The organism is Paenibacillus cisolokensis, assembly GCF_018403665.1.
In the GTDB taxonomy this organism is placed as follows: Bacteria; Bacillota; Bacilli; order Paenibacillales; family Paenibacillaceae; genus Paenibacillus_AH; species Paenibacillus_AH cisolokensis.
The window spans coordinates 1-48880 of the sequence record NZ_BOVJ01000098.1 but is presented as its reverse complement, the minus strand read 5'-3'; the positions used below and the strand labels follow the sequence as shown (position 1 = coordinate 48880).

General features: G+C 57.8%; 37 protein-coding genes and 5 pseudogenes. 6 read left to right on the top strand and 36 right to left on the bottom strand.

From position 1 onward, the window contains the following. Positions 1-47: 47 nt before the first annotated feature. The 5 genes from PACILC2_RS26950 to PACILC2_RS13965 all read right to left on the bottom strand — a co-directional run bounded on the left by PACILC2_RS26950 (position 48) and on the right by PACILC2_RS13965 (position 3688). Positions 48-548: a hypothetical protein gene (locus PACILC2_RS26950; protein ID WP_244863509.1), complete on the bottom strand. Its 501-nt coding sequence runs from the start codon at positions 546-548 to the stop codon at positions 48-50. A gap of 132 nt (positions 549-680) precedes the next feature. Beyond that, entirely contained in the window at positions 681-836 is a 156-nt protein-coding gene (locus tag PACILC2_RS26945) for a hypothetical protein (protein ID WP_244863508.1), read from the bottom strand. Positions 837-1119: 283 nt separating this feature from the next. Beyond that, on the bottom strand, positions 1120-1653 hold the full coding sequence (locus tag PACILC2_RS13975) for a GNAT family N-acetyltransferase (RefSeq protein ID WP_213529188.1): 534 nt from the start codon (positions 1651-1653) through the stop codon (positions 1120-1122). Then, a complete protein-coding gene (locus PACILC2_RS13970) occupies positions 1637-2155 on the bottom strand; it encodes a GNAT family N-acetyltransferase (RefSeq protein WP_213529197.1) in 519 nt (172 codons plus the stop codon). The genes PACILC2_RS13975 and PACILC2_RS13970 overlap by 17 nt, the downstream gene beginning before the upstream one ends. Positions 2156-2587: 432 nt before the next feature. Beyond that, positions 2588-3688: an FAD-dependent oxidoreductase gene (locus tag PACILC2_RS13965; protein WP_244863507.1), complete on the bottom strand. Its 1101-nt coding sequence runs from the start codon at positions 3686-3688 to the stop codon at positions 2588-2590. A gap of 253 nt (positions 3689-3941) precedes the next feature. On the opposite strand from PACILC2_RS13965, the gene PACILC2_RS13960 reads away from it, so the two are divergent. Both PACILC2_RS13960 and PACILC2_RS26940 read left to right on the top strand, forming a co-directional pair. Continuing rightward, a complete protein-coding gene (locus PACILC2_RS13960) occupies positions 3942-4427 on the top strand; it encodes a MarR family winged helix-turn-helix transcriptional regulator (RefSeq protein ID WP_062494784.1) in 486 nt (161 codons plus the stop codon). Between the two features lie 79 nt (positions 4428-4506). Further along, positions 4507-4581, top strand: a pseudogene (locus tag PACILC2_RS26940) (winged helix-turn-helix transcriptional regulator); the annotation flags it as partial. Positions 4582-4903: 322 nt separating this feature from the next. Here the strand turns inward: PACILC2_RS26940 and sigJ are convergent. The 18 genes and pseudogenes from sigJ to PACILC2_RS13875 form a co-directional block, all read right to left on the bottom strand. Further along, positions 4904-5761: an RNA polymerase sigma factor SigJ gene (sigJ, locus tag PACILC2_RS13955; protein WP_213529187.1), complete on the bottom strand. Its 858-nt coding sequence runs from the start codon at positions 5759-5761 to the stop codon at positions 4904-4906. Next, positions 5730-7034: a phytoene desaturase family protein gene (locus PACILC2_RS13950; protein WP_213529186.1), complete on the bottom strand. Its 1305-nt coding sequence runs from the start codon at positions 7032-7034 to the stop codon at positions 5730-5732. The genes sigJ and PACILC2_RS13950 overlap by 32 nt, the downstream gene beginning before the upstream one ends. 282 nt (positions 7035-7316) lie before the next feature. Continuing rightward, positions 7317-7832 (bottom strand): annotated as a pseudogene (locus tag PACILC2_RS13945) (enolase C-terminal domain-like protein); the annotation flags it as partial. Between the two features lie 120 nt (positions 7833-7952). Next, positions 7953-9074: an ABC transporter ATP-binding protein gene (locus PACILC2_RS13940; protein WP_244863506.1), complete on the bottom strand. Its 1122-nt coding sequence runs from the start codon at positions 9072-9074 to the stop codon at positions 7953-7955. Continuing rightward, on the bottom strand, positions 9035-9844 hold the full coding sequence (locus PACILC2_RS13935; RefSeq protein ID WP_213529185.1) for an ABC transporter transmembrane domain-containing protein: 810 nt from the start codon (positions 9842-9844) through the stop codon (positions 9035-9037). Before PACILC2_RS13935 ends, PACILC2_RS13940 begins: the two co-directional genes overlap by 40 nt. A 101-nt stretch (positions 9845-9945) precedes the next feature. Beyond that, the gene (locus tag PACILC2_RS13930; RefSeq protein WP_213529184.1) at positions 9946-11466 is read right to left on the bottom strand and encodes a glycoside hydrolase family 43 protein; all 1521 of its coding nucleotides are present in this window, start codon (positions 11464-11466) and stop codon (positions 9946-9948) included. Positions 11467-11469: 3 nt separating this feature from the next. After that, positions 11470-12495, bottom strand: coding sequence for an endo-1,4-beta-xylanase (locus PACILC2_RS13925; RefSeq protein ID WP_213529183.1), 1026 nt, complete (start codon positions 12493-12495; stop codon positions 11470-11472). Between the two features lie 125 nt (positions 12496-12620). Continuing rightward, a complete protein-coding gene (locus tag PACILC2_RS13920; protein ID WP_244863505.1) occupies positions 12621-13979 on the bottom strand; it encodes a glycoside hydrolase family 10 protein in 1359 nt (452 codons plus the stop codon). A 95-nt stretch (positions 13980-14074) separates the two neighbouring features. Then, a complete protein-coding gene (locus PACILC2_RS13915) occupies positions 14075-15064 on the bottom strand; it encodes a carbohydrate ABC transporter permease (RefSeq protein ID WP_213529182.1) in 990 nt (329 codons plus the stop codon). An 18-nt stretch (positions 15065-15082) separates the two neighbouring features. Then, a complete protein-coding gene (locus PACILC2_RS13910; RefSeq protein WP_372447131.1) occupies positions 15083-15973 on the bottom strand; it encodes a carbohydrate ABC transporter permease in 891 nt (296 codons plus the stop codon). Between the two features lie 20 nt (positions 15974-15993). Next, entirely contained in the window at positions 15994-18372 is a 2379-nt protein-coding gene (locus PACILC2_RS13905) for a DUF5696 domain-containing protein (RefSeq protein ID WP_307860586.1), read from the bottom strand. A gap of 32 nt (positions 18373-18404) precedes the next feature. Next, positions 18405-18542, bottom strand: coding sequence for an META domain-containing protein (locus PACILC2_RS28720; protein WP_307860585.1), 138 nt, complete (start codon positions 18540-18542; stop codon positions 18405-18407). A 16-nt stretch (positions 18543-18558) separates the two neighbouring features. Continuing rightward, complete coding sequence (locus PACILC2_RS13900) at positions 18559-19194, bottom strand: Yip1 family protein (RefSeq protein WP_213529180.1); 636 nt, start codon at positions 19192-19194, stop codon at positions 18559-18561. Continuing rightward, a complete protein-coding gene (locus PACILC2_RS13895; protein WP_213529179.1) occupies positions 19166-20641 on the bottom strand; it encodes an NHL repeat-containing protein in 1476 nt (491 codons plus the stop codon). Before PACILC2_RS13895 ends, PACILC2_RS13900 begins: the two co-directional genes overlap by 29 nt. A 16-nt stretch (positions 20642-20657) precedes the next feature. Continuing rightward, complete coding sequence (locus tag PACILC2_RS13890) at positions 20658-21527, bottom strand: carbohydrate ABC transporter permease (protein ID WP_372447130.1); 870 nt, start codon at positions 21525-21527, stop codon at positions 20658-20660. Between the two features lie 8 nt (positions 21528-21535). Further along, positions 21536-22492: a carbohydrate ABC transporter permease gene (locus PACILC2_RS13885; protein ID WP_213529177.1), complete on the bottom strand. Its 957-nt coding sequence runs from the start codon at positions 22490-22492 to the stop codon at positions 21536-21538. Between the two features lie 6 nt (positions 22493-22498). Then, positions 22499-25375 carry an extracellular solute-binding protein gene (locus tag PACILC2_RS13880; RefSeq protein WP_372447129.1) on the bottom strand — a complete coding sequence of 959 codons (2877 nt, stop codon included), beginning with the start codon at positions 25373-25375 and terminating at the stop codon, positions 22499-22501. 123 nt (positions 25376-25498) lie between these two features. Beyond that, on the bottom strand, positions 25499-26881 hold the full coding sequence (locus PACILC2_RS13875; RefSeq protein WP_213529175.1) for an ABC transporter substrate-binding protein: 1383 nt from the start codon (positions 26879-26881) through the stop codon (positions 25499-25501). Between the two features lie 262 nt (positions 26882-27143). Here PACILC2_RS13875 and PACILC2_RS13870 point away from each other — a divergent pair, with 262 nt between their 5' ends. Further along, complete coding sequence (locus tag PACILC2_RS13870; protein WP_213529174.1) at positions 27144-27902, top strand: response regulator transcription factor; 759 nt, start codon at positions 27144-27146, stop codon at positions 27900-27902. A gap of 112 nt (positions 27903-28014) precedes the next feature. On the opposite strand, the gene PACILC2_RS13865 is transcribed toward PACILC2_RS13870, so the two are convergent. The 10 genes and pseudogenes from PACILC2_RS13865 to PACILC2_RS13825 form a co-directional block, all read right to left on the bottom strand. Further along, positions 28015-28905, bottom strand: a complete 891-nt coding sequence (locus PACILC2_RS13865) for an ABC transporter ATP-binding protein (protein WP_213529173.1) — start codon at positions 28903-28905, stop codon at positions 28015-28017. A gap of 3 nt (positions 28906-28908) precedes the next feature. Then, positions 28909-30444 carry an ABC transporter permease gene (locus PACILC2_RS26935; protein ID WP_244863504.1) on the bottom strand — a complete coding sequence of 512 codons (1536 nt, stop codon included), beginning with the start codon at positions 30442-30444 and terminating at the stop codon, positions 28909-28911. Further along, positions 30404-31789 (bottom strand): ABC transporter permease, encoded by a 1386-nt coding sequence (locus PACILC2_RS26930; RefSeq protein ID WP_244863503.1) that lies wholly within the window; start codon positions 31787-31789, stop codon positions 30404-30406. Before PACILC2_RS26930 ends, PACILC2_RS26935 begins: the two co-directional genes overlap by 41 nt. A 48-nt stretch (positions 31790-31837) precedes the next feature. Beyond that, a complete protein-coding gene (locus PACILC2_RS13855; RefSeq protein ID WP_244863502.1) occupies positions 31838-32899 on the bottom strand; it encodes an efflux RND transporter periplasmic adaptor subunit in 1062 nt (353 codons plus the stop codon). Continuing rightward, a complete protein-coding gene (locus tag PACILC2_RS13850) occupies positions 32865-33602 on the bottom strand; it encodes an ABC transporter ATP-binding protein (protein WP_213529172.1) in 738 nt (245 codons plus the stop codon). Before PACILC2_RS13850 ends, PACILC2_RS13855 begins: the two co-directional genes overlap by 35 nt. Positions 33603-33806: 204 nt before the next feature. Continuing rightward, a complete protein-coding gene (locus tag PACILC2_RS13845; RefSeq protein ID WP_244863501.1) occupies positions 33807-35552 on the bottom strand; it encodes a glycoside hydrolase family 43 protein in 1746 nt (581 codons plus the stop codon). 174 nt (positions 35553-35726) lie between these two features. Beyond that, positions 35727-37358: a response regulator gene (locus tag PACILC2_RS13840; protein ID WP_213529171.1), complete on the bottom strand. Its 1632-nt coding sequence runs from the start codon at positions 37356-37358 to the stop codon at positions 35727-35729. Beyond that, positions 37351-39099, bottom strand: coding sequence for a sensor histidine kinase (locus PACILC2_RS13835; protein ID WP_244863500.1), 1749 nt, complete (start codon positions 39097-39099; stop codon positions 37351-37353). The genes PACILC2_RS13840 and PACILC2_RS13835 overlap by 8 nt, the downstream gene beginning before the upstream one ends. A 21-nt stretch (positions 39100-39120) precedes the next feature. Continuing rightward, positions 39121-40796, bottom strand: a pseudogene (locus PACILC2_RS13830) (extracellular solute-binding protein). 126 nt (positions 40797-40922) lie between these two features. Further along, positions 40923-41999, bottom strand: coding sequence for an alpha/beta hydrolase (locus PACILC2_RS13825; RefSeq protein WP_213529170.1), 1077 nt, complete (start codon positions 41997-41999; stop codon positions 40923-40925). A 138-nt stretch (positions 42000-42137) separates the two neighbouring features. Here PACILC2_RS13825 and PACILC2_RS13820 point away from each other — a divergent pair, with 138 nt between their 5' ends. Then, a complete protein-coding gene (locus tag PACILC2_RS13820; protein WP_213529169.1) occupies positions 42138-42923 on the top strand; it encodes a helix-turn-helix transcriptional regulator in 786 nt (261 codons plus the stop codon). Between the two features lie 73 nt (positions 42924-42996). Here the strand turns inward: PACILC2_RS13820 and PACILC2_RS13815 are convergent, their stop codons facing one another. Continuing rightward, positions 42997-44400, bottom strand: a complete 1404-nt coding sequence (locus tag PACILC2_RS13815) for an ABC transporter substrate-binding protein (protein ID WP_213529168.1) — start codon at positions 44398-44400, stop codon at positions 42997-42999. A gap of 155 nt (positions 44401-44555) precedes the next feature. Continuing rightward, positions 44556-45119: pseudogene (locus PACILC2_RS13810) on the bottom strand (carbohydrate-binding protein); the annotation flags it as partial. Positions 45120-45388: 269 nt separating this feature from the next. Between PACILC2_RS13810 and PACILC2_RS13805 the strand changes: the two are divergent. Then, positions 45389-46381 carry a ketoacyl-ACP synthase III gene (locus tag PACILC2_RS13805; protein WP_213529190.1) on the top strand — a complete coding sequence of 331 codons (993 nt, stop codon included), beginning with the start codon at positions 45389-45391 and terminating at the stop codon, positions 46379-46381. Between the two features lie 112 nt (positions 46382-46493). Further along, entirely contained in the window at positions 46494-47573 is a 1080-nt protein-coding gene (locus tag PACILC2_RS13800; protein WP_213529167.1) for a glycosyltransferase family 4 protein, read from the top strand. Positions 47574-47953: 380 nt separating this feature from the next. On the opposite strand, the pseudogene PACILC2_RS13795 reads toward PACILC2_RS13800, so the two are convergent. After that, positions 47954-48859 (bottom strand): annotated as a pseudogene (locus tag PACILC2_RS13795) (polysaccharide biosynthesis protein); the annotation flags it as partial. Positions 48860-48880 lie beyond the last annotated feature (21 nt).

The following is a 48880-nucleotide window of genomic DNA, read 5'->3' as shown; positions in this document are numbered from 1 at the left end:
ATGATTCGGATCGAGCGATCATTTACGACCCATTCGCAATGACCGGATCAGCCGGCGCTTCCCTCGTACCGCAGTACGACAACGGAATATTTATGGGGAACGTGCAGGATCGGATCGAGCGTCGACAGCCGGCGCAGCAAACTATCGGTCACGCTCCGGCGCGTCTCGTCGTCCGCGGCCGTCATCCAGGAGACGGACCGAATTTTCCCGCACCACTCCTCATGCGTAAACGGCAGCGTGTACTGATGCTCCCATTCGCCCGCGACGCGCAGCGAGTGGCTCTCCCATTCCGCGAACCAAGGAACCGGGAACCCGCATCTTCGCTCCTTTGTCTCCGCATACGATCCGGCCGGCCCGATGGCGATCCGATAACTCCGAACGATTTCGAATGTCGCCTGTGCCGCCTCCGAGTCAGGCAAAAATACCGAGTTGACCACGACCGCATGCCCGCCCGGCTCGCAGTGCGCGATTAAATTCCGGATGACGCGAACGCGGTCGAACCAATGCCATGCCCGAACGGCCGTGAACAGCGGGTATCGGCCCGGCAAAGCGAAGTCTTCGGCATGTGCATTGACATATTGAATGGAATCGATGCCATACCGCCGGTCCGAGCGAACCGCCTGCCCGATCAGAGCGAGAGACGGTTCGATCCCCGTTACCCACGCACCCCGCGATGCCAGCTAACGCGAGAACAGACCGGTCCCGGAACCAAGATCGACGACGGACTTGCCTTTCCATTCTATTCCTCTTTCCGCCAATTGGTCGAAGAGCGCATCCGGCAGCGGGTCCCGGTACTTCGCATAATCATCGGCCGCGCGTCCGAAATTCACTGTCATGCCAATCACCTCAATCCGAGGTTACACGATTTTCCATACGCTGTGGAAAACAATGAATTTTATCGGGCCGATCCAAGTTTTTTATTTGGGGCATGAGTGGAGCGTTTTTTAACCGGCTTGCAAGAATACGGTGCTTTTATCCGACAAATAGGAATGCGACGTTTTTTATTCGACAAACATGAATACGACGGATTTTATTCGACAAACAAGAATGTGACCTTTTATTATCCGACAAACAAGAATACGACTTTATTATCCAACCGGCATGAACGCGGCGAAGGTATCAGAGCTCGACGATCATATGGATATCCTTCGGCTCCTTCTCGAACAGTTCCGGGTCTACGCGTTCGGCAATCCGGCCGCCGATGCTCCGGTACAAGGAGACGGCGGATCTCGTTTCGGTCGAAGAAATATATAAAGATTTGGCCCCTCTCCCGATGGCCGTACGCCCAAGCTCGTTCATGATCCGGGTGGCGATGCCCCGCCTTCGATAGCCGCGCGAAACATACAGCAAGTCAATCTGCAACTGGTCTTGTTCCGGCCCCCGAAATCGGTAGGCAAGCACGCCGAAGCCCGCCAGCGTCTCGCCGTCGAACGCGCCGAACGCCGTTCCGCCGCGGCTCAATTCGTCGCGGTAACGCTGCCGCATCCGGTCCAGCAAATCCGCATTCCTGGCCGGGCATTCGTGACCGGCCGCGATCTCGCGCATCTCTCCGCCCCGCATTTCATAGATCAGATCGATATATTCGGACCGGTCGATATCCTGAAGCCGTTCCGCATCATCGATCGTCATCTGCCGATTAACGATCGTCTGCATCTGCCTCCGCCTCCCCCGTCTCGATCCAATACCGCTGAATGACCGTTCCCTTCACCGTATCCTCCGAATCCAGCACCCCGCCGTTGTTCAGAATCGTCTTGGCCGATCCGACATTCTCCTTGTCGCATGTGACCAGCGCTTTCGAAATGCCGAGTCCGCGGGCTTTGCGAAGCGCGAGCGCGAGCAGCCGGGTCGCATGCCCCTTCCTTCGCTCGCTCGGCCGTATGCCATAGCCGATATGCCCGCCGATCGTCAGCAGCTGCTCGTTCAACGTATGCCGAATATTGACCGCCCCCAACACCCTGCGATCCGCATTCACGAGCCAATAGGTCGAACTGTTCACCTTGCCGCTTCCGAGGTCGGATCCGGTCTTGAGCCGATGCAGCTCACGGAGAAAAGCATCGAAATCGGCGCAGTCGAATTTCAGCACGAACGGCACCATGTTCTCTCCGGTTTCCATCCATTCCCGAATCATGTCCAAATATTCATCCCGGTACTCCATCGATGGCTCGACCAGCTCATACCCGCTCACGGCAAACGACCTCCCTTTACCTCACGCCCCTAAGGACGGAATAAACCAACCTTTTCCTCAGCTTCCTGATCTGACGCTTGAACAAAATCGACAAATTTCCTTTTATCGTAGCGGAATAGGAAAACATTGTAAAGTGATATCGTAAATCGCCGGTTCCCTCATAAAATTGCCACTTCCCTCATCGCTCAAAACGGTTTGACCATCCGCCATGCAGCCCGACGCGCGCCGGGAGACGCCTGCGTCCGCATTCGAGAAAATGCTTCAGCGCCGCTTTGCCGATCATTCCATTCGCCCGCGCTTCGGGTTACAAATCGCCGCCGAGCTTTCGGTTCCAATCGAGGCGGTAACCGTACATCCAATCGTGCGATCGTTTGCTTGCCGACTTCAAGAAAAGGGGGAGCATCAGATCGCGAAAAACGTCTGCACCGGGTGCGTGGCGTGCTTGCGCTGTCCGATACTGCGCGAATACCGGACGATCCGATCCACCCGCTCCCGCCGCATACGCTGAAACGCGGAAAACGCGCGCTCCGTATTCTCGATATCCCTTATGCACAGCGCAAGCGCCATCGCGTCTTCCAGCGCCAGCGCCGCGCCCTGCCCGGCGTTCGGCGAAGTGGCGTGTATGGCGTCGCCGGCGAGGACGGCGAGTCCGCGATGCCACTCGTTCTGGGACGGCATGTCATAGATCGGATATACGCCGATCTCCGTATCCGTCCGCCGAATGATGTCCGGAACCGGCTCCGCATCGCCGGCGTACAGGTCGCGTATCATGCCCCTCCATTCCGCCTGCGGTATCGCCTGCAAATCCCGGCGCGTCGGCGTGCCCGGATATCCGATGTTGCCGAACCAGTAGATCTCTCCGTCCTCCCGCACCAGATAACCGAAAAACGCCTTGCTGCCGAACACCAGATGCTGCACGCCCGGTTCGTGCCGGACTTTGCCGCCGCGCGCGTAACCGCCGAAGCTGATGAGCCCCGTATACGACGGCTGCGCCGCCCCGGGCAGGATGATGCTGCGCACGGCGGAGTGCAGGCCGTCGCAGCCGACGAGGAAGTCTCCTTCGTCCGCAGACCCGTCGCGGAATACGGCCTCAACCCGGTTTCCCGACATCCGGATATCCGCGAGCCGGCAGCCGAAACGGATCGGAATGCCTTGCCGCTCCGCTTCTTCGCGCAGCGCTTTATGCAGAACGCCCCGCTTGACGGTATACCCGTGAGGTTCCCCGGACGATTGCACGAGCTGTCCCAGCCGTTTGCCTTTGCCGTTCCAAAAGCTCATCGTCCGCATTTCGAACCCTTCCTTGCGGATGAACGCATCCGCTCCCAACTCCTCGAGCACGCGTATGCCGTTCAGACCTACGTTCAGGAACAGTCCCGCATAATCGTCGGGCTCCGGCTGCGCTTCATAAACGACCGGCTCACATCCGGCCCGCTTCAGCATCATCGCCGCAGCGGGACCGGCTATGCCGCAGCCGATAATCAACGCCTTCTTCTTTCTTTTCATTCGGTTCGCCCTCCCGTTCAAGTCATCGCCGCAGATATCTTAAAAATTAAGATATCGTAGTTACGTACCTGTTATACCGATTTTGTACGGCTGCTTCTATTGTACGGCATGCGGCTCGGGTTCCGACAACTTCCCGAGACCGATTTTGCCCCCGGTCCCGGGTCGGATGCCGAGTACGCTCAAAGCAAGCAGTCTCGGCAACCGTCCGGCGGTTGTGCTATAATCGGGTATATTGCGGAACGGGGGAAACCTCATGAACGGCTCGAAAGAGAAACTGAACCGGGAGCTGCTGGACGCCTCCAAGCGGCTCTCTACCCAAACCGTATTGTTTCATCAGAACGTCGCCGCCTATCTGGGGCTCAACATTACGGATCACAAATGCCTGGACCTGGTGCTCGGCAAGGGCCGGGTGACGGCCGGACAACTGGCCGAATTGACGAAGCTGACGACGGGCGCGATCACAAGCGTGCTGAATCGGCTGGAGGAAGCGGGGTATATCCGCCGGGTCAAAGATCCTGCCGACCGGCGGGTCGTCCTTGTCGAACCGGTCTATGAAAATTTGCGTCCGCTTCACGACGTGTTCGGCCCTCTGGGCGAGGCCATGTCCGAGCTTCATGCGCGGTACCGACCGGAAGAGCTGCGCATCATCCTCGATTATGTCGACAGAGCCTGCCAGGTGCTCGTGCGCCAGGCGGAATTGCTTGAGAGGAAAAGCGAGCGGCAGGTCCCGAACAAATAATTCGAACAAGTCATATTCTGTCATATTGTCGGAGCGCCGGAGGAGCCTCGATATATTTACATGAAGGAGAGTGCGGCTCGTGCGCGAAACCTGCGTTCCGACCGGCACGGCACTAAAAGACACCGGCTTTGGTTATACGTTGTCTGTTATAGGCGAGTCGGAATCGGAAATAAAAGGGTGTAGTCTTTAAACTGAGGAGAACAACGATCGGAAGCAGCAAACCGTAGATATGGGCAACCGCGCGCAAACCGGACTGAACCAGGTAGCAAGAAACGAGGCCGAAACCGGCACAATCATCAAAATCGGCGTACTCGGCAAGGGACGGGTGCGGGTTGATCGGGAGCGGAACAGGCGGACGGAGGGAACGGCCGGAACCGGCTCGGTTCAGGTCGCAAGCGAGATAGAATCGGGCGACGACGCCATGGTAACGGCGGGAGAAGGAAGCCGCTTTCCGTCCTCCCGCCCGCGGGCTACAGCTATAGATGCCGCAATTTATCCGGATTCGCCACGGAATAGATGCTTCGTATCTTGCCGTGGCGGAAAGCGAAGGAATAGACGTGCCGATCGCCGTCGTCCGTGACGAGCATTAATCCCGGCGAACCGTTTACGAGCAAAAAGTCGAGCGCAAATCTCCCTTCGTACATCTTGAGCAAATTTTGAATCAGTTTGAAGACCAAATCGAAGCCGGCCACAGGCACTTGTGCGGCCTTCGCTTTGCCTCCGCCGTCGGAATACATCACGACATTTTCGCCGACCAGCTCCAGCAGCTTTCGCATATTCCCTTCGAACATGGAATTCACGAACGCCTTGATCTTTTCCTCGGCGATCGGGAGCGGCGGATGTTCGGCGGGATCGAAATGAATGCTGTTCCGGGCGCGATGGAAAATTTGGCGGCAGTTGACGCTACTTTTGCCGACGATCTCCGAAATTTCGCCGAACGAATAATGGAAAATTTCGCGCAGCAAGAACACCGCTCTCTCCACCGCGCCCAGCTGCTGCAGCAGCAAAAGGTAAGCGGTGGATATCGATTCCCGCTGCAAATATTCGTCAGAAGGATCGATCGAACCGTTATCGATCAGCGGCTCCGGAAGCCATGGTCCGACGTACAGCTCCCGTTTCCTGGCCGAGGAGCGCAGCAGATCAAGACAGCGGTTCGTGACAATTTTGTACAAGTAGGCTCTTTCGTTCCGGATAGCGCTGCGGTCCGGCAATTGATCGTAGCTCAGAAACGCGTCCTGCACGACGTCCTCCGCATCCATCACGCTCCCCAACATGCGGTAAGCCAGCGAGAAAAGAGGCGTTTTATATTCGTGATACAAAGCTTCGATTTCCATCGGCCATCGTCTCCTTGCTTTCCCGGGATAAAAGATGCCGGACAGCCCTCTTCGCGCTTGCGGTTGCGGCATCCGCCAATACTTCACCGTGCGACGCCCATTCTCCTGCCACATACAAGCCTTCGATTTGCGGGACGGCCGGACCGGGATTCTCCCGGCGCTTCATATGCATGAAATCGTGGCTAACCGTAATTTTCGGCAAATATTGCTTGACGATCAATTCGCTTCTCCAGCCCGGCTGAACGAGATCCAGCGTCTGTTCCAGGTCCCGCAAATCCCGGTCCGCATCCGTCTCTTTGCCCTGGTACTTGATGACGGCTACGACCTGCGCTCCGTCGTCGCTCAAGTGAGCCGCGCGCGACTGGTTCGACAGAAAGACCGTTTGGTCGATGCCGTACACGAGCTGCCGCTTCGGATCGGGAAGACGCCGCAAGGCGACATCGAGACAGGCGGCCGTCACTTCGATCACCTGCTCTTTCCACGTCTTCAGAGCGGTCGCATCCGCGCCGGGCACAAGCCGGCAGGCGGCCGCGGGCGGAACCGCGAGCACAACGTTCGCCGCCTCGATGATCGTACCGTCCTCGCATCGGACATGCCGTACGGAGCCTTCGCGGTGCTCGACCGCAACCGCCTTGCTGTCGGCGAGCAGCTTCACGCCGAGCCCCGCCGCGGTCTCCGACAATTCCTCGACGATCGATCCAAACCCTCGGTCCAAATACAGGATTCCCCGAACGGCATTCTGCAGATGCCGCAATACAGGGCCCGCAGCCAGCAAGTCGGGTGCCGTCACAAAACTGGTGCGCAGCAATGCGTAGAACAGATGCCGCACCATCGGGTCGCGCATATTCCCTTCGATCCATTCCCGGAGGCTGGTCCGCTCGTACCGATAGGTGTCCAGCTTGCCGAGCTTTGCGAGCCAGGATGCCAGCTCCAGCTTTCCTTTCCACGACAGGAAAGGAGTGGCGAACAACGATTTGACCCCCGTAGGGAGCGCAAGCAGCTTCCCTTTCCATATCCCCCAAGCGTCGGCCGAGGCCCACCCGCCCTGCAAGCGCAGCCCCAGCTCGCGAAACGTGTCGTATGCGTCTCCTCTATACAGAGCATGCCCGCCGAGGCTGAAATATGCGCCTTTCTTCTTGACGGTCACGGCCCGGCCGCCGAAACGCTCCCCTTTTTCGATAACGGCCGTCTTTTTGCCCACCCTTGCGGCATAGACGGCCGCCGTCAGTCCGGCCACACCCCCGCCCACGATAGCTACATCAACCTTTTGCATCTGCTATCATTCCTTTCGATCGTTTGACCGTATGACGGGCAAGGGGGGCGAAGTGTGACAGCTTTCAGGATGTTTTTTCTGATGATGACGAACAGTTGGGTGAAATCATATTTTCAGAGAAAATGAAGTTGAAAAAGCTTGGTTTGTCAAGGGGCGATTCCACAATTTCTGATAATGACTGTCGCGAAATGAGCCTTAACATCCCCTTTGCTCATAATTTCTGATAATACCCTCAAAGCCGTCTGCATAATTATGCAGCGCTATTCCTAATGAAAGCTGCTTCTAAATTTCCGCGACGCTTCCATCCGGGTTATAACCAGGCTCGTGCTGCTTGAAGGTATATGGGTATTTCTCGAATGCCTCTTCATTAAGCTCGATGCCGAGGCCCGGCCCTTCCGGCAAAGCAAAAAAACCGTTCTCCGGTTTGAACGACAAATTGCAGATATCCGGCCGTGCGTATACCGAATGGGCCGCAAACTCCGGAATCGCGAAATTTTGCGTGGCTGCGCTGACATGCAGGCTCGCCGCCGTAGCAACCGGTCCGTTGGGATTGTGAGGCGCAAGCTTGATATGATACGGCTCCACCATCGAAGCGATTTTACGGATCTCCGTAATGCCTCCGCAGTGGCAAATAGCGGGCTGGGCAAAATCGATCAACTGATTTTCGACCACCTCGCGGTACTCGAAACGGGTAAACAGGCGCTCACCGGCCGCTATCGGCACATTACTTGAATTCTCGCGGATTCTTTTATAGGCGGCAGCGTTCTCGGGAGCGATCGGTTCTTCGAAGAAATAGACATGATGTTTGGCGGCAGTCCCATCCCATCACACCATATGAAAACGAATTCATATAAAAGGTTTGTCTTCGCAATGAGCATGAGTTAGAGGTCGGTTCATCGCCAGCGTACCTTCCTTCCGTCATGATCTTGTACTTTTAGACGCCAATTCCTCCGGCCGCATCGCCTTCAGCTGCTGTTCGTAAAGCTTCCGATACAGTCCGCCCTCCTGCAGCAGCTGGCGGTGCGTACCGCGCTGCACGATCATGCCTTCGTCGACGACCAGAATTTGATCCGCCCGCACGACCGTCGCCAGCCGATGGGCGATGATGAACGTCGTGCGTCCCTGCATTAGCCGTTCCAGCGCTTCGGTCACGAGCGCCTCCGATTCCGAGTCGAGCGCCGACGTCGCCTCGTCGAGAATCAAGATGCGCGGGTCCTTCAAGAGCGCCCGGGCGATGGCGAGCCGCTGCTTCTGCCCGCCCGACAGCCGCATCCCGCGCTCGCCGATAACCGTGTCGTAGCCGTCCTTGAACTGCATGATAAATTCGTGCGCGTTGGCCGATTGCGCCGCCCCGATCAAATCCGCTTCCGTCGCGTTCGGCCGGCCGTAGACGAGATTTTCCCGAATCGTTCCGGAGAACAGGATGTTGTCCTGGAGCACGATCGCGATATGCTTGCGAAGGTCGTCCAACCGATATTCCCGAATGTCTGCCCCGTCGATCAGCACCACGCCCGCTGCAGGATCGTAGAACCGCGGAATCATGTTGGCGATCGTCGTCTTGCCCGCGCCGCTCGGACCGACGAGCGCAATCGTCTGCCCAGCGTCCGCCCGGAACGTGACGTCCGCGATGCCGCGCCGTTCCTCGAGACGAACTTCGGGCGGCTTCGGCCGCATATTCGTCGGTTTCCAGAAGAACTTTCCCGGCGGCTGCTCGCGCTCGATAATCTCAGGCTGCTGCCCCCACCCCTTGCCGTCAGGGAAGACGAAGTTTCGCATCGTGTACGTGTACGTAACGCGGTCGAATTCGACGACTCCCCGGCAGTTTGGTATCGGCCGAGCTTGCGCCTTCTCGACAACGTCGGGCTGCTCGTCGAACAACTCAAACACGCGCTCGATGTTCGTGATCGCGTTCTGGATTGTCACGTTGACATCGGCGAACCGTTGAATCGGCCCGTACAGGTTGCCGAGCAGCATGTTGAACGCGACGATCTCGCCCGCGGTCATCTGTCCGCGCAGACGAGCCCGCCCCCGACGAGCCAAATCAGCAGACCGCCCGCGTGGGCGAACGATTCGCTGAGCCGGCCTAAGGTGTTCGAATACAACATCGCCGCGACCGTATGCTTGTAATGCTGCTTCGTCTGCCGCTCGAACCGTTCCTTCTCCAGCTTCTCGCCGTTGAACGCCTGCACGACCCGAATGCCGCCCATCCGTTCGACAAGCGTGCCGGATACGCGTTCAAGCTGGCGGTGAACCGCCCGCCAGGCGAGCCGGATTCGGACATTCATGTTTGTGAAGGACAAATAATAGAACGGCATAATCGCGAGCGAAATTAACGCCAGCATCGCATTCATGCGGAACAGCAGCACCGCCGCGAACCCTACGAGCAGCAGATCGAGCACCAGGTTGATGATGCCGCCACCGACCAAATTCTGCGCTCCGCCGATGTCGTGAATGACGCGAGACGACAGCGCTCCGACTTGCCGCTGCTCGTAGAAGCCGACGGACATGCGCTGCAGATGGTCGTACAGTTCACGGCGCAGCTTCATCATCATGCGGTTACCCAGAATGGCGGAGCTGTAATTGCGCGCGAAGTTGACGGCTACGCCGGCGAACAGGATGGCGGCCATCCAACCGACCGTCTCGTACAAGCCGGGACCGCTCTTACCCGCCAGCACGTCGTCGATCAACGTCTGGGTGAAGAGAGGGAGCGATAGCGGACCGGCGAATTGCAAGATGCCGAGCAGGATGATAAAGCCGATCATCCACCAATATGACCTGGCCCACAGCATGTAACGTTTAACCGGACTCATCGTGTCCACCTCCGTCTGAGCGCGCGTTCGCCGCTCTCCTGTGCTTCTCACGGGAAACGGCAGCCGGAATAAGGCCGGACTGCCGTTCTTCTCGTCATGTTTTAGGAACCGCTCTGCTTGCAATAACGGAAATGATCGAAGTCGACGTATCCGCCGGCTTCCTTCGTCGCATAGTTGTACAACCCGATCCGGCAGCCCATAAAGTGATCCAACGTATATTTCAACTGCAGCCGGCGGCCGATCGGATGCCAGTTTTCGCCGTCCGCGGAGTAATAGAACTCGGCCTGATCCGCGCTGTTCTCGAAGTCGAATGCGATCCTCAGGAAAATCGCGCCGCCCTCGTATCGGATGCGCTCGACCGTTGCTTCGGCGCCGTCTTCCGCTGCCGCGGTCATCGCGACGTAACGGCTGCCGTCTTCGTCTACCTGCATGCCGACGGTGCCGAAATGACGTTGCAGCGCGACCATGCCGGCTCGGTCGCCCGGCTTCATGCGAGAGACGTCCATCGATGCCGTCGCCGCGCAGCGCGGCCCTTCCGTCCGCTGCGTCAACGTGTTGCGCGCGAACTCAACGCTGCGCGCCGGACGTCCCGTCGTCAGCCGCAGATGCCCCGGACGCGCCGTGACCGACCACAGCCGGTTGTCGGGATTATGGTTCCATTGCCAGTTTAGCGCCAATTTGTTCTCGGCATAGTCGAAGTCGTCGCTAATGACGAGCGGTGTCGGTTCCGCGTCCGGCAGCAACGCTTCGAACGCCCGCGGTGCCTTGCCCTCCGCGCCGAACACCGGCCAATCGTCCTCCCATCGAACCGGCACGACGCAAGGTATACGGCCGACGGCGTCATGATCCTGGAACAGAACGGCATACCATTCGCCCGCCGGCGTGTCGACGATGCCGCCTTGCGCGACGCCGTTGTTGAGGTAGCCCATGTCGTCGTCGAGCACGATCCGGCGCTCGTACGGTCCCAGCAATTCCTTCGAACGATAGACGAGCTGTCGGCGGCGGCGGTTGCCGGAATTCGGCCATTCGATGAAGAACAAATAATAATAACCGTTCAGTTTATACGCATGGCAGCCTTCGCAGCGCAGACCGATCCCTTCCCGCTCTGTCTCGAACAGCAAGCGATTGATGCCGCACGGCTTCAGCGCCGTCGCATCCGGCGTCAGCTCCGCGATGCGGATATCGCCGTTGCCGTAGAAGACGTAGACGCGACCGTCGTCATCGAACAGCAAGCCCGGGTCATGGTGAAGGCCGCCGAGAACGGATCGTTCCCACCGCCCGTTCTCGATGTCGTTCGTTCGGTAGACGTAGAATCGGTTCATATCGTTGCACGAAAAACCGACATAATACGTTCCGTTATGGTAACGCAGGCTGGCAGCCCACGAGCCTTTGCCGTAAATGCCTTTGCCGTCGAGCAAATTGTGCGCGTCGTTGTCCTCTAGCGTATCGAAGACATAGTTCACAAGTTCCCAGTCCTTCAAGTTTTCCGACTTCATGATTGGACAGCCCGGCATCGAATGCATGCTCGTGCTGACCATATAGAATGTTGTCCCGACGCGGATAACGCTGACGTCCGGCACGTCGGCCCAGATGACCGGACTCGTAATCGTCGTCTTGTCCATCGCTTATCGCGCCCCCGTCTTCGCGGCCTCGAGGGCGTTCCAGAACGACTGCTTGGGCTTGTGGTTCGTATCGAACAGGAACGGCCAGTTTTTTCGTCCGCGCACCGGGAAGCCGTCCAGCCACGTAAAGTCGTCTGCCGCTCCCCAGAACGTTACGGAATCGATATGCTGCCGGTATTCGGCAAGCAGCCGGAACAACTGTCCGTATCGTTCCGCTTGCCGTTCCAGCATCGCAGCCGTCGGTTCCTTCAAGTCGGTGCGCCGGTCGTCGTGCAGAAAAACAGAGACGTCCAGCTCGGTAACATGCAGCCGCACATCGAGGCTGGCGTAGCGCTCGATTGCCTCGCGTATATGGTCGATCGACGGATGCTCCAAGTTCCAGTGCGCCTGCAGCCCGACGCCGTGTATCGGCACGCCCTTCTCCTTTAGCGACTTGACCAAGGCATAAATTTTCTCACGCTTCGCTGGCACGGATTCGTTGTAGTCGTTATAGAACAGAAGCGCCCCCGGATCTGCGGCATGTGCATATTCGAACGCCTTGGCGATGAAATCCTCGCCCGCGATGTCGAGCCATTTCGACGGCCGGAGCTGCTCCCCTTCTTTGTCGGATACCGCTTCGTTGACGACGTCCCACGCGTAGATCTCCCCCTTGTACCGGGTCACGACCGTATCGATATGCGACTTCATCCTGGCGAGCAGCGTATCCCGGTCAGCCGTGCCGCCGTCCTTGCCTTCGAACACCCAACCCGGCGTCTGGTTATGCCAGACGAGCGTATGACCGCGAAGCCCCATTCCGTGCGCCTTGGCGAACGCCGCAATGCGATCCGCACGCTCGAACGTGTATCGCCCCTCTTCCGGATGCAGGCTTTCAAACTTCATCTCGTTCTCCGCCGTCACGCTGTTGTAATGATAGGCAAGCAGTTCTCGCTGCTTCTCGATCGTCATCGGATTGATAGCCGCGCCGATCAAGAATTGATCCTTGAACGCTTCGTGAAGCTTCGGCAGCGCTTGCAAATTCGATTCCGTCATTCCTGTTCAGCTCCTTCCTTTATACCAGTCTTGCGAAACAAGCCCTATCATGACGCTTACATTGCATTGCATTGCCTTGTTGTCTCACTCGTTAAGTTATAGGTTGACACCGCTCGCATTAGCCGTTACTCTTCGCTCTTCCGGACGATCTCCTCCAGCTTCGACGGATCGACGACCGCCCAGAACGCCGGCTTCGCGTGCAGCTGCTTGTCGAACAGGAGCGGCGCGTCCATGCGTCCTTGCACGGGGAAGTTGTGCAGCCACGTATGGTCGTCCGCGATCCCCCAGAAGACGACGCCGCCGAGGATGCCCTTGTTAGCCTTGAAGGCGTCGAACAACTCGCGGTACCGCTCCGCCTGCCGATTGACGATATATGAGGGGACGTCATCGCCGTAATCGCCGCGGTCGTTCCAGGCGTACAAGCTCATGTCCAGCTCGGTCACCAGGTTATCGAGGCCGAGTTCGGCGAACTTCTTCATTGACTCAATGATGTTGGCGACGAGCGGACCGTGGACGCTGATATGTGTCTGATGGCCGACGCCGTCGATCGGCACGCCCTTGTCGAGCATATCCTTGACCAAGCCGTACAGGATGTCCCGCTTCCGCGGATCGTCCGTACCGTAGTCGTTAATGTACAGCATGACATCCGGTCCGCCCGCTTCGCGCGCGGCGCGGAACGCCGTCTCAATGTAGTCGGTCCCCGCGATCTTGTACCAGTCGCTGGCTCGCATGCCGTCCGGATCGCCGGGTTCGACGACCTCGTTCACGACGTCCCAGGACTTGATGTCGTCCTTGTACCTTCCGACGATCGTGCGGACATGCTTGTCGAGCCGCTCCAAGAGCAGTTTCTTGTTCGTCTCGCGCTTCGCCGGATCGGTCTCGTCGACCATCGGTTTGCCGTCGGGATCCTTGAAGAACCACGCCCCGACCTGGTTATGCCAGACGAGCGCATGGAAGCGTACCGCCATCCCGTTCGTCTTGGCGAATTCCACAATCTTGTCCGCGTTGGTCCAATTGTAGCTGTCCTCGGTCGGGTGGATCGCGTCCGGCTTCATGACGTTCTCCGCGACGATCATGTTGACGTGCTTCTTCAGCAGATCGGCCTTCAGTCCCGCCAGCTGGCCCGGCTCGACCGCCGCGCCGATCGGGAAGAATTCCGCGTACGTTTCCGCAAGCGATGGGATGTCCGCCTCGACCGAAGGCACCGGCGGTTTTTCAGCTGCGACGGGATCGTCCGCGGACGCTTCCGCCACAGGCGCCTCATCTTGCCCTGCCGCATCCGCTCCCCCGTCAGCGGGTTGTCCCGTCTCGTTGCCGGCCGCGATCGTCCCCGCATCGGCGGCCGCCGCTTTGCCTGAACCGCCGTCCGCGTCACCGCCTGCCGATTCCGGGCCGCTCGTCGCCAGCCAGTACGCGGCGATCGCGACGAGAAGCGCGGCCAAGACGAGCAGGATCGCATTCCTTCCAGCTCTACTTGAATTCAACAAAGGATCTGCCTCCCTTCTCTTGAGCTGAGGCGGCGATGGACCGCATCGCAAAGCCGTTACGTCGAGGTTAACCGAGAAATTCCCTAGCGGCCTTACCCGACGATGCCGGTGCGCTCGATACTCTCGACGAAGTACCGCTGTACGAACAAGTAAATAATAATGAGCGGCAGAATCGCTAGCAGAATGCCGGTATCTTGCACCATGCTCAAGTAGAACGGATCGTCTCCGACCTCAACGCCGTCCACGACCATGATTCGCAAGTTATACGGCAAGGAAGTCAGCATCAACGACATCACTTTGCTCGACGTTAAATACGTGGTCGTGAAGAAGCTGTCGTTCCATTGCCAAACGAACGAGAACAGCGTCACCGTAATGATGGCCGGCATCGCGTTCGGCAGCATGATGCGGAGGAACGTCGTCCCGACGCTCGCACCGTCGATGTACGCCGCTTCCTCGACCTCCTTCGGAATTCCGCGGAAGAACTGCCGGAAAATAAAAATGTACAGTCCTGCCTTCAGCGAATTCGCCGTAATCGACGTTAGGATGAACGGCCAATAGCTGTTTAGCAGATTGACCGGCTTGCCGCCGGTAAAAAGCGGAATCAGTCCCATTAACGTAAAATCTTTGAGGTTCATATAAATCGGGATCAGTATCGTTGTCGGCGGCACGAGAATGGTGAGCACGACGCCTGCAAACAGCAAGCCGCTCCCTTTAAATTTCAGCCGCGCGAACGCATAGCCCGCCAGCGCGCAGGAAGCGGCGGTCAGTATCGTCGTCGTGGCCGACAGCGAGAACGTGTTCAGCAACGTCTCCCAATAATCCATGATTTGCATGGCGTATCGGAAGTTGGAGAGCGTATAGTTCTCGGGCACCCAGACGACGATTGGCGAATAAAGATCCGCTTTGTCCTTGATCGCCGTCGCGATTTTCTGCAGGATCGGATACAAGATGATGAACGATAAGCCCGCGATCAGCACGAGTCGGACAATCGACCAGATCCCCCGTTTCCAGCTTTCCAGCGATAGGAATCGGGCTAATCGCTGCTTCCGGCTCTCCGCCGTAAACCATCGGTTCAATAGCATGATGCCTTCACGCTCCCTCTATTCTTGGTAGAACACTCGCTTGGATACGAAATACGTGCTGATCGCCAAGATGACCACGATGCTGATGAAATAAAGCCATGCCATCGCCGAGCTGAGCCCGAAGTCGAAGTTGTTGAAGCCCGTCGCGATAATAAGGTCCGTCATGTCGTTCATCGCGAACGAGTCGATAATTGTATAGATGATGTTGACGAGAATAAGCGGGCTGACCATCGGGAACGTAATTTTCCAGAACGCTTCGTAACCGGTCGCGCCTTCCATCTTGGACGCCTCGTATAGCTGCGGCGAGATCGTCTGGATGCCCGCCAAGAAGATCAAAATTTGCACGCCCGATTGGCTGACGATCTCGTAGATGCGGTCGACGGCGCCGGTCAGGTACGCGACGATGCTCTCGTTCACGCCCGACTGCAGCATGATGCGCTGTAATTCGAAGGAGCCGAACGTATGGAAGAATCCGCTTGTCTCCGGATTTTGCTGGGCGACCGCCTGTACCAGGCTTTCCGCCTCCAGATTGGCGATGACGCCGGACGCAAGGATGACCGGCAAGAAGAAGATGGAACGCGCGACGGATCTTCCGATAAATTTCTGGTTCAGCAGCACGGCCAGGAACAAGCTGAAGATGACGATGAGCGGCACGTTAACGACCATGTTCGAAATGGCTGTCGTCAACGTACGGTTGAAGCTCGTATTGACGGTGAGCGCCTCCACATAATTCGCGAATCCGATAAACGTGATGTTCATACCGCTTGCGTTGGCCTCGATGTCGCTTAAGCTGTAGCGCAAGGAAGCCGCGAGCGGAATGAGGAAGAAGAAGATGAATCCGATCAGCCACGGCAAGACATAGACGAAGCCCCAGAACGACTTCTGCTGCGCATACGTCCGCTGTTTCATCCCGAGCTTGGCCAAGGATCTCAAGATAGTTCACCACCCGTTAAATAGCTCTCGGCTTCGATTGCCTTGCCTTCGACGGACACCGGCTCGCCGTTATAATTCACGATGACGTAGAAACCGTTCTCGTAGACCGTCTTATATACGCCTTCTTCCAGCTTTTCGTGCTCCGCGATGCGCGCATGCTGAACGTTTTTAAGCGCTTCGTTCGTTTCCCGGTACAGACCCGCCGCCTTGTCGAGCCACAGCTCGTAGTTGACGGCGTACAAGTGGTCGAATTCCGTATCTTTCACCTGATGGTTCGGTGCGTAGATCCACTCGAAGTAGACGCCTGCGCCGTATTCCAGGCATTTCAGCAAATATTGTTTCTCGTTCGTATAAGAAGACAGGTTGAACGGCTCGCCCGTATAGTCGATGAAGCCGCGGATCACCATCTGATAGAACGGGATCGATTCGTCTTCGATCTTGAAGCCGCTGCTTCCCATCGGCGCGTCCGTCAGATTCGTCACGAACGGAAGCGCGTAGGCGTTCCCGCCGTCGGCCATCACGGAGAGGCCGGCTTCGCGAATCCTGTTCAACGCTTGGACGGATATACCTTCGGACTCCGCGCGGTCGATCTGCTTATGCTCGCGATAATCGCTGTTCAACTGATCGGCCAGATCGCGAAGCGAGATTCCGCCGGTCTCGAAAGGGCGCAGATCGTCCAACATGGCTTCCGTATAATGCGCCACAAGCCTCGGCGACACGACAAACGACGGCGATTTGTCCCGGTCGCGCCGGTTCAATGCGAGATCGAGCGGATATACTGCCGCCGGCACGTCCCGAAGCGTGCGGGACGCTTCCTTCGTCTCCTTGAAGCCGTCAGCCGTGTTCGCCGTCAGAAGGGCCACGTCCGGATAGAACGATACGCCTTGCTCCCGGGCGAACGCGATGAAGTCCCGAAGCCCCTTAGCGCCGCCTACCGCTTCGTCGACCGCGATCTTGCCCGGCACTTTGTGGTCGAGTCCGCCGTTAAACCATCCCGAATATTTAAGTTTGATGTTGCCGATGCCGCGCTCGATCATCCGGTTCACAATCGCTTCCGCCTGCTCGAACGTCGTCAGCGGTTCAAGCTTGCGATACGGAACTCCGACGAAATGTTGCTGCTTCGAGATGCTGCCAATCAATTGCAGGAAGAATGGCAATCCCTCCTGTTCGCTCGTATCTGCGGCCTGCGGCAGTCCGCCCCGGTCGATCAGGTATTCCTGATAATACTTCGCCATGCCCGTGTAGGAAGCGTCCTCCCTGCCGAGGAAAACGTAACGGACAGTGAAGTCGGTCTTCATCGGTTCTTCCTGGAACATCGGCAGGGAACGTTTTTGACCGCCCGCATTCAAGGTCAAATCCCCTTTGTTGATGACCGTGAAGCTCGGGTATACGTAGTTGTAACTGTTGAGCCTTCCGCTTACGTCCGCATTGATGGTAGCCGCCGCAGCGCCCTTCTCGATAATGCCGAGGAATGCGCCTTCTTCCTTGATGATCCCGAAGACCGGGAGCCTGACCGTCTGCTCCCTGACCGCATTCTCGATCATGTTCGTCGTCAAATCTTGCCCGTAGACCGACTGCTGGTACGCCGGGTATTTCGTCTTGCCGTTGTTGAAGCGAATCAGCGCGCCCGATCCGTCCGGCACGAAGAGCGAACCCTCGTCTTCGGGACCGCCTGCGCCGAAGAAGCTGAGAAGCGAGATCGCGCTGACGGGATATTCGTCGGGATAGCGGATGCCGGAAGCCGGGACGTTGACGACGAGGCTGCCGGCATCAAGCGTATATTCGATCGAGGTCAGGAAGATCGTCGGCTCCGGCTTATCCTGCGTGAAGCCCAGTTCCGCCATGTCTTCCGCAAGAAGTTCCTCTGTATAACCGGCGTCTTCGAACGCCTTGAGCGCCCGCGTCAGCTGGATGCCTTGCAAGACGCCGTCGCTGCGCTGGTAGACGTTCTTCTCCTTGTCAAGGCGATAGGAGATTCGGATCGCCCGCTGTCCGGTATTGTCCAGCTTGCCGATCAGTTCCTCGAACCGTTCGACGCTCAGCAGCTTCGGCAGGTCCTGTGCCGTTTTCTCGTCCGTGCCGAACTGGTACGACACTCTGACGCCGTTCGGAATGGCCTGGAACTTGATCTGTTTGTGCCGAACGCTGTCCGTATACGAGTTCACCGCATTCAACTGGCCGAAGCTGTTGTAGTATTCGATTTTCAGTTGTGCCGACAACAGATCTTTGTTAATCCCTGAGGCCACGCCATCCGAACTTCGCTCGGGCGGATTGCTGTGCCAAATTTGGCCGCTTCGCTTATGAAGCACGGCGATGGCGCCCGTTAGCTCGTCCGCGAACATGCGAAGCTGATCGTTCTCGGCAATGCCTTTCATGCCGGGGAAGCCGGGATCCGTGAAGGAAGCCTTCAGCGCTTCGCCCTGTTCGAACGGGGGGCAGCTTGCCCGTCTTCCGGCGATGGACTGGTTACGGCGGAGTCGGAACAGCCCGCGATCAGGAGGCCGGCGAGCAGGAACGAAACTAACGATTTTCTTGCGATGGACATCGTTCCCCCTCCTTCCTTAGTTCCTCAACACGATTTCTTGATAGATGGTCGAGACGAATGCGACGATTTCCTGTACGAGGCTGAGGAACAGCAGGCACAGAAACGCCATAAAACCCATGGCCGCCACCGTCAGCAGCATGGTCGCAATCGTCTTGGCCGGCGTAAATTGATGGACCGTCATATTGCCGACGAACAGCAAGTACAAGGACCAGAGCGCCGCGAAGCTGTTCGAGAAATAGTAGAACGACGTTTCCTGCAGGGAAATGACGTTGCTGAGCCAGATCCACGGGAAATTGATGACGATAAGCGGGATCAGCGCGAAACAGGTCGACGTGAAGATTTCGACGAACTTCCCTTCGCCGTCCATCAGCGTCGTGAGCGACCAATTGGCCACGCACCAGAACAAGACCGGTACGGCGACGTACACGATTTCCATCAGGCTGTTCATGTCCTGCGGATTGTACAGGTTGACCAGAAACCCGCTGTACTGGCTGCTCATGACGTTGGTGACGACCATGAGGATCAGGACCGCGAAGGAGACGATCAGATTGGCCCGCCGGCTCCGCTCGTATTTCAGGTCCCAGAAACCGTTGTACGGGCGCACGATCAGATGGAACGGATACTTAAACAACTCGCTGCTCCACGGAGACATTTCGCTTTCCCCCTTTCGCTTTCCGGTACTTCCGCCATGCGAACGCGACGACCAGCAGAACGACGATGCCGGTCATGATCGAAGGGAAATATTCGCGCAGCACTTCCTTGCGGTAAAGCAGGAACGCCTTCGAATAGTTCGCCTGGTCCATGCTCCGCTTAAAGTACTTCATCGCTTCGGCGTAGTCGCCTTGACGGAGCAGCGCTTTGCCGATGCCCGCATAGGCGAATTCCAGATTCGCATTCATGTTGATCGTCTTCTGAAACAGTTCGAACGCCTTCTCTTCGTCGCCTCTATAGTAGGCCCGAACGGCTTCGTTCAGCGTTCGGCCGTATTCCGTCGTCCGGAATACCGTAATCTCGCCGAGCGCCTTGTCGAGGACAAGGAAATCGTCACGGACGCGCTCGATCGCAACCGGCGTGTTGAACTCGCCCAGCCGGTTGCCCAGGCCGCCGAAGACGTACATGAAATGCCCGTCGCCGTTGTACGTGTAGATCCGGCCCCGCTTGGCATCGAGCACCGAATATATCTCGCTGTCGGCGACATCGATATCGACCAGCCGGGACGGTCCCTCCTCGTTCGTGTACCGGACTTCTCCGCGCGGGCTGAAGTAGCCCGTTCGCCGTAAAATATCGTTCCCTTGGGCGTTCAGCTTCTTGATCGTGTCGCCCCACGCGTCCCCGTTCGTCGCGTAGATGAACCCTTCTTCGTTAATGTCCATATTCGTAAACTCCGTAGGCGTAAACATGACCATCCGGCTTCGCTGGGCGCGGGTGGAGAACCGCTTCCAGAACAGTTCGACCGGATCGACCCTGACGCGGTTCGCGCCGATAAACGTCGTGAATTCGCCGTTTGCGTTAAATTCCATGAACCCGTCGAATACGCCGACTGCCATGACGTAGAGCCGCTGGGCTTTATCGACGACGACCCGGACCGGTTGAAAGTCGAAGTCCGCCTGAAGGAGCTCGGACTCGGGGGAATCGACGATCTTGACGAGCTTTCGGTTCTGATCCAAGTGAACGACGCGTTTGTTGCCCGTATCGGCAACCAGGATCTGGCCCTGTTCCGTCACGAAGAGGCCTTGCGGGTTCAGGAACGCATCCTCGGAGCCCCCGTTGTCGAACGCGTCAATCGTTTCGACCTCCTTGAATTGCCGGTTCAATACGACGATCCGGTTATTGCCGGAATCCAGCACGTAGATACGGCCGTCCGGCGTGACGTGCAGATCGGAAGGATCTTTGAACGGCCCGGCGCCGGCGCCCTCGCCGGCGATCGATACCGTCGCCTCATAAGCGGCCGGGGCGGGGACCGTATCCCCCCAGAACGAATAGTTGTACGATTCGGAGCCGCCGTCGGCATAGGCAAGCGTCCCCCCTGCGCCGACGCTCAGCAGCATACTCAGCACGGCGAGCAGGCGGATTCTCGCATGGCGTAATTTGTTGGACATCGCGCATGGCTCCCTTCTAGTCTTTCATCCCGGAAGTCGCCATCGTCTGAATGACGCTGCTCTGGGAGATGATGAAGAGCGTAATCGGAACGATCATCAAGATCAGGGCGACCGCGGCGCCGACGCCTGCCCGGGCAATACCGCCCGCCGATATTTGGCCCAATGCGTAATGGAGCGTCTTCAAGTTTTCGCTGTAGATGAAGTTGCCCCCGTCCGTTCCCCACAGCGCCGGAAACTGCAAGATCATAAGCGTCAGCCATGCGGGCTTGACGTTCGGCATGACGATGCTCCAGTAAATTCGATACTCGTTCGCCCCGTCGATCTTGGCCGCTTCGAGCAGCGCGTCCGGAATTTGCTCCATGAACTGCTTCATCAGAAACAGGCCGAGCGGGAAGGCGAGCGAAGGCACGATGATCGACGCGTGCGTATTGATCCAGCCCAGCCAGGACATGACCATGTAGTTCGGAATGGCGGTGACATGTCCCGAGAACATCAAGGACAGTACGACGATCGAGAAGAGCGTGCGCGACCCCCAGAACCGATACTTGGCCAGCGGATAGGCGGCCGCTGACGCCAGCAAGATATGACCGGCCGTCCCGATAATTGTAATCAGAAGCGTATTGGCAATATAACGCGACAGCGGTACCCATGAGTTCCCCATCAAGGCGAACAAGTCGAAGAAATTGTCCAGAGTCGGATTGTTGACAAGGAACCGGGGCGGGAAAATAAACAGTTCGTCGAGAGGCTTGAACGCATTGCTGACCGCGTAGATGAGCGGCAGCGCCATGAACGCGCCGAAAGCGGCAAGCAGCGCAAACAGCAAGAAGCTGACGGTAAAAGAACGGTTCAGCTTGCGCTGCATCCGGAATGCCGCCAACATTCGCATGGCCATCGTCACTCACCGACCTTTCGGAGCAATCTCTGCGTGATCTTGTTGGTACCGATCATAATCAGGAAGAGCACCGTCGCTATGGCGGACGCATAGCCCATCTCGAAACGGATCGTACCGAAGTCCATCAAGTGCGTCACAATCGTGTGCGCCGCGTAGTTGACGCTCGGGAATCCGGCGAGCGCGGTGGCGATATCGGCGACCGCGAGCGAACCGGTAATCTGCATGACGGCGCCGAACATGAGCTGCGGCCGCATGGAAGGCAGCGTGATGAACCAGAGCTCTTGCCACCGGTTGTTGATGCCGTCCACCGCCCCGGCTTCGATCAGCGTCTTGTCGATCGTCTGCAGACCGGCGATGAAGGCCAGAAAGCTGGTGCCAAGACTAAGCCACAATTGGACGATGATGACGATGCTCAGAATATATTTCTCGTCCGTCAGCCATTGAATCGGCTCCAGAATGAAGCCGAAACGCATCAGGAAACCGTTCAAATAACCGTAGCTGTCGCCGGAGAAGACGATCAGCCAGATGAAGAAGACGTTCCCGGAAATCGACGGCGCGTAGAACACCAGCGTCATGAACGCCCGGACTTTCGGGGACAATTCGTTGATGATCCAGGCGAACAGGAAACAGGCGATATAGCTGATCGGTCCGGTTATGACGGCGAACATAAACGTGTTCTTCACGGCGATCATGAAGACGTCGTCGTTCAGGAACAGGCGGGAATAATTCTGCCAGCCCACGAAACGCGGAAACTCCAGCATGTTGAAGTAGAAAAAGCTGAGCAAGAGCGAGATGACGACCGGGACGACCGTAAACGTGAAGAAGATCAGCATGTACGGGCTCATCAGTAAGTAATAATGCTTGTTCTTGCGAAGTTCTTGCGCGATAAAGGCCAGGCGGTACGTTTTCTTCGCCTGGATAACGCCGGGTACGACCTGGCCGGGTGTTTCGGCTTTCATCGGTTTTCACCCCCCTGGCTCATTCAGAAGATTGAATTCTTTCCGCTTGATTTCGATCTCGTCATCGATGTACAGGATGTAATCCGACAGCGCTTCGCGAGGATTCTCGTTCCCGTTGACGACGCGGCGGAAGGCATTGTCCAGGTGTCTGCCGGTAAAGTAGCCGCCCGGCACCTGCGGGATGCCCCGTACCCACTGCCACTGGCTTTCCAGATTGGTGTAGTCTTTGACCGGCCAGGGCAATTCCGCCAGCGCTTCGATATTGGCCGTCGGGTAACGGGCCGCTTCGCCCATCAAACCTTCCATTTCGCGTCCGTAAGCGATCTGCGTATCTTTGTCCGTCCACCACTTCATGAACGCCCAGGCCGCTTCCTTGTCGTCCGCATTTTCCAGCATCATAACCGCGGTCGTGTGACTGGCGACTTCATGGCTGACGGAACCGTCCTCCCGCACCGTGCCCGGGACGACCGTAAAGTCCCACAGTCCCTTGATCTCCGGCGCCAGCACCGTCAGCATGTTGTACGTCGTATAATCCGCAATGCCGATCGGCATTTCGCCCGTCCGGAACCGGTTCGGGAAGTCCGCTTGCAGCGGAAATTTATAGTTCGTATAGAACTGCGTCCATCGCTTGAATACGTCCATGGATACCTCGGAATCGAGCGCGCTTCGCTTGCCGCCGTCCCGGTAGAACTCGCCCCCGTTCTGGTAGAGCAGCATGGCGAACGTCGCATTCGGAACCAGCGTGACGTTGTTCGCCGACGATTCGAGCGGCAGGAAGAACTCCATGTTGTGCTTCTGCAGGACGGAAATCATGTTGTAAATGTCCTGCCACGTCTTCGGCGGCGCAAGCTCCAGCTCCTCGAGGATGTCCTTGCGGTAGAACAGCATCGGGAACGTCTGCTGCTCGGGCAAAGCGTACACGCCGCCGTTATATTTGTAGGGAACCAGTGCGCTGTCGCGGAACCGCGAAGCGACTTCCTCGTAATCCGGAAATGCCGTCAGATCGGCTGCGGCGCTGCGCATGGCGAAGTTGACGGGCACGTCTTCGCCGATTTGCAAGGCGACGTCCGGCCCTTCGCCGGCCAGCGTGGCCGGCAGCAAAATGTTCCCCGGCACGAGGCGGAGATGGACCGAGATGTTCGACTCGGGCGTAAACGTATCGTCGATGAGCGCTTTCAATACTTGCGCCTGATCCCGGCCCGTCGTGACCCAGACGGTCACCGAACGCCCCTTCTCCTCCGTGCTGCCGATGCTGTCGTAATCTTCCGTATACGAAGCGATGTAAGCGCCGAGCTCGTGCTTCACTTCTTCGAACAGCGTCGCCTCGGCTCTGGGAAGCTCGCGGTCCGGCGACGAGACGACCAAGTAATCCAGCGTGAGCGGCTGTTCGCGTACGGTCAGTATCCAGGTACCGAGCCCGCCGACGTTGACTTTGAAGGCGTTCAGCCGGCCCGCCACCGTCTCCGGCTTCGCCGCCATCTCGTTCAGTTGGCGGACCATCGTGTGCAGCACGGCGACTTTATCGCTCCGTTCGCCCGTCGATTGCTCCAGGTAGTCGGCCACGCTTTGGATCGTTTCGGCCTGTTCCCGGAAGACGTCGATCATGTCCGGAATCCGTTTGTCCAATTGATAATCCCGATACGGATCCGGCGCATTCGACGTGATCATTAATATTTTCCGATACATCTCGTTCAGTTGCAGGACGCTCGACTCGATCGTCCGGATGAGCGGCGCAAGCTCGCCCAGCGAGACCGTCATCCGAAGGCGATGTTTGCCCTTCGTCAGGTGAAACAAATAGGGTTCTTCGCCGCCCAGCACGTCCACTTTCCAATCCATGTCAAAATTGAACCGCATCCGCTTCATTTCCCGGAACGGATACTGGCCGTCAATCGTAATATTGCGCGTGGCGTATACGCCTCGCAGCTGATCCTGCTTGCGCTTCAGCGCGATTTGGTACAATCCGTCTTCCTCCACCTCGAACTCCCATTCGATCCACTGGCCGGGCAGCTTCCAGTTCAGTCCCCCGATCGTGTTCACGCGGATCTTCGAGACGTGGTACGGGACGACCGTCGGGCTGGAGCGATCGGATACCGGATACAGCGTCGGAGAAGACTTGCGGACCGCGTCTTCCGCCTGGATGACCAAATATTGATCCTTGACGGGCGCGATCCCGTTCGCCTCGTATTCCCGCTTCAACTCATCGTACGACTTCAATTCCGGTTCCTGATACAGCTCAATATAGTCAATGGCCATCGGTTCCCTGAGCGCCGTCAGGGAAACGACCTGGTCCCCGCTTTCGAAGTAAAACGAATACGGCTCGTCATAGCGGCCTTCGCCGTCCGCGAAAGGCGCAAGCTGCCAAGACGGCTTCTCGACCTGCCGCGGGCGCAAATCGTTGCCGCGGTTGTCCCGCCGGATCTCGTCGTGGAGATTGTCCCATATACGGTCGAACAACAAGAGATCGGCGCCTTCGAACGGCACTTCCCGGTCGATGCGGAATTCGCGTTCGATGGCCGAGCTCTTCCCTTCCATGGGATAATAGTGAATGCGGACGTTATACAAGCCCGGCTTGCCGACCCGGACGTTCCAACTGATCGTGCCCGATTCGGGCGTCAACACCGCCCGGCCCTTCAAGCCTTCGTAACCGTCCGCGACTTCGAAGCCGTCCCCGTCGAGTTCCGCATAGTGCTCCCCTTCGATGCGGATCGTCTCTCCCGGGCGTTCCGCGTTCGCATGCCGGTTCAAGTAATCGTCGTACCCGTCCTCCGCTGCAGCATCCGTAACGGCGACGAAGTCCGCCATCGCTTCGACGACGGCGCTCTCGGTCGAACGCGAAGGGTAGAGCGCCCAAACGGCCAAAAAAAATACGGCTAGTACCAGCATGCCCGTCACGTATTTCTTTTTTCTGATGGTCAAGTCTTCTCCCCTCCTGCGGCAAGCCTATAAATCATAGCAGTCCCCATTGTAGGGTCACAAATGGGGACTGCCGGCACGCATTATCGATGGTTACGAACCGTACACTTCGTCAATCGCTGCCTGGAATACCGACTTATACTTTTCGACCACCGTCGATACCGAAACGCCGCTGAGCAGTTCGCCTTGGAAATCGTAGAACTTCAAGTTCGGGAACGTATGGTGGTCGAGCACGAGCAGATTGGGCTGGACCATCTTGGCGTTATTGATGTCGTCTTCGCTCGTGAACGTCGATTCGAAGGACGATTGGCCCGGATATTCGTTGATCGATTCGATGTCGTGCATTTTCTCCCAGATGTACATCAACTGTTCCGGGTTCGGGATGGCCTTCGGAATCGTCAAGGCTTGAAGTAGTCCCTCGTAGGAGTGGTACATGGTCGCGCTAGGCCCTTTCGGCAAGGGAACGAAACCGATATCGTAATCCGGCATATCCGTCTTGATGCCGCCGAGTTCCCACATGGCGCCGGCGAGCATCAGCGTATTGCCTTGGCGGAAAAATTGCCCCGGCTCCGTCCAATCGCCGCCTTCCGTCGGCCGCGCCACTTGCTCTGTCGCAATACGGGAGACGAAGTTGAGCGCTTCCAGCGTCGCAGGCGCGTCCAAATTCTGCTTGTTGTCTTTCGTCAGACCTGTATTATTAGAGGCCAGCGCTTGTTCGAGCAGCGAAGAATTCGCAAGCCCCCATGTATCGAGCTTGCCGTCGTTATTCGTATCCTTGTTCGCTTCCTTGGCGACCTGAATGAACGTTTCCCAGTTCCAGTTGTCTTCGTTCACATATTCTTGAAGCGGTTTGATGCCGAGCTGGTTCATCAGCGTTCTATTGTAGAATACCCCCTGAACCAAGTTGGCCTGATCATTGGTGAAGCCGTAACCTCTGCCTTCGTACGTGTAAAGCTCGTTCGTCATTTTCTGGTTGAACACTTTCTCGTTCTTCGTATACTCGTCGATCGGCCACAGCAGGTCTTGCTTGACAAGCGCCGGGACCGTATACGTCTTGCCCAGGCGGACGATTTCGCCGATCGGCTCGCCGGCCAGCAGCGATGCGGTCACCTTCTCTTGATACTCGCCGTAATCGATCGCGATGAATTCCATCTTGAAGTTGTGCTTCGCTTCCAGCTCCGCCAGATTCTCCGCGATCTGTGCCCCGTCCGGGTCTTCTTCATTCGGCGTCATGTCCCACCACGAGACGACTCTGACCTTCTTCCCGCCAAGGTCGAAGTCCATTTCCGGCGTCCCGGTCGCTTCTTCTTCCCCTGTCTCCGCGTTGGCGCCGTTGTTCGCCGATCCGTTGTTCGCAGCTCCGTTGTCGCCTGTATCGTTGTTCGCAGCCCCGTCGCCGGCGTTCGAACCGCTGTTGCATGCCGCAAGCACAAGCATCAACGCACACATCAGCACCATCATTTTGCGAATCCGCATCCGTTGAATCCCCCTTATGAGATGAACTACACCGAAAAGTGTAGCGCTTACAAGTCGGAAGTAACAACCTGTCAATCACTAGTAGTTGAACCCGTCAAATGATAGGTGTCCGAACGGCGAACCGGCGGTTCGCCGGCTCCCGGCGCGAAGAAGTAAACAGCGGGTAGGGATGTTAAGAAATGCACGTTGTTCATTTTCCTCCGCATTTTCCATAATGAAAAGGTAATCAGTAACGCCGCGAATGCAAGAGGAGGTAACCATCGTGCATAAAGTTCTGCTTGTCGATCCGAATCGGCAGACGAGAGCGAAGAACCGGGAACTGTTGGATTGGAACCGACTTGGCTTTGTCCTGGAAGACGATGCCGTGGAGACGATGTCGATATCCGAAATCGACCGCTACACCCTCGTCTTGATCCATATGGAAGGCGCAGAGTCGTATGGCATGAAGCTCTGCGACCGGATTCGGGAAGGCAGCCGCGTGCCGATCGTTCTCATGGGCGGCAAGAACGACTTCGAGTTGGCCCGCAAAGCGATCTATTACCAAGTGAGCGACTATCTGCCGAGCCCCGTGTCTGCGGAGGAGCTGACGGCATGCTTGTTGTCGGTCAAGCGCAGGCTGGCAATCGAAGGGGCCGCAGATTCGAAAGCGCTGCCATCGCCGCCGTCCGCTCTTGGTGCATTGCCCTCCGCTTCGCTCAGCATCATCGAGAAAGTGAAAGAGTATGTAGACGTGGCGCTGCATCAGAACATCACCCTGAAGGAAATCTCCAACATCCTTCATTTCAATTGCTCGTACCTGGGGCAGAAGTTCAAAATTCACGAGAAGATGACCTTCAACGAATATTTGCTGCGGCAGCGCATGGAACGCGCGAAATACTTGCTCGAGCATACCGACATGAAAGTGTACGAAATCGCGAACGAAGTCGGTTACTCCGAGATGGACTGGTTCTACAAGAAATTCAAGGCGTACACGGGGGTAAGCGCGAACGAATATCGAAAGATGATCTCGTTCACGGCCTAAGCAGCGGTTTGAGGAAAGGGCCGGACAGGAACGTACTCCTGTCCGGCCCTTTCGACATGGTTAAACGTTTGCGGGGCCTCCTTCGTCATCCGCGATGACTGCGGGACGCCCCTTAGCTTCGCTCGTCCGGCGGATAGAGCACGATGCGGCCGTTCTCCATCTCCACCCGCACCTTGTTGCTGTCCTTGAATCCCTCCGCATCGAGATAGCCGGCCGGAATTTGCAAGCGGCCCGCCTTGTCGACGACCGCATACTCGACATGACTCGCTTGCTCGCGCCGCCCCGCATCCTCCGCTTCCAGCTGCGCAAGCTCCTCCGTATAGGATGCGGGGCGGATCATCTCTGCGGACGTCTTGCCGTCGCGGATCTGCACGACCCGGTCGACCTTGCGAGCGAGCTGCGGGTCATGAGTGACGATTACGATCGTAATGCCGCTCGTCCGGTTGAGCGACCGGAACAGATCCAGCACTTGGCCGGACGTCTTCGTATCCAATGAGCCGGTCGGCTCGTCGGCCAGCAGCAGGCGCGGCTCGTTCGCAAGCGCAATCGCAATCGCAACGCGCTGCTGTTCCCCGCCGGAGAGCTCGCTCAGCCGGTTCTTGAGCCGGTGGCCGAGACCGACCGCTTCCAGCAGCTCGACCGCGCGGGCCCTTCGCCGCCGCCCGCGCAACAGAATCGGCAGCTCGACGTTCTCGAGCGCGGTCAGGTACGGGATCAAGTTGCGCGCGTTATTCTGCCAGACAAAGCCGACCGATTCCCGCTTGTACCGGACGAGATCGCGCTCGCCGAACGCCAGCAAGTCCTTGCCGTCCACGAACAACTTGCCGGCGGAAGGCTTGTCGAGCCCGCCCAGCATATTGAGCAGCGTCGACTTGCCGCTGCCGGAATTGCCGATAATGGCCGTCAGTTCGCCCGCCTCGACTTGCAGATCGAGACCCTGCAAGGCGACGACCTCCAGATCCGCCATCTTGTAAATTTTCACGAGCCCTTCGCATCGAATCAAGGTCTACTCCTCTCCCAGCTTCAGCGCCTGCGCGATCCGGATACGCGATAAGCGATAGCCGAGGATCGACAGGCCGATCGTCAGCGTGAACCCGACGATTGCGTAAAGCTGAACATAATCGCTGAGCCGACTTACGATCTCGAACGGCGGCACCTGCTCCGTCGTCGCGAACGACATCTCGAACAGCGGGACGAACAGGTCGCTGGTCAAGTTGCCGGTCAACACGCCGATGAAGACGGCTGCGCCGGAGGTGAGCAGCTGCTCGCTGACCAGAATGCCGACGATCTGGGCGAACGGAATGCCCATCGCCCGCAGCACGCCGTACTGGAGCGTACGGCCCGACAACGTCAGCGCCCAGAAGAGCAGGAAGCCGAAGAAGCTGATCAGCATCGAGATGACGAAGCCGAGCGTCATGACACCGTTGATCGCGAGTCGGAACGGATCGTTCTTGGACGCGATCAGTTCCGCATTCGTGTCGCGGAGGCTGACGACCGGAATGTGCCGTTCCGCGAGCTGTTCATAGATCTGCCGGCTGGCCACGCCGTCCTTCAGCTTCATCCACACCTCGTACGGCTCGAGCGCGAGACGGTTCTGAATCGCGCCAAGGTGTCCGACGATCAGATGCGGCTGTTGTGGCCGTCCGTCGCGCCCCTCGCCCGCTTCGCCGCTCGGCAGCGGATTCCAGGTCGGCCAATAATCGATCACGCCGTATACCGTGAACGGCGCCTGGTCCAGCCCTTCCCAATAGATGCGGATCGAATCACCCGGCTTGACCTTCGCCGCTTCGGCGAGCGAGCGGGAGATCAGCACCGCCTGCGGATTGGGGGCGATCAAGTTCAAGTATCCGTTGATCGGATAATCGAGCAGTCCGTCCTTCATCCATGCCGTCAACCCGAAATCTTTCGTGTCGATGCCGATCAGCGTCGTTCTGCCGGACGCGCCGCTCTTCGGCTCGACGAACTGCGCTTCCTCCTTGCGGAATACTTTCGCGAGCGCCTCGACCCCTTGGAGCTCCTCGAAGGGCCGATATGGCGGCTCGCTGTACTGGATCCGCCTCGATTCCGCGAATACGGCTTCCGATTGCGGCTGCGGAGGACCGAATCCGGTCGAAGGCGGCGCATCGTTCTCCCAGCGCGTCATGAGCGCGATATCGGCCCCGGCGGCATAGCGGATCTTGCTCTCCATATTGTCGTTGATCGTGCGGGCGCTGTTCGCGCTGAACAAGCCGGTCGATACCGTCAAGATCAAGAACACCTTGATCGTCAAGTACTGCCCGGACGAACGGCTGATCTGAACCAGCGTATGGTAGAGCGCCGGCGGCCACCAGCGGCGCCCGGCCCGATAGACGAGACGAATAAACCACGGGTAGACGCGCAGGGCGAGCAGCCCGGCCCCCAGGGCGAACACCGCGGGCATCAGGAACAGCAGCGGGTCCACCTGGAGGGCGTCGGAATCGAGCGCGAGACGCTTCAGGTCCTCTTGCCGCTTCGCGAAATTGTTAAGCAGATAGACGGCGATGACGACGAGGACCAAGTCCAAGCCGGCCTTGTGCCAGAACGACATGCGGACGCGCGCGCCGCCGCTGCTGCTTGTGCCCCACGATGCTGACCCGAGTCGCCAGGAAAGCCGGAATCAAGATCAGCAGGATCGCGCCGGCCACGGCGCACACCGCAACCTTGTAGACGCTGCTTGACAGCGCAACCTCGAGCGCCGACCGCTGAACGAACGACAAGAAGCCGTTCGAAGCGCCGAGCACCTTCGTAAAGGCGATTCCCAGGAACGGACCTGCCGCCAAGGCGCCGATGCCGAGCATCAGACTCTCGATCGTATAGGCCGCCATAATTTGCAATCGGCTTGCGCCGCGGCTCCGCAGGACGGCGATCTCCGTCTTCTGCCGCTCGATGATCAGGTTGGCCGCCATGTACAGATAGAACACCAGCATTAACATCACCGGCGAGTATAGCGAGAGCATCATGACGTCGAGCTTCTCCTGCTTGCCCAAGAAAGCCGCGACCGTCCGGGTCGCCGGTATATTGACTTCGTCCACGCCGAGCCGGCCGCGGAAGTAGCGGCGGATGTCCCGGTCCGCCTGAATGAACTTGTCGACGTCGTCGACGGAGAGCCGCTCGTAGTTCAGGGCGTATCGCCATTCCAGACCGGATACCGTCAGCTTGCCGCCTTGCGTGAACTCGCGCTCGAACTGTTCGAACGGAATCAGGAAGCCGTCGCTCATCTCGTCGGCGATATACGGCAGAAAGCGGTCGGCGGTCGGCGCCGTATCGATGATGCCGACCGGCAAGACGCGGAAGCGGATCCGCTCGTCCTGCGGCGATTGCGCGATAAGCACCTCCCCGAGATCCCGCTTCGCCGCGAGCAGGAACTTCTGCGTCACGAGCGCCTCGAAGACGCCGTCCGTTCGGTCGGCGGGCATGCGGCCGTCGACCAGCCGGACGCGCTTCTCTATATCGGACAGCGTCTTGAACGCGCCTGTCGTGTTCTGCGCGCGGATCTCCTGCTCCGACGCGTCCGCGCCGTATATCTCCAAGTTCTGCGTGAACCGCTGCCGGTAGAAAGACAGAGCGTCCAGCCCCATCCGCTCGGGAATCAGCTTGACGAAGTTGTCCGCTTGGCCGATCCGTCTCTTCGTCTTCTCGTCCATCGTCTGGGCGGAGACGGTCGTGCTGATACGTACGAACCCCGGGTACACCGACTCGCGGTTCTGCACCGACTGCAGTTCCTTGAGCAACGTCCGCTGCAAGACGGCCTGGGAGTACAGCGGCATGGAGCTGAACAGGGCAACGCACAGCGTAAGACCGAACCATAGGTTCAACTGCAGCCACTTGTTCTTCGCCATCTTGCGGAGAATCATCGTCCATAAGGCCATACCTTCACCCCATCCTTGCGCCCGGCCGGCCGGGCTTCATCGCTGACGTCAGTTGTTCAGCACGACCTTCTGGCCTTCCTCGAGTCCCTTCACGATCTCGACCTCGGTCGGCGTCGTCAGTCCAACCTCGATGTCGACTTCCTTGCGCCGCTCGCCTTCCACGATCTGCACGTAATTGCGGCCCATGTAGGATCGGATGGCCGATCGCGGCAGCACGATCACGTTCTTCCGGCTCTGAAGCGGGATCGTCATCTCCGCGCTATGCCCGATCTGAACGTCCGGCGGCGGATTGTCGATGCCGAGCACGATCGTGACCGCGTTCCGCTCGGCCTTCGCCGGGTCGGCCCCGAGCGGCGTGCTGGAAGGCGTCTGCAGCACCTTGCCGGCATATTCCTTCCCTTTGTACTTCAAGGCGACGGGCATGCCGACTTCCAGCCCGTTCAACTCCCTCGATTCCGAGGCGACGTACGTCAGCTGCACGCGGCTCGGGTCCGCGACCGTGACGATCGGCTGATACGCGCCGACGGAATCGCCCGTATTAAGCGTCTGCACGAAGATGACGACGCCCGGGATCGGCGCAACCAGCCGCGCTTGGCCGAGGCGGTCCTCCATCGCCTTAAGCGACTTCAGCTCCCGCTCCAGGTCGATCTCCCGCAGCCGCAAATCGATCTCGTTCGCGCCGCTGCTCTCGGCCTGCTTATAGAGCAATTGCGCTCGCTCGACGCTAAGCCGCTGCATATCGATCTGATGCGCAAGATCGCCCGTCTCCAGCTCCGCGAGCAGATCGCCGGCTTCCACTTCTTCGCCGAGCATGACGTTGATCGATTTGATTCTGCCGCCGGATTCCTTGAAGGAGAGGGGTTCAACCGTGGAGGAGACGAAGTTCGCCGTACCTTTCAGAAACGTCTGGATGTCGCTGCGTCCGACCTCGACGATGTCCAATTGCTCCTGCGCCGGTTCGACAAGCGGCGGCTGAAGCGGCTCCTCCTCGACGGGAAGAAGCGAGCAGCCGGCGATAGCGAGCGAAGCGGCCAGAATCGCGGTCAAGGCCGCCGGCATTCGGCGGCGGTTCCGGTTAGACAAGTGAATGTTCTCGGGTCGTCTGTGCAACAATTCTCCCATCCTCCAATTCGATCACATGGTCGACAAGTTCCATCAATCCGGGATCGTGCGTCGTCATGACGATCGTCATGCCGGTACGGGTCACCAAATCCCGGAAGACGCGCATGACCTGCAAGCCCATCTTCGTGTCGAGCTCTGCGGTCGGCTCGTCCGCGATCAGGAGCTCCGGCTCGTGCGCGATCGCCCGCGCGATCGCGACGCGTTGCTGCTCTCCGCCGGACAGCTCCGACGGCCGATGCTTCATCCGCTCCCTCATGCCGACGCGCTCCAGCGCGCGCTCCGCGGCGCCGCGGTTGCCGCTTGTCGGCGTGCCTGCAATGCGCAGGCCGAATTCCACATTCTCGTAAGCGGACATCAGCGGGATTAAGCCGAACGATTGGAACACCAGGCCGATCTCCTTGCGCCGCAAGGCGTCCCGCGCCTTCGCCGTCAACCCGGTGATGTCCCGTCCCCGGAAGAACACCCGGCCCTCGTTCGGCTCGTCCAGCGAGCTTAGAATATTGAGCAGTGTCGTCTTGCCGGAGCCTGACCGTCCCTTTAACGCCGTAATCGTTCCTTGTTGAACGCCGAGACGGATGTCCTTCAGCGCCGTGACGGCCGCGTTTCCACTGCCGAAGACGCGCCCCACGCCGGCCGCTTCCAGAAGTAGCCCTCCGCTTGCGGTCTCCTGCCGCTCTTCCCGTTCGGACACCGGATCTCCCTCCCCAAACTGTGGTCCGTCAGCTCTCCAAGTCGCTTTACTCCTGCCATTTTAGCGTTTCTGTTCCGCGAGCAGTACCTGTCGATGCCGGTGTATTCACCCGACAAATCACAGGTATTCCGTCCATGCAACGGTCCAAAAAAGATCGCGCCCCGGGTCTGAAGCCGGGGCACGATCTTCATCTCGCGAGCCGCTTTACGCATCGCGCTCGAATTGCCACCAATCGAACAGGAACGTCTTCTCGCCAGCCTTGCCCCGGAACACGAGGTACAAGTCATGTACGCCTTCCGTCCCCGTAACGGCCGTTGTGGTCTCGATCCATCGGTCCGAACCGTCCGTTGCCGGGACCGCGAGCGTCCCGATCAGCCGGCCTTCCGGTCCGTCCAGGCGAAGCTCGATGGCGCCGCCTGCGCCGAGGCTCTTCACCGACGCTTTCACGGCGGCCGCCCCGTCGCCGAAGTCTGCCTTCGACACGGCCGTCCAATCGCCGTCGTCGATATCGGCGACCGCCAAGCCCGCCTCTGCTCCGCCTTCCGTCCCGAACGGTTCGACGGCAATGCCCGCATTCCACGCCATCGTCTCCGCTTCGACACGGACATACGGATCGAGAGGCTTGAGCTGCTCGACGCCTTTCAAGTCCGCGGCAACCGGCTGAATGGTCCCGTCATCGTTGAAGAACACCCGGTTCAGATGTGTCGAACGATACCCCTTCGGCACGCCCATCGCTTTGGACAACGTCTGCGCATGGTAGGCGACGTACCAGTCGTCGCGCAGCCGGAAGATGGCATGATGGTTGTTGCCGCCTACCCCGAAGAAGTGTCCGGGATTGCTCAGCATCGTGCCGCGGTACGTCCACGGCCCCATCGGACTGTCGCTCGTCATGTAAGCAATCTCGCCTGCCGGCGGGCTCCCTTCCGGTCGGACGCCGCTATAGAAGTTCGAACAGTACGTATAATAATAGACGCCGTTCACTTTGTTGATGCCGGCGCTTTCGAACATGAACGGCGCGGGAATGACCGCCGCTTCGCCGACGACGCTGACCATATCGTCGCCGAGCCGCATGACGCGCGCGGTATTCGGCATGTCCTCTTTCCCTTCCGGGACGCCTCCGCCGAAGTAGATGTACGCTTGGCCGTCATCGTCCACGAGGACGGCCGGATCGAACAGCCAGGTTACGCCTTGGGCTGCCGGCGACGTTCGCGCAATGAGCGGCTTGCCGATCGGATCGACCCATGGACCGGTCGGGCTGTCGCCGGCGAGCACGCCGATGCCGCTTGCATTGTTGGCGAAGTACAGGAAGAACTTGTCTTTTCCGTCGATCACCTTGTGCGCCGCCGCCGGCGCCCACGATTGCGACGCCCACTTCGCCGCGCCGTCGGGACCCGCGGCGTGTACGGCGCCGTGATCCGTCCAGTTCATCAAGTCGTCCGAGGAGATGACCGACAACTTGTTGATTCTGCCGTACGTGTTGTCCTTAACTTCGCCCGCCGCGTCATATTCGAATTGATCGTACGTCGCATACACGTAGACGCGATCCCGATAGACAAGCGCGTAGGGATCGGCGCCGAACTTATGCGAGACAAGCGGGTTGCCGTTCGGCGGCAGCTTGCCGACGGCCTCGGCCGGTGGATCATATCGCAAGGAGGCGGCCGCGCCTCTGACATCGTAATCGGTCGTCTTGCCGTCCGCGCGGTCCATCTCCATCTTGTCGCCTTTCACATCTTCGTTCATCTTCGCCGTCAACTCCCGTTTCAATCTAAAGGGGTCGCGAACCTCGACAGCCTCTTCCTTCAGGTCTGCGGCCGGTTCGACGGGCTCCACGACGAAGCGCTCATCCGGCACCTGATCGCCGCCGGTCGCCCGATACAGGATCCATAACGCCGCCGCGGTGCATACCAGAATTGCCGATAACAGAAGAACCGGCCTACGAATCGGCCACATTGCGCTCCCCCCTTCGCTTCCTTCAAAAGCGTAACAGATACCGGGGAAGCGAACAACCTGCCGATCCTCTCTTCATTACCCGCCGGATTCTACATTTTCTTCGGCAGGCGCGGGCCGCCACCGCGAAAGACGGCCCCTCACGGCCGACGGGCTTACGTCCGGTTCGTCTTTCGCCTAGCTGACGATCAGCCCGTCTCTGTATTCCTGGGGCGTCATGCCCGTCATCTTCTTGAAGAACCGCGTGAACGAGTGGGCGGCTTCATATCCTACGGCTTCGGATACGTCGCGTATTTTCAAGTCGCCGTTCCGGAGCAGCGCTTTCGCTTTGACGATCCGGCAATGATCGATATATTCGGACAGATTGATGCCGCGCTCCTGCTTGAAGAGGCGGGACAAGTACGACGGGTTGAAATAGTGGATTTCCGCCAGCCTCACCAATGACAGATCTTCGTGAATATGATCCTCGATATATTGGCTGATGCGATCGATGACATGGGAAGCCCGTCCCCGTTCTTCCGATCGCTTCGATCGGAAGACGGCTTCCGCGACCTGTCTCACGTAGTCGAACCCCTCGCGCATGGAGGGGTGGTCGTCGAGGCGCATCAGCTTCCCGGCGTCGATCCGCCCGTGCAGTCCCAGCCGATTGATGTACGAATACAAGACAAGCGCGACGGCATAATACGCTTCTGCGGTTCGCCAGGCGGCGGCGCACCCGTCGTGCTCCGGCACGGCACCTGTCATTTCCGACAGTACCGCGAGGAATTCCGCCGCTCTTCCCGCTTCGAGATGCGCCGCCATCTGTTCGATTCTGTATACCGGCAAGAAGCTTTCTCTGCCGGGCGTGCCGTCCGGCAGTTCGGCCTGATCCCTCAGAATGATGGAGACGCCTTCGCCCATCTTGAACTGCTGCAGGCGGCGCAGCCGCTCGTGCTGGGAAGTGACGGCCTCCCACTTGCAGAATCCGCCGCTGATCGTAAACCCGATCTTTAATTCAAGGGAATTCAGACAGGTCTCCTGGATGAGCTCCAGCGTCCCTTCCAAATATCGGAGCAAATGGCCGCCGCGCTGCGCTTCTTCTTCCGAAGACGGCTGGATGAACCATAACAAATCCCCGTATCTGTCCGCAATTCCGATCGAGCGTATCTGTGCCGACAAATGCGTGTCCCATATCGTTCTGGCCGAGCCCGTCCGTTCGGTGCGCTCGGAATAGGTCAAACCCTCGGGGAACGTCAATCGGCCGAGTACCAGCACGACGTCGCGTCTCGGGTCCAGGTCGATATTCAGCTTGCGGAAATCGCGCGACAGCGATTCCCGGTCCGTACAGAACGCGCGGCTCTCTTGCAGCAGTTGACGCAAATAGTCACCTTGCGCCATCATCTCGAGCGCGTAGGCTTGTTCGCGGGATTGTGCAAGCAGACGGTATTCGAGGCTGCCGCGATGAAGCTCCTGCATCGCTTCGCGAACGGAATCCTGCACTTTGTCATACCCTTCGGTCTTCAACAGGTACCGGACGTTCGGCAGTTGGATGGCACGGTACGCATACTCGAATTCGCTGTGTCCGGTGAGGAAAATCACTCTGCATCTCGGCCAATAGGAAAGAATCGTCTCCGTCATTTCGAGTCCGTTCATTCCCGGCATGGCGATATCGGTCAACACGATATCGATGCGCGTGCGCGACATCCAGTCCAGCGCTTCTTGCGCGGAGTAAGCGCGGCATACATCCAGTTGTTCCGGCAACCGGCTGAACACTTCGTACAGCCCGTCCGTGATGATCTCCTCGTCATCGACGATCAGCAGTCTATACATCCCGATGTTCCTCCCCGAGCGTAATGCGAATGACGACCCGCAGACCTTGAAGCTCGCCTCGCGAGAACCGTAATCCGCTTCCTTCACCGTACGTCAACGCAATCCGCCGATGAATGTTGGCGAGGCCCGTCGTCTCATGCGATTCGGAAGCGTCCGTCACCCTTCTGTATAACGCTTCGATCTCCGCGTCGCCGATATTCCCGTTGTCTTCCACGATGACGAGCGCCTCGCGCTCGTTCCTCTCGAACGTGACGAGCAGCCTGCCATCCTGGGTCATTTTCTCGAGACTGTGCTCGTAAGCATTCTCGATAATCGGCTGAACGATCAGCCGAGGCACCCGGATATGCGCCATCCCGCTCGGCAGGTCGTCGAATTGCACGCGGATCCGGCGCGAGAACCGCAGCTTCTGGATCTCGGTATACGTCCGCGCATGCTTGATCTCTTCCGTCAACAGGACGTTATCTTCGCCGTTGCGGGTAATGAAGCGGAAGTAATCGCCGAGCATGTTCGTGAACAGCTCGATCCGCTCGGTGTCCCCCGTCTTGGCCAATGAATTCATGATGAAGAAGCTGTTGTACAGGAAGTGAGGGTTGATCTGGGACTGCAGTTGCTTCAGCTCGGCCTTCTGCATCATCAGCTTCTGCTTGAAGTCCTGATCGATGAGCGTCTGCAGCTTGACGAGCATCTGGTTGAACCGGTCGAACAAGTAGCCGAACTCGTCCTTGCGCGCATGGTCGATTTGAATATCCAGCGCGCCGCCCTCCATCCTGCGAAAACTCCGGACGAGCAGCAAGAGCGGCCGGTGCACGAATTGATACGTCGACAGCGCGTAGATGAGAATGGCGAATACGGATGTGCCGGCGAATACCCATGCCCAGAGATTGAATCTGTTAAGCGGACGCTTGACCGTCTCTTCCGGCAAGAAGGAGACGACGGAAAGTTCGAGCGTGTCGGAGACGGATCTGTCGAAGTGGTACGTGCGGCCATCGATTTCAAGCAGCGCCGTCTTTGCGGCTCGGCCTTCCTCAATTTCCGCCGCCGCGTACCGCGCCAGAATAGGCGTCGCTTCGTCGTCGCTGGCAAGGATGAAATCCGAATCGCCGGCAATCAGGAACGAACCGCTCTCCGGATACACGTTGACTTGCGCGAGCGACTCTTTGAGCTTCTCGTTATCGAGCTCGATCTGGATGAGTGCGAGCGGTTCGTCTTCCCCGTTCCCGCCGTACATCGAGCCGCTGAGATTCAGCGAATCGCCCAGCTTCAACAGCCTGCCGCCGACTTCCGCTTCGGAGCGGACCGCCGCGTAACGTTCCGCGTCGAAATCGTAGAGGCCGCCCGCGCCCGATACCGTTTTGCCGATTGAACGAATGTGAATGTAGATATCCTTGATGTACGCGCTCGTACTCTTGATCGACGTGAGGCGGTGCAACAAATAATTGACGCTCTCCTTCCGCTCGACCCCGTCGATCAAATCCCACGTGAGCGCGATCTTCCGCAATTCGCCGTCCTGCAGAATGTCGTACTGCTGGATCTCCATCCATTCGATCTCGCGATCCAGGTCTTCGAGGTAAGCGGACAGCTGCGCTTGCGAATTTCGCGACACTTCCTCGCTCGCATTCTTGTAACTCCAGTTATACAGATAGACGCCCAACATGATGATCGGCAGAATGACGACGAGATAAGTGAATACCAGTCTGGCGAATATCGTGTTGTGCAATGACTTCGCGGGAATTCTAAACAAGTCCTCTCCTCCGATGCAACGCTACTTCCGGCCTCCGCCTCGCTCCGCATGCCACTGGTTCGCTTCCGCCGTCATCTCGGCGCCGCCGAGCCGGTTCCACTCCGAGACGAATCGGTCGAAATCTTCCAGCGGACGGCCAATTATGATGTTCACGAACGTATCGTGCGCATAGTTGTAAAGGATCGACTCCTTCTCGATCATCGTTGCCGTCGCGCGCCGAAAGGCTCGTACAACAATTGACCGTTTTTCTCGTAGCGGTCAAGTATCGCGAACGCGCCATCCTCGCCGTAGGTACGCTGCCAGCCCCAACCGTGGATATCGTTGCGCGTCAAGTAGCCTTCGATATTTTTCATAATCGCCCTGGCTTCGTCCTTGAGCACGGAGGTGTCTCCGGTGCGGCGCGCTTCGTCGAGCTGGCGGTACGCTTCCAAGTTCTTGAGCGCCGGGAACGGGGTGACGGGGGAGAACTTCCATACCGGGAACGGCGTGCTGTAATACGTCTCGTACTCGGCCGTCTGGCCCCAGTTCTTCTCCAAGTGCAGGTTGAACAGCTTCACGAGCGCTTCCGGATGCTCGTAGCCTTTTCTAACCGCATAGAATTGCGTCGTAGCGAAAGGCAACGGCACGCGGACCGGCTCGTTCGTCGACGATACGATCGGGAAAGCCTTCCAGTCGGCGCTCGGGTCGCGCTCATGGCTGGACTGCACCACGAACGAAGCCCATTGCTGTCCGTAAAGCATGCCGAACTTGCCGGCCGCGATATCGTCGTCCACCTTATCGCCGTTCTTGAACACGAATTCGCTGTCGATTTGCCCGCTCTGATACATGTCCTGCAGCACTTTCAGCGCCGTCTTCACTTCCGGCCGAACGGCCCCGTACACGAGTCTGCCGGATTCGTCTTCGATCCACATATTCGGATACGCGCCGTAGGCGGCCATGAATCCCCCTAGCCCCATCACGGGATCCCACAGATGCTGCGCAACCGCCAGCCCGTACGTATCGCGTATGCCGTTGCCGTCCGGATCGTCCTCCGTAAACGCTTTCGAAATGGCCAACACGTCGCTGATCGTTCTCGGCGGCTCAAGGGAGAGCCGCTCAAGCCAATCGGTCCGAATCCACAGAAATTGCGCGTTCTCGATCGAAGCGCCCGTATCTGGAATCCCCATCAACTTGCCGCCAATCGTTGCCGATTCGAAGGGCCCCGATCCTTCTTGGCTTAGAATTTCCTTCGTGAACGGCGCGGCGTACTTCTCGTAGAACTCGGACAAGTCTTGAATCAGCCCCGCGTTGCTGAGCTGCCGCAATTGCTGGGCATCGACCCGTACGACGTCGGGGAGGTTGCCGGAAGCAAGCGCAACGCCCAACTTCTGGTGATAGAGATCTCCGTTTGCCGTCCACTTATACCGTATCCGAATGCCGAGCGCTTCTTCGTAGAGCCGGGTCCAGCGATTATGTTCCAACGTCTCTCCCGGCACGGCCCGGATTAAACCGTTCATCTCTTCGCCGATTTCCCGGACGAACGATATGTCGATCGGCGGGTCGTATTTGACCGATTCCGCCGGAAGGGACAAACGCTGACCGACGCGTTCGACCGAGACTTCCCCGCCGGTTGTGCCCCCGTTCGGTTCGCATGCCGTTAGGAGCAGAATGGAGAGTATGGCTGTCCATATCAGACTGGCTTTGCTCGCAAATGGCATTCGCAAACGGATTCCCCCCTTTCGAACCGGTATCGAAAAATGTGTATCATTTCTATTTTCCGGCATCGACAATAAACAGCAACGATCAAATTTTGATTTTGTTGTCCGATTTTTACAAGTTCCGGATCAGCAGGTCGGGAGGATCGTCTTGTAGACAGACGTGCCGCTCGCATCGTCCTTCCCGAATGCCGATCGCAAGAAATTGTACGCGCCGTTGTGCCAGACGTTGAAATCGTGAACGCCGCCGTATATCAATACTTGATCGAATGTTCCCAGCCGATCGCCGGCCCGTTCGGCCAGCCCTTCGATCGCGTGCGCGTAACTGCTTGCGGATACGCCGTCCTCCACGCCGCAGGTCATATGAAGCAGATGGAGCCGATGGCCGCTCGCCGCAATGCGCTCGCCCAGCACTTCCCCGGCGCTAGACGTGGGCGCATTGGAGAAGGCGCCGACATAGGCGAACAAGTCGATCATCCCCGGTGCGCGCACCGTCGGGGCCAGCCCGTTCTTCCAACCCCCGTCCGAACCGGTATACAAGACCGAATCGCAGCGGTAACCGCCGAGAACCAGGTTCAAGCATTGCATCCCGCCCATCGACAGACCTGCGATCGCCCTATGCATCCGACTCCTGGCGATTCCTTCGTCCGTCGTATTGCGTATATCCGCGTATGTGTTGTAATTCGATTCGATGAAAGGGATCAGATCGTAGCGCAGTTCATAATCGAAATAATAGAACCCGAGCATGTTCGTTCCCTCGGCGTGAAACGTCCGGTCCGTCCAATCGTGCGCGCTTCTGCCGTTCGGAAATACGACGATCAGCGGGTCGATCTGCCCGCCGGCGATCAGGTTGTCGACGATGTTGCACAGGACAGCGCGTTCGCCCTCCTTGCCGTTGCCGGACAGCCATTCGCAATGATCTCCGCCTACGCCGTGGAGCAGATACAAGACGTTGTAACGGGAGCCCGAATCCTTCGCATCGTATCCCGCAGGCATATAGACGGAGCATATCTTCACGATCTCGCGTCCCTCTACCGTCTCCCTTCCCGCTTCAACGGGGTCGATACGGCGATCCGTTACGAGCTGTCGCGACGGGTTGATATAATTTCTTGCCGGATACGAAACCTCGTGAACGGTGCCTTGACGCTCTCTTCCGGGCGCCCGTTTATATTCGTTGGGAACAGGCGTAATCGGGATGTTCTTCATCTTTCATTCCTCCTCTCGTTTCGATGCCGTGCGACGGCATGCGCCAGTGTGTAAACGCTTCATTTTTGTAGTATAATCTCTTATGCATCTTTCCTTAAAGCCATCTTTGCACGAACACGCAAATATGGGAGGCGAACCATGACGGAACTCGAGTACCACCCTCACCTGGTGCCGAATATTTTCTTGTTCGTCGATCGCAGATGCTATCCGGACTGGACGATCCAGAAAGCAAGGATCGGCTTCCACGACCTTACATTCGTCGTCGAAGGCAAGGCCAACTACTATGTGAACGGCGTGAAACATACGGTGGAGGCAGGCGATCTCGTCTACGTGCCGGGAGGCAGCGTGCGGGAAGCCCACACGTTCAAGGAATCCCCCATGCATGCGTATCCGTTCAACTTCTTCTGGGCGGAGCCGCACAACCATATCCGACTGCCGTTCGAGGTCGTCACCAAAAAAGCGATCACCAAGGAGATACTCGGGTATATCCGCGAATTCAAACAAGTCTGGATGAGCAAGCAGCCGTTCTACTGGATTCATTCGCGCGCGTTGTTCGAACTCATCCTGCATCGACTGCTCAGCAACCGTCACCGGCAGTCGACCTCGCTGATCGATCCGCGAATCAAGAAGCTGACCGCGCACCTCGCGGAGCATTATTCGGAGACGACGACGATAAACGAATGGGCGGACAAGTTGAACCTTCATCCTGTTTACTTGGGCAAGCTGTTCAAGCAGTACACCGGTACGACCTTCAAGGAATACGTGAACCGCATTCGCATCAACAACGCCGAGATGATGTTGTCCTCTGGCGACTTTACTGTGACGGAGGCTGCCGAACGATGCGGCTTCTACGATGTTTCTTATTTCAGCAAGGTGTTCAAAATGCTGAAGGGCTACCCCCCGTCCGCCGCTCGCAAGAAATAATCAACAGTCCCCATTCCGGACGTTTCGGGAATGGGGATTGTATGTTCCGTTCACGGCATCGACGATCAACCGGTTACTTGTTCCATACTTCGTCCATCGCTGCCTGGAACGGTCCTTTGTACTTCTCGACGACAGTCGAGACCGAAGTGCCTTCCAGTATTTCTCCCTGGAACTCGTAGAAAGGCATGGACGGGTACGCGCCGTTGTTCTCGATGATCTTCATGCTTTGTCCGGCGAGCTTGGCGTTCTCGATATCTTCTTCGGTGGAAAACAGCCTTTCGAAGTTCGCTTGCTGCGGATAGTCGTACTCCGAATCGATATCGTTAATCTTTTCGTAGATATACACGAGCTGTTCCGGGTTCTCGACCGCGCTCGGAATCGTCAGGTAGTTTGGTATCGTATTGAACGATTGATATCGGTTGCCGCTCGGCCCTTTCGGGAAAGGCAAGAAGCCGATATCGGTATCCGGCATATCCGTCTTGAACCCGTCCATCTCGTAGTCCTGTCCGGCGTACATTAACGTGTTGCCTTGGCGGAAAAATTGACCGGGTTCGGTCCAGTCGCCGCCTTCCGTCGGCCTTGCGACGCCCTCGGTTACGAGCCGCGACAAGAAATTCAAAACTTCGAGCGTCTTGGGATCATCAAGCGTCTGCTTGCCGTCCTTGACCAGCGTCGCTTCGTTCGAAGCCATGGCCGGAACGAGTATCGAGGCTGTCGCGAGTCCCCACGTATCCAGCGTGCCGTCGTTATTCGTATCCCGATTCGCTTCCTTCGCGACCTGGATGAACGTCTCCCAGTTCCAGTTGTCTTCGTTCACGTATTCCTGCAGCGGCTTCAAGCCCAGCTGATTCATGAGCGTACGGTTGTAGAAGACCCCGCCCGAAGCGCCGAGGATCCCGGTACGGAACCCGTAGCCCCTGCCCTCGAAATTGGAATATTCGTTGGTATACTGCGGGATGAACACCTTCTCGTTTTTCGTGTATTCATCGACCGGATGGAACAACCCCTGTTTGATCAGCGTCGGAATCATCCACGGTCTTGCCACGCGGATAATATCGCCCAGCGGTTCGCCGGCGATCAGCGAAGTCGTGATCTTGTTCTGATACTCGCCGTAGTCGAGCACGACGTATTCGATCTTGAAATTGTGTTTCTCCATCAAGGCTTGCAGATTCTCTTTCCGCTTGATGTTGTCCGGATTGTCTTCCGGAATTTCTTCGCTGTACCAGGACACCCACTTGATCGTACGGCCGCCCATGTCGAAATCCATTTCGGGCGTGCCGGTCGCCTCTTCTTCCCCGGTCGACACGTCGGCCCCGGAATTCGAATTCGACCCGGCCGACGCGTTCGCGGCATCGTTGCCGCTGTTCGCATCGCCGGACGGGTTGCCGGCGCTGCCGCCGCCCGAACCGCTGCTACATGCCGCCACGAACACTAGGATGAAACTGCACAGCAACAACATGATCTTGCGAGACCTCATCTCCAAATCCCCCTTCAGATCGGCCGCACCTCGAAGTGCAGCGCTTACATAATAAAGTTGCCTCCTGTTTCCGCGTAGCCAGCACCTCTATGAAGGAAATGATATCGTTAACCTAAAAAACTAACCATAGAGGTTCCCAATCCTTTTTGTAGGTTTTAAATGTAAATTTCAACAACCTGCTTCCTCATATTGAACGCCGCAACAGAATCGATGAACACACCGCAATGGATCGTACCTCCTCCTCGTTGCCCGCTCTGGGCGGGAAGTTCGGCCGTAAAAGAGCCGTTCAAGATTGCGATAGGCGCTTTGGCCGCAAGATTCCGGGTACCGTCCGTAACCCATGACGATACGGTCGATGCGGTCCCGTTATGCAGAACAAAATTTTCGCTCACCGCCGAACTTCCTTTGTTAACGGCAACAATCACCGCTTTGTTGTCACCTTTATAGGCAGATACGTATACCTCTTGATCGGGATTTTTGGTCGCTTCCACCCGTATATAGCCTGGACGAACAAACTTGGAATAAGGCGCCATCATATATCCTCGCTTGCTTATCGTGCCATCCTCCCGCATCGGACCGTATCCCCGGCGGATGTACCACCATACGTATGCTTGAAAATTCCCTTCTACCATGGCATTGTACATATGCTCCGCAACATTCAATGCTTCGGGCCAGCGGTCTCCCGACGTCATGTCGCTGTTCGGATAGTAGACCTCCGTCTATCCAGCCAACAGTCTAATAAAGCTACAAGTGAGTTCCTAACTTCCTCAGCAATTGAAGGAAAAAGAACTCTTCGGGTTGTAGTTTTTATCCCCTTCCGCGTAGCGGCTTTAATACCAATTTCTTTGTATTCTCAACAATTCTGACACCACCCAACAGTTGACATCCCGCCCATCTTCGCATACATTATTAGTACCTGATACTAATACTTGATAATAATACTTGATGTCAAATTTAAATCGTGAAAGGAGTTTTACCTGTGAACCCTATCCATCCCCGCCTGCGGTCCAACGCGCGCATTACCGCGATCGGCTCCTATGTCCCGGATCGGATTCTTTCGAACTTCGACCTGGAGCGGATGGTCGATACGAGCGACGAATGGATCGTGCAGCGCACCGGCATTCGCGAACGCCGCATCGCCGCGGAGAACGAGTATTGCAGCGATCTGTGCATCGCGGCCGTCCGCGACATGATTGACCGGTACGGCGTCACGGTTCAAGATGCGGATTATATCATTGTGGCGACGGAAACGCCGGACACTTCCTTCCCGAATGTCGCATCCCGCATACAGGCGGCATTCGGCATGGCGAACTGCGGCAGCGTTGAGCTGCACGCCGCATGCGCCGGCTTCGTGGCCGCTCTTCAAATGGCGAACGGCTTGCTGCTGTCCGGAGCGTACCGGAAAATTATCGTCATCGGCGCCGAAACGCTCAGCAAAATAACGGACTACACCGACCGTACGACCTGCATTTTGTTCGGGGACGGAGCGGGCGCCGTGCTGTTGGAAGCATCCGATCAAGAAGGCTGCCTGCTCGGCATGATTTCACGGACGGACGGTTCGCTGGGCCATCATTTGTACCGGTCGAATCTGTCCGATTCCATTGACGGACATCCGATCCGCAACAACGGCCTGATCGTTCAAAACGGGCGCGAAGTGTACAGATGGGCGGTGGAGCAGGTTCCGCTCGGCGTGAACAGACTGCTCGACGAATGCGGCTTGAAGACGGAAGATATCGACTGGTTCGCGCCTCATACGGCGAATGCCCGCATTATCGAGTCGGTATGCGGCCGCAGCGGAATTCCGCTGGACAAGACGCTCAGCGCCATCGAGCGCTTCGGCAATACGTCGGCGGCCTCGATTCCGCTCTCGCTGGACGCTGCCGTTCGCGACGGCCGTCTGAAATCGGGGGATATCGTGCTGCTTTACGGATTTGGCGGCGGTCTGATCCAGGCCGGCGCCGTTGTCCGCTGGACGCTCTGAACACGATAAATTGCTTCCCTACGCCATGTCCCATACCCGCAGCCGGCACCGTGCATAGGATGAAAGAGGGGTTTCTTGCGCCGCTAACCCATCATAAGAAGGGGGAGAAGGAATGAAAATTCTGTTTACCTACTATATTCCGAGCGGCGGCATCGAAACGCTGAACCGGCTGCGGTGCCAGGCGCTGCGCCAGAGAGGGATCGAAGCGGAGCAGCTGTACCTTTGGGATGGAGCCGGCAAGCAAAACATCCGGGACATTCCCACTTATTTCATGAACGATCAGCAACAGCTCGCCGGACTGGTTCATGTCAGGCAGTACGATGCGATCGTCGTCACATGCGATCATTTTATGCTGGAACGGCTGAGAGGGGTCGGATATCCGGGCACGCTCATCTACGAGGCGCAAGGTCTGGAGAGCGTCGAAGCGGCCAACTCGACGCTGGAGTTCGCATCCATGTTTGTCCGTTCGCATGCCCAAGGCGTCATCGCTCCGCCCACCTCCCATCTGATGCAGCTCTTTCAGAAATATTTCGGGGACTTCCCCCGCTTCTATATTCAGAACATGGTCGATACGAACCGCTTCTCCTATGTGCACGCACCGGACTTGAATCCGTCGGAGGCCCCGATACTCATGTGGGTCGGGAGATTGGAAACGAACAAAAACTGGCGCTATTTTCTGGAGATCGGGGCGGCGCTTGCCTCGCATGTTCCGAATTTGCAGTTGTGGATGTTTGAGGACGCCAACATATCGGAACCGGGAGAATGCGTGCATTTTCAAGCGATGGTTGCCAGCCTAGGGTTGGGCCGGCGTTTGAAGGTCTTTTCCAATATGCCGCACGACCATATGCCGCATTATTTTTCCGTTACCGGATATTCAGGCGGCATGCTCGTCTCCACTTCGAAAGTGGAAGGGTTCGGATATGCCGTGGCGGAAGCGATGAGCTGCCGCTGTCCCGTGCTTGCCACCGATTCCGACGGCGTACGCCATTTTATCGACCATGACGTGACGGGCAAATTTATGACCGCTTCGGTGCACGACGCCGTCCGGCAAGCGCTCGATCTGATGCGGAATGCGTCATTGCGGAAATCCGTTATCGCGCAAGGGGAAGCCCGTATTCGCACGCTATTTACGCCGGAGCGCTACGTCTCCGATCTCATTAACGTGATGCGCGCGCTGGGCCACCCGATATGAACGGTTTAGCCGGAGGGGATGCGAAGATGGATTTGGACGATCGACAGGCAGCATCCGTCGTGACGACAGCCGCCTGTCCTCCATATAGTGTGAAAAGACCATGCGAAAAGAACACTCGCCAACAAGAGGACGGTGACCGGACGGTATGCTCAGCACCGGCTTAAAGCGTTGATCGCTGCGCTGCCGGGGGGAGGTTCGGCCCGGCCATACCGGGCTGGCCCGAGCACGATCGGAGCGGCACGCTTAACGACACGTTTTAGCGACATACTTACAGGCACGCTTAACGGTACAACATAACAGCACCACTGCGGCCATAACGGCCTGTCCATCCTTTGTGCGCAAATGCCCCGCCATGCCGCTTCCACCAATGACCAGAAGTTTCACGATATGAACCCCCCGCGTACGAGCATGTCGCGAATTTCCGCTTTGGTCATCAATTTTTCGCTGGAACAGAAGCTGTCGAACGCCACCTTCGGATACTTTCCGTAATGCTCCCGCAGCCCCGGAATATTAAGATCCGGCAGGATGACCAGATATTCGCTGTCGTAGATAACGGTATTTTTGCTCTCATATGCGGTCAGCAATATTTCATGCCGCTTCTCCCCCGGCCGGATTCCCGTCTCTATCATCCCGACTTCTGTACCGAGCGCTTCCATCAATACCTCGGCCAAATCGGAGATACGGCACATCGGCATTGTCATGACGAAAATTTCGCCTCCGAGACTTTCCTCCGAAGCTTTGAACAGCAGCCGGACCGAATCCTGAAGCGTCAGGAAGAAGCGGGTCATCCGCATGTCCATAATATAGACCTTACGTTTTTGGCGTATTTGATTCATGAACAGACGGATGATACTGCCTTCGGTTCCGAGCACGTTACCGCCGCGAACGCAGACGAACCGCGTTTCTGACCGGAGCAGGTTGGCATAGACGATCAGCTTTTCGCCGATCGCCTTGGTCATACCGTAGAAGTTCGCAGGGTTGGCCGCCTTGTCCGTCGAAATATAAATGACCCGTTTCACCCGGTTTTCTATCGCGGCCTCGATAACATTCTGCGTCCCGATGATATTCGTCTTGAGCGCTTCGTATGGCTGTTCCTCGCATACCGACACATGCTTGAGGGCAGCCGGATGAAAGACGTAATCCACCTCTTCGCACGCTTGCTTAAGCGTCTCCTTGTCCCGGATATCCCCGATATGGAATCGGAGTCTGTTGTCCACGAACGTCCGGCTCATCTCTACCTGGCTCGATTCGTTGCGAGAGAAGACGATGACTTCCTTCGGTTGTTTCAGTTAGTGTAAAATTTCCGT

Excerpts from the sequence above, each read along its gene's own strand:
- PACILC2_RS13910 (WP_372447131.1), bottom strand. The coding sequence starts at position 15,973 with ATGAAACAGCGGACGTATGCGCAGCAGAAGTCGTTCTGGGGCTTCGTC.
- PACILC2_RS13885 (WP_213529177.1), bottom strand. The coding sequence starts at position 22,492 with ATGAAAGCCGAAACACCCGGCCAGGTCGTACCCGGCGTTATCCAGGCG.
- PACILC2_RS13930 (WP_213529184.1), bottom strand. The coding sequence starts at position 11,466 with ATGGACAAGACGACGATTACGAGTCCGGTCATCTGGGCCGACGTGCCG.
- PACILC2_RS13800 (WP_213529167.1), top strand. The coding sequence starts at position 46,494 with ATGAAAATTCTGTTTACCTACTATATTCCGAGCGGCGGCATCGAAACG.
- sigJ (WP_213529187.1), bottom strand. The coding sequence starts at position 5,761 with ATGGAAATCGAAGCTTTGTATCACGAATATAAAACGCCTCTTTTCTCG.
- PACILC2_RS13880 (WP_372447129.1), bottom strand. The coding sequence starts at position 25,375 with ATGCTGGTACTAGCCGTATTTTTTTTGGCCGTTTGGGCGCTCTACCCT.
- PACILC2_RS13950 (WP_213529186.1), bottom strand. The coding sequence starts at position 7,034 with ATGCAAAAGGTTGATGTAGCTATCGTGGGCGGGGGTGTGGCCGGACTG.
- PACILC2_RS13825 (WP_213529170.1), bottom strand. The coding sequence starts at position 41,999 with ATGAAGAACATCCCGATTACGCCTGTTCCCAACGAATATAAACGGGCG.
- PACILC2_RS28720 (WP_307860585.1), bottom strand. The coding sequence starts at position 18,542 with ATGTCCATCGCAAGAAAATCGTTAGTTTCGTTCCTGCTCGCCGGCCTC.
- PACILC2_RS13965 (WP_244863507.1), bottom strand. The coding sequence starts at position 3,688 with ATGAAAAGAAAGAAGAAGGCGTTGATTATCGGCTGCGGCATAGCCGGT.
- PACILC2_RS13960 (WP_062494784.1), top strand. The coding sequence starts at position 3,942 with ATGAACGGCTCGAAAGAGAAACTGAACCGGGAGCTGCTGGACGCCTCC.
- PACILC2_RS26930 (WP_244863503.1), bottom strand. The coding sequence starts at position 31,789 with ATGGCCTTATGGACGATGATTCTCCGCAAGATGGCGAAGAACAAGTGG.
- PACILC2_RS26945 (WP_244863508.1), bottom strand. The coding sequence starts at position 836 with ATGACAGTGAATTTCGGACGCGCGGCCGATGATTATGCGAAGTACCGG.
- PACILC2_RS13905 (WP_307860586.1), bottom strand. The coding sequence starts at position 18,372 with ATGAAAGGCATTGCCGAGAACGATCAGCTTCGCATGTTCGCGGACGAG.
- PACILC2_RS13935 (WP_213529185.1), bottom strand. The coding sequence starts at position 9,844 with ATGAGTCCGGTTAAACGTTACATGCTGTGGGCCAGGTCATATTGGTGG.
- PACILC2_RS13970 (WP_213529197.1), bottom strand. The coding sequence starts at position 2,155 with ATGGAGTACCGGGATGAATATTTGGACATGATTCGGGAATGGATGGAA.
- PACILC2_RS13925 (WP_213529183.1), bottom strand. The coding sequence starts at position 12,495 with ATGACGGAATCGAATTTGCAAGCGCTGCCGAAGCTTCACGAAGCGTTC.
- PACILC2_RS13900 (WP_213529180.1), bottom strand. The coding sequence starts at position 19,194 with ATGTCTCCGTGGAGCAGCGAGTTGTTTAAGTATCCGTTCCATCTGATC.
- PACILC2_RS13915 (WP_213529182.1), bottom strand. The coding sequence starts at position 15,064 with ATGCTATTGAACCGATGGTTTACGGCGGAGAGCCGGAAGCAGCGATTA.
- PACILC2_RS13845 (WP_244863501.1), bottom strand. The coding sequence starts at position 35,552 with ATGTGGCCGATTCGTAGGCCGGTTCTTCTGTTATCGGCAATTCTGGTA.
- PACILC2_RS13815 (WP_213529168.1), bottom strand. The coding sequence starts at position 44,400 with ATGAGGTCTCGCAAGATCATGTTGTTGCTGTGCAGTTTCATCCTAGTG.
- PACILC2_RS13820 (WP_213529169.1), top strand. The coding sequence starts at position 42,138 with ATGACGGAACTCGAGTACCACCCTCACCTGGTGCCGAATATTTTCTTG.
- PACILC2_RS13895 (WP_213529179.1), bottom strand. The coding sequence starts at position 20,641 with ATGTCCAACAAATTACGCCATGCGAGAATCCGCCTGCTCGCCGTGCTG.
- PACILC2_RS13840 (WP_213529171.1), bottom strand. The coding sequence starts at position 37,358 with ATGTATAGACTGCTGATCGTCGATGACGAGGAGATCATCACGGACGGG.
- PACILC2_RS13975 (WP_213529188.1), bottom strand. The coding sequence starts at position 1,653 with ATGCAGACGATCGTTAATCGGCAGATGACGATCGATGATGCGGAACGG.
- PACILC2_RS13875 (WP_213529175.1), bottom strand. The coding sequence starts at position 26,881 with ATGCGGATTCGCAAAATGATGGTGCTGATGTGTGCGTTGATGCTTGTG.
- PACILC2_RS13890 (WP_372447130.1), bottom strand. The coding sequence starts at position 21,527 with ATGCGAATGTTGGCGGCATTCCGGATGCAGCGCAAGCTGAACCGTTCT.